The 57,671-nt window shown below is 61.6% G+C and carries 56 protein-coding genes and 2 tRNA genes (1 of these 58 running past the window's edge); 10 read left to right on the top strand and 48 right to left on the bottom strand.

Features of this window, described 5'->3' with window-relative positions; all coding sequences use genetic code 11:
- From RX395_RS05900 to rpsP, 24 genes are all read right to left on the bottom strand, one after another.
- A protein-coding gene (locus RX395_RS05900; protein ID WP_316366184.1) for a M50 family metallopeptidase crosses the window boundary here: on the bottom strand, positions 1-63 show its start. The gene continues 1,299 nt to the left of window position 1, outside the view; the window shows 63 of its 1,362 coding nt (coding positions 1-63); its start codon is at positions 61-63; its stop codon lies beyond the left edge, outside the window.
- Between the two features lie 25 nt (positions 64-88).
- Positions 89-1,276 carry a 1-deoxy-D-xylulose-5-phosphate reductoisomerase gene (gene dxr / locus RX395_RS05895; protein WP_316366182.1) on the bottom strand — a complete coding sequence of 396 codons (1,188 nt, stop codon included), beginning with the start codon at positions 1,274-1,276 and terminating at the stop codon, positions 89-91.
- Positions 1,276-2,175: a phosphatidate cytidylyltransferase gene (locus RX395_RS05890; protein WP_316366181.1), complete on the bottom strand. Its 900-nt coding sequence runs from the start codon at positions 2,173-2,175 to the stop codon at positions 1,276-1,278. Before RX395_RS05890 ends, dxr begins: the two co-directional genes overlap by 1 nt.
- A gap of 2 nt (positions 2,176-2,177) precedes the next feature.
- A complete protein-coding gene (locus tag RX395_RS05885; RefSeq protein ID WP_316366179.1) occupies positions 2,178-2,972 on the bottom strand; it encodes an isoprenyl transferase in 795 nt (264 codons plus the stop codon).
- Between the two features lies 1 nt (position 2,973).
- Positions 2,974-3,510 (bottom strand): ribosome recycling factor, encoded by a 537-nt coding sequence (gene frr, locus RX395_RS05880; RefSeq protein ID WP_006236112.1) that lies wholly within the window; start codon positions 3,508-3,510, stop codon positions 2,974-2,976.
- Between the two features lie 2 nt (positions 3,511-3,512).
- Complete coding sequence (pyrH, locus tag RX395_RS05875; RefSeq protein ID WP_035138557.1) at positions 3,513-4,235, bottom strand: UMP kinase; 723 nt, start codon at positions 4,233-4,235, stop codon at positions 3,513-3,515.
- A gap of 117 nt (positions 4,236-4,352) precedes the next feature.
- Positions 4,353-5,222, bottom strand: a complete 870-nt coding sequence (tsf, locus tag RX395_RS05870; protein ID WP_022094736.1) for a translation elongation factor Ts — start codon at positions 5,220-5,222, stop codon at positions 4,353-4,355.
- Positions 5,223-5,267: 45 nt separating this feature from the next.
- Complete coding sequence (gene rpsB, locus RX395_RS05865) at positions 5,268-5,996, bottom strand: 30S ribosomal protein S2 (RefSeq protein ID WP_006236109.1); 729 nt, start codon at positions 5,994-5,996, stop codon at positions 5,268-5,270.
- Positions 5,997-6,215: 219 nt separating this feature from the next.
- On the bottom strand, positions 6,216-7,124 hold the full coding sequence (locus RX395_RS05860; protein WP_316366190.1) for a tyrosine recombinase: 909 nt from the start codon (positions 7,122-7,124) through the stop codon (positions 6,216-6,218).
- Positions 7,125-7,132: 8 nt separating this feature from the next.
- Positions 7,133-8,470 (bottom strand): methylenetetrahydrofolate--tRNA-(uracil(54)-C(5))-methyltransferase (FADH(2)-oxidizing) TrmFO, encoded by a 1,338-nt coding sequence (gene trmFO / locus RX395_RS05855; protein WP_316366175.1) that lies wholly within the window; start codon positions 8,468-8,470, stop codon positions 7,133-7,135.
- 14 nt (positions 8,471-8,484) lie between these two features.
- The gene (locus RX395_RS05850) at positions 8,485-9,417 is read right to left on the bottom strand and encodes a DNA-processing protein DprA (protein WP_316366173.1); all 933 of its coding nucleotides are present in this window, start codon (positions 9,415-9,417) and stop codon (positions 8,485-8,487) included.
- Positions 9,417-10,940 carry a YifB family Mg chelatase-like AAA ATPase gene (locus tag RX395_RS05845; RefSeq protein ID WP_316366171.1) on the bottom strand — a complete coding sequence of 508 codons (1,524 nt, stop codon included), beginning with the start codon at positions 10,938-10,940 and terminating at the stop codon, positions 9,417-9,419. Before RX395_RS05845 ends, RX395_RS05850 begins: the two co-directional genes overlap by 1 nt.
- Positions 10,940-11,425 (bottom strand): YraN family protein, encoded by a 486-nt coding sequence (locus RX395_RS05840; RefSeq protein WP_152068233.1) that lies wholly within the window; start codon positions 11,423-11,425, stop codon positions 10,940-10,942. The genes RX395_RS05845 and RX395_RS05840 overlap by 1 nt, the downstream gene beginning before the upstream one ends.
- A 189-nt stretch (positions 11,426-11,614) precedes the next feature.
- The gene (locus RX395_RS05835) at positions 11,615-12,403 is read right to left on the bottom strand and encodes a ribonuclease HII (RefSeq protein ID WP_055250018.1); all 789 of its coding nucleotides are present in this window, start codon (positions 12,401-12,403) and stop codon (positions 11,615-11,617) included.
- Positions 12,404-12,496: 93 nt separating this feature from the next.
- Complete coding sequence (rplS, locus tag RX395_RS05830; protein WP_006236098.1) at positions 12,497-12,838, bottom strand: 50S ribosomal protein L19; 342 nt, start codon at positions 12,836-12,838, stop codon at positions 12,497-12,499.
- Positions 12,839-13,047: 209 nt separating this feature from the next.
- A complete protein-coding gene (gene ppdK, locus RX395_RS05825) occupies positions 13,048-15,798 on the bottom strand; it encodes a pyruvate, phosphate dikinase (RefSeq protein WP_316366167.1) in 2,751 nt (916 codons plus the stop codon).
- 246 nt (positions 15,799-16,044) lie between these two features.
- Complete coding sequence (locus RX395_RS05820; protein ID WP_316366165.1) at positions 16,045-16,914, bottom strand: pyruvate, water dikinase regulatory protein; 870 nt, start codon at positions 16,912-16,914, stop codon at positions 16,045-16,047.
- A gap of 34 nt (positions 16,915-16,948) precedes the next feature.
- Positions 16,949-19,045, bottom strand: coding sequence for a glycine--tRNA ligase subunit beta (gene glyS, locus RX395_RS05815; RefSeq protein ID WP_316366163.1), 2,097 nt, complete (start codon positions 19,043-19,045; stop codon positions 16,949-16,951).
- A gap of 3 nt (positions 19,046-19,048) precedes the next feature.
- A complete protein-coding gene (locus tag RX395_RS05810; RefSeq protein WP_006236091.1) occupies positions 19,049-19,960 on the bottom strand; it encodes a glycine--tRNA ligase subunit alpha in 912 nt (303 codons plus the stop codon).
- 59 nt (positions 19,961-20,019) lie between these two features.
- Positions 20,020-20,583: a signal peptidase I gene (lepB, locus tag RX395_RS05805; protein WP_055285127.1), complete on the bottom strand. Its 564-nt coding sequence runs from the start codon at positions 20,581-20,583 to the stop codon at positions 20,020-20,022.
- A 2-nt stretch (positions 20,584-20,585) separates the two neighbouring features.
- The gene (trmD, locus tag RX395_RS05800; RefSeq protein WP_055285126.1) at positions 20,586-21,344 is read right to left on the bottom strand and encodes a tRNA (guanosine(37)-N1)-methyltransferase TrmD; all 759 of its coding nucleotides are present in this window, start codon (positions 21,342-21,344) and stop codon (positions 20,586-20,588) included.
- A 10-nt stretch (positions 21,345-21,354) separates the two neighbouring features.
- Complete coding sequence (gene rimM, locus RX395_RS05795) at positions 21,355-21,876, bottom strand: ribosome maturation factor RimM (protein ID WP_316366158.1); 522 nt, start codon at positions 21,874-21,876, stop codon at positions 21,355-21,357.
- A 4-nt stretch (positions 21,877-21,880) separates the two neighbouring features.
- The gene (locus RX395_RS05790) at positions 21,881-22,126 is read right to left on the bottom strand and encodes a KH domain-containing protein (RefSeq protein ID WP_171021534.1); all 246 of its coding nucleotides are present in this window, start codon (positions 22,124-22,126) and stop codon (positions 21,881-21,883) included.
- A gap of 42 nt (positions 22,127-22,168) precedes the next feature.
- Entirely contained in the window at positions 22,169-22,510 is a 342-nt protein-coding gene (rpsP, locus tag RX395_RS05785; protein ID WP_022094749.1) for a 30S ribosomal protein S16, read from the bottom strand.
- A gap of 201 nt (positions 22,511-22,711) precedes the next feature.
- Between rpsP and dinB the strand changes: the two genes are divergently transcribed.
- Complete coding sequence (gene dinB / locus RX395_RS05780) at positions 22,712-23,965, top strand: DNA polymerase IV (RefSeq protein WP_316366156.1); 1,254 nt, start codon at positions 22,712-22,714, stop codon at positions 23,963-23,965.
- A gap of 95 nt (positions 23,966-24,060) precedes the next feature.
- Here the strand turns inward: dinB and rsfS are convergent, their stop codons facing one another.
- The 19 genes from rsfS to RX395_RS05685 all read right to left on the bottom strand — a co-directional run bounded on the left by rsfS (position 24,061) and on the right by RX395_RS05685 (position 43,941).
- A complete protein-coding gene (rsfS, locus tag RX395_RS05775; protein WP_035138582.1) occupies positions 24,061-24,516 on the bottom strand; it encodes a ribosome silencing factor in 456 nt (151 codons plus the stop codon).
- Positions 24,517-24,543: 27 nt separating this feature from the next.
- Complete coding sequence (yqeK, locus tag RX395_RS05770) at positions 24,544-25,077, bottom strand: bis(5'-nucleosyl)-tetraphosphatase (symmetrical) YqeK (protein ID WP_193221482.1); 534 nt, start codon at positions 25,075-25,077, stop codon at positions 24,544-24,546.
- 87 nt (positions 25,078-25,164) lie between these two features.
- Entirely contained in the window at positions 25,165-25,842 is a 678-nt protein-coding gene (gene nadD / locus RX395_RS05765; RefSeq protein WP_089573445.1) for a nicotinate-nucleotide adenylyltransferase, read from the bottom strand.
- 3 nt (positions 25,843-25,845) lie between these two features.
- Positions 25,846-27,312 (bottom strand): GTPase ObgE, encoded by a 1,467-nt coding sequence (gene obgE / locus RX395_RS05760; RefSeq protein ID WP_172544921.1) that lies wholly within the window; start codon positions 27,310-27,312, stop codon positions 25,846-25,848.
- An 86-nt stretch (positions 27,313-27,398) separates the two neighbouring features.
- Positions 27,399-27,656, bottom strand: a complete 258-nt coding sequence (gene rpmA, locus RX395_RS05755; RefSeq protein ID WP_006236075.1) for a 50S ribosomal protein L27 — start codon at positions 27,654-27,656, stop codon at positions 27,399-27,401.
- Positions 27,657-27,689: 33 nt separating this feature from the next.
- Positions 27,690-28,064: a 50S ribosomal protein L21 gene (gene rplU / locus RX395_RS05750; RefSeq protein ID WP_035138585.1), complete on the bottom strand. Its 375-nt coding sequence runs from the start codon at positions 28,062-28,064 to the stop codon at positions 27,690-27,692.
- A 67-nt stretch (positions 28,065-28,131) separates the two neighbouring features.
- Complete coding sequence (locus RX395_RS05745; RefSeq protein ID WP_316366152.1) at positions 28,132-28,944, bottom strand: TIGR03936 family radical SAM-associated protein; 813 nt, start codon at positions 28,942-28,944, stop codon at positions 28,132-28,134.
- Positions 28,941-30,818, bottom strand: a complete 1,878-nt coding sequence (locus RX395_RS05740) for a TIGR03960 family B12-binding radical SAM protein (RefSeq protein WP_316366150.1) — start codon at positions 30,816-30,818, stop codon at positions 28,941-28,943. Before RX395_RS05740 ends, RX395_RS05745 begins: the two co-directional genes overlap by 4 nt.
- Positions 30,819-30,828: 10 nt before the next feature.
- Positions 30,829-31,758, bottom strand: a complete 930-nt coding sequence (locus RX395_RS05735; protein ID WP_316366149.1) for a YcjF family protein — start codon at positions 31,756-31,758, stop codon at positions 30,829-30,831.
- A gap of 18 nt (positions 31,759-31,776) precedes the next feature.
- Positions 31,777-33,003 carry an FtsW/RodA/SpoVE family cell cycle protein gene (locus RX395_RS05730; RefSeq protein WP_117790420.1) on the bottom strand — a complete coding sequence of 409 codons (1,227 nt, stop codon included), beginning with the start codon at positions 33,001-33,003 and terminating at the stop codon, positions 31,777-31,779.
- A 9-nt stretch (positions 33,004-33,012) separates the two neighbouring features.
- Positions 33,013-35,082, bottom strand: a complete 2,070-nt coding sequence (mrdA, locus tag RX395_RS05725) for a penicillin-binding protein 2 (RefSeq protein ID WP_316366146.1) — start codon at positions 35,080-35,082, stop codon at positions 33,013-33,015.
- A gap of 13 nt (positions 35,083-35,095) precedes the next feature.
- The gene (locus RX395_RS05720; RefSeq protein ID WP_316366144.1) at positions 35,096-35,662 is read right to left on the bottom strand and encodes a rod shape-determining protein MreD; all 567 of its coding nucleotides are present in this window, start codon (positions 35,660-35,662) and stop codon (positions 35,096-35,098) included.
- Between the two features lie 11 nt (positions 35,663-35,673).
- Positions 35,674-36,615 (bottom strand): rod shape-determining protein MreC, encoded by a 942-nt coding sequence (gene mreC / locus RX395_RS05715; RefSeq protein WP_082421788.1) that lies wholly within the window; start codon positions 36,613-36,615, stop codon positions 35,674-35,676.
- 78 nt (positions 36,616-36,693) lie between these two features.
- Complete coding sequence (mreB, locus tag RX395_RS05710; RefSeq protein WP_006236061.1) at positions 36,694-37,725, bottom strand: rod shape-determining protein; 1,032 nt, start codon at positions 37,723-37,725, stop codon at positions 36,694-36,696.
- A gap of 127 nt (positions 37,726-37,852) precedes the next feature.
- The gene (locus RX395_RS05705; protein WP_316366142.1) at positions 37,853-39,157 is read right to left on the bottom strand and encodes a tetratricopeptide repeat protein; all 1,305 of its coding nucleotides are present in this window, start codon (positions 39,155-39,157) and stop codon (positions 37,853-37,855) included.
- Between the two features lie 11 nt (positions 39,158-39,168).
- Complete coding sequence (locus RX395_RS05700) at positions 39,169-39,711, bottom strand: peptidylprolyl isomerase (protein WP_006236059.1); 543 nt, start codon at positions 39,709-39,711, stop codon at positions 39,169-39,171.
- A gap of 107 nt (positions 39,712-39,818) precedes the next feature.
- Positions 39,819-40,961: a zinc ribbon domain-containing protein gene (locus tag RX395_RS05695; RefSeq protein WP_316366140.1), complete on the bottom strand. Its 1,143-nt coding sequence runs from the start codon at positions 40,959-40,961 to the stop codon at positions 39,819-39,821.
- 103 nt (positions 40,962-41,064) lie between these two features.
- Positions 41,065-43,788: an HAD-IC family P-type ATPase gene (locus RX395_RS05690; RefSeq protein ID WP_316366138.1), complete on the bottom strand. Its 2,724-nt coding sequence runs from the start codon at positions 43,786-43,788 to the stop codon at positions 41,065-41,067.
- A 76-nt stretch (positions 43,789-43,864) separates the two neighbouring features.
- Positions 43,865-43,941, bottom strand: a tRNA-Arg gene (locus tag RX395_RS05685).
- Positions 43,942-44,145: 204 nt separating this feature from the next.
- Here RX395_RS05685 and aroF point away from each other — a divergent pair.
- The 8 genes from aroF (at position 44,146) to aroQ (ending at position 52,593) form a co-directional block, all read left to right on the top strand.
- On the top strand, positions 44,146-45,168 hold the full coding sequence (aroF, locus tag RX395_RS05680) for a 3-deoxy-7-phosphoheptulonate synthase (protein WP_035138595.1): 1,023 nt from the start codon (positions 44,146-44,148) through the stop codon (positions 45,166-45,168).
- Positions 45,169-45,171: 3 nt separating this feature from the next.
- On the top strand, positions 45,172-46,086 hold the full coding sequence (locus RX395_RS05675; protein ID WP_316366136.1) for a prephenate dehydrogenase: 915 nt from the start codon (positions 45,172-45,174) through the stop codon (positions 46,084-46,086).
- Between the two features lie 36 nt (positions 46,087-46,122).
- Complete coding sequence (gene aroB / locus RX395_RS05670) at positions 46,123-47,229, top strand: 3-dehydroquinate synthase (protein WP_316366134.1); 1,107 nt, start codon at positions 46,123-46,125, stop codon at positions 47,227-47,229.
- Complete coding sequence (aroA, locus tag RX395_RS05665) at positions 47,223-48,542, top strand: 3-phosphoshikimate 1-carboxyvinyltransferase (protein ID WP_316366131.1); 1,320 nt, start codon at positions 47,223-47,225, stop codon at positions 48,540-48,542. Before aroB ends, aroA begins: the two co-directional genes overlap by 7 nt.
- A 1-nt stretch (position 48,543) precedes the next feature.
- Positions 48,544-49,641, top strand: a complete 1,098-nt coding sequence (gene aroC / locus RX395_RS05660; protein ID WP_316366129.1) for a chorismate synthase — start codon at positions 48,544-48,546, stop codon at positions 49,639-49,641.
- 53 nt (positions 49,642-49,694) lie between these two features.
- Positions 49,695-50,840 carry a prephenate dehydratase gene (gene pheA, locus RX395_RS05655; protein ID WP_316366127.1) on the top strand — a complete coding sequence of 382 codons (1,146 nt, stop codon included), beginning with the start codon at positions 49,695-49,697 and terminating at the stop codon, positions 50,838-50,840.
- A complete protein-coding gene (locus tag RX395_RS05650) occupies positions 50,841-52,091 on the top strand; it encodes a shikimate kinase (protein WP_316366126.1) in 1,251 nt (416 codons plus the stop codon). It abuts the gene before it with no gap.
- A 64-nt stretch (positions 52,092-52,155) separates the two neighbouring features.
- A complete protein-coding gene (aroQ, locus tag RX395_RS05645; protein ID WP_316366124.1) occupies positions 52,156-52,593 on the top strand; it encodes a type II 3-dehydroquinate dehydratase in 438 nt (145 codons plus the stop codon).
- A gap of 104 nt (positions 52,594-52,697) precedes the next feature.
- Here the strand turns inward: aroQ and RX395_RS05640 are convergent.
- The 3 genes from RX395_RS05640 to RX395_RS05630 form a co-directional block, all read right to left on the bottom strand.
- Positions 52,698-52,774: transfer RNA gene (locus RX395_RS05640), tRNA-Arg, on the bottom strand.
- Positions 52,775-52,828: 54 nt separating this feature from the next.
- The gene (locus RX395_RS05635; protein ID WP_006236046.1) at positions 52,829-53,596 is read right to left on the bottom strand and encodes an ABC transporter ATP-binding protein; all 768 of its coding nucleotides are present in this window, start codon (positions 53,594-53,596) and stop codon (positions 52,829-52,831) included.
- Positions 53,597-53,607: 11 nt separating this feature from the next.
- Positions 53,608-54,453, bottom strand: coding sequence for an ABC transporter permease (locus tag RX395_RS05630; RefSeq protein WP_238022459.1), 846 nt, complete (start codon positions 54,451-54,453; stop codon positions 53,608-53,610).
- Between the two features lie 160 nt (positions 54,454-54,613).
- Here RX395_RS05630 and RX395_RS05625 point away from each other — a divergent pair, with 160 nt between their 5' ends.
- Positions 54,614-55,585: a glycosyltransferase family 2 protein gene (locus RX395_RS05625; protein WP_316366120.1), complete on the top strand. Its 972-nt coding sequence runs from the start codon at positions 54,614-54,616 to the stop codon at positions 55,583-55,585.
- A gap of 102 nt (positions 55,586-55,687) precedes the next feature.
- On the opposite strand, the gene RX395_RS05620 is transcribed toward RX395_RS05625, so the two are convergent.
- The gene (locus RX395_RS05620) at positions 55,688-57,142 is read right to left on the bottom strand and encodes a sugar nucleotide-binding protein (RefSeq protein ID WP_316366118.1); all 1,455 of its coding nucleotides are present in this window, start codon (positions 57,140-57,142) and stop codon (positions 55,688-55,690) included.
- 122 nt (positions 57,143-57,264) lie between these two features.
- Positions 57,265-57,671: GDP-mannose 4,6-dehydratase (locus RX395_RS05615; RefSeq protein WP_316366116.1), on the bottom strand; the 407-nt coding region annotated here is incomplete at its 5' end.

Raw genomic sequence — 57,671 nt, 5'->3', positions numbered from 1 at the left:
GAGGACGGAAAGCATCAACAAGCCCCAAAAGACCGATGAGAGAACGCTCAGAACAGTATCCATAAAACGAAAAAGCAATCCTTATGGGTTAGGAACGGGTTGCGGCGAGCACCTGCGCAGCCTTTTCACGCGCCCACGCATCGATGTCGCGAAGCTGCTCAAACGAATCGACCGCCTGCATATCGTGGGCATCCATGCAGGATTCTACAATGCGATCGATATCGGTAAAGCTGCAGCCATCGTGCAGGAAGGCATCGACGGCGACCTCGTTGGCGGCATTGAGCACGCACGGCATGGTGCCACCCGTCTTGCCAGCACGTTCGGCCAGTGCCAGACAGCGAAAGGTATCCATGTCGGCAGCATCAAACGTGAGCTGCCCCAGCTCGCGGAAATCGATACGAGGCGCCGGGGTATCCCAACGCTCGGGATACGAGAACGCGAACTGGATGGGAATACGCATGTCGGAAGCACCGAGATGCGCCATCACGGAGCCGTCGGCAAACTCGACCATAGAGTGAATCTTGGACTGACGCTGCACGACCACGTTAATGAAATCGAGGTCGCAGTTAAACAGATGCATGGCCTCAATGCGCTCTAGGCCCTTGTTCATGAGGGTGGCGGAGTCGATGGTGATCTTGGCACCCATGGCCCACGTGGGATGTGCGAGGGCATCGGCACGCGTCACGCGATTGAGCTCGTCGCGCGTGCGGCCAAAGAACGGACCGCCCGAGCAGGTAAGCCAAATACAATGAGCCTCGCGCGGGTCCTCCCCCAGATAGCACTGGTAGATGGCGGAGTGCTCAGAGTCGACTGGAATAAGCTGGCCCGGTTGTGCCAACGGCATAAGCAAGTCGCCACCGACGACGAGTGACTCCTTGTTGGCAAGGGCAAGGCGCTTATTAGAGGTCAAGGCCGCATGGCTCGCCTCGAGACCGGCAGCGCCCACAATAGCAACGAGCACGCAGTCGACATCGTCGCGACGCGCGAGCTCGCAAACCGCCTGCGCGCCAACGCCGAGCTTCGTTCCCTCGGGCAACTCCTGCAGCACAGCGTCCGCACCGTGGGCGGCGTCGGCCACGGCAACCGCCGGAACCGAGAACTCGCGGGCAGCGGCAACGAGCTCAGAGGTGCTGGAATTAACGGACAGCGCCGTCACCTGCAGGCGATCAGCATGCTGACGGCACACATCGAGTGCCTGGGTGCCGATAGAGCCCGTACAACCCAGGATGGCAACACGGAGGCGTCCATCGGGGCCATACGTCGTCTGGAATGACATTACAGCACGCCTCCGATCATCAAAAGCAGCTGAGCGGTAATGCAGCCAAAGATAAGCGAGTCGCTACGGTCGAGCATGCCGCCATGGCCCGGGATAAGGTTGCCGGAATCCTTGACGCCCACGCCACGCTTGATGCGCGACTCGATAAGGTCGCCGATAACGCCCAGGACGGACACGACCACGCCGCACAGCAGCGCATAGGGCAGGCTGAGCTTGTAGAAGTGCGTCGCCCACAGAATGAGCCAAATCAAAACCGAGCCCAGGATGCCGCCGACAAACCCCTCCCAGCTCTTTTTGGGAGAGATCTTGGGAACCATCTTGTGCTTACCGATACGGCTGCCCACGATGTAGGCAAACGAATCGGAGACCCAAAGGGACGCGCAAACGCCCACCGAAAGCAGGGCGCCGGCAAAACCGGGCACGGCATCGCGCAGCAGCACGATAGCCGACAGCATAAAGCCAGTGTAGATGGGACCCATGAGCGTAACGGCCACATCAGAGATGCGGGTACGCGGCGACCAGACATACCAAATGCCCACAGCGAGCATCAGGGCAAAAAGCAGGGCATTCAGCAACATCGAATCGCCCAACGCCGACAGCGGAAAGAGTACGGCGGCAGCGATACCCATGCGCTCGTTAGCCATCTTGCCATCGAGCCTCGTCATACGGAAAAACTCATAACAGCACAGACCGCTCATGACGGAAACAAAGATGGCCGTGGGCACGATACCCAAAACCAGGCACAGGATAAAGACGACGGCATAGACGATACCGGCGGCGGCACGGGTAATAAAGCCCGCAAGCCACGAACCGGTGCCATTCTTCGCTGCGGGCGCTCCCGCAGCGACAGCCTTGCGCTCAGATGTCTTGGGAGCAGTTGCCTTGGGACGATCGGACACGATTAAGCCTCCTCGGTCTTGCTCAGTCCACCAAACCTACGGTCACGGCCCTGATAGGCCAAAATGGCGTCGACAAGGCCCCAACGATCAAAGTCGGGCCAATAGGTATCGGTGACATAGAACTCGGAATAAGCCACCTGCCACAGCAGATAGTTCGAAAGGCGCAGCTCACCAGAGGTGCGAATCACAAGCTCAGGATCGGGAAGGCCGGCGGTATAGAGGTGGGAAGCCACCATGTCGTCATCAATTGCGGCAGGATCAATCTTACCGGCGGCAACGTCGAGCGCGATCTGACGGACAGCGCGGGTAATCTCGGCACGCGCGCCGTAGTTGACGGCAAGCGCCAGCGTCATACCGGTGTGATCGGCGCACTCGGCAAGACCGCGTTCAAAAACGTCGCGGGTCTTCTTGGGCAGCGCGGAAATATCACCCAAAAAGACCACGCGCACGTTTTCGCGCTTCAGAAGCGGCAACTCGTCGATGAACGTCTTGGCAAACAGGTGCATCAAGACGTTGACCTCATGCTGCGGGCGGTTCCAGTTTTCGGTAGAAAACGCATAGGCCGAAAGCACGTCGACGCCCAGGCGCACGCAGGCGGTAATGATCTCGCGCAGCGAGACGATACCCGCCTTGTGGCCCTCAGTGCGTGCAAGACCGCGCGACGTGGCCCAACGACCGTTGCCGTCCATGATGCACGAGATATGGTGCGGAATGTTATTGAAGTCAAGGTCGGAAAAACCGACGCCCGCAGGGGCGTCGGCAAAGTACTCGACCAGTTTATGCTCGTCGTATTGCATCTTAGATCTCCATGACCTCGGCTTCTTTTTCCTTCAGAAGCTCCTCGACCTTGGCGACATACTCATCAGTGTGCTTCTGGACCTTGGCCTGCTCGCGACGAACATCGTCCTCGGTGAGCTCCTCATCGCGCTCGAGCTTGTTGTTGAAGTCGCGACGGATGTTACGGATAGACACCTTGGCCTGCTCGGCGTACTCGCGGCACTCCTTGACGAGCTCGCGACGGCGCTCCTCAGTGGGAGCCGGGAACGGAAGACGAACGACGGTGCCATCGGAGTTGGGGGTAATACCCAGATCGGAAGCGCCGATGGCCTTGACGATAGCATTGATGAGTGCCTTGTCCCACGGCTCGATGAGCAGCATGTGGGCCTCGGGGGTCTTGACGGCAGCAACCTGCGTGACCGGAGTGGGAACACCGTAATAATCGACGGTGATGTCGGACAGAATGTTGGCATTGGCGCGGCCGGTACGAACCTTGGAGAAGTTATGCTTGAGGGACTCGAGCGACTTGTCCATGTGGGCGGTGATGTTCTCTGCCATGCTTAATCCTCCTGATAGACGAGCGTGCCGACGGGCTCACCCGAAAGCGCGCGCTTGACGGTGTCCTCGCCATCGATGTTGAGGACCAAAATCGGCATACGGTTGTCCTGGCACAGTGCCGTAGCCGTGGAATCCATAACCTGCAGACCGCGGACGAGAACCTCGTGATAGGTAATCTTGTCAAAACGGACGGCATCGGCGCACTTGACGGGATCCTTATCGTAGATGCCGTCAACCTTGGTGGCTTTAATCAGAATCTCGGCGCCGATCTCGCACGCACGAAGAGCCGCGGCGGTGTCGGTCGTAAAGTACGGATTGCCCGAACCGGCGGCAAAAATAACGACGTTGCCCTTGGAAAGGTGGTTGATGGCACGACGGCGAATATAGGGCTCGCAGATCTCGTTCATCTGGATAGCGCTCATAACGCGGCAGGGAACATCGTTGTGCTCGAAGGCATCCTGCAGGGCGAGCGCGTTCATAACGGTTGCCAGCATGCCCATGTAGTCGGCCTGAGCACGCTCCATGCCACCGGCAGCGCCGGCCATGCCGCGGAAAATATTGCCGCCGCCGACAACGACGCCGACCTCATGGCCAACGGCGAGCAGCTCCTTGACCTGCTTGGCAAGATGGTCGGTAACCTTGGGGTCGATGCCATATTGGCCGTCGCCCATCAGTGCTTCGCCGGAAAGCTTCAGAAGCACGCGTTTATATCGGATGTCGGACAAAGCGATCCTCCTTTAATTAGACTCTCAATATGATATCAAAGGCTCTGATAAGAGCCATGAAAAAGCAGGCTGTGAGTAAAACCCACAGCCTGCTCATTACCAGCTACAAGAGCTTATTTACTCGCCACGGACCAGACGGTCAAAGGCAACGACGGTAATGGTGTCGCCGAGCTCCTTGGAGACCTGCTCAGCGTACTTCTTGATGGTGAGGGAGCTGTCCTTGATGAACTCCTGCTCGGTGAGCACGGACTGCTTGTAGAACTTCTCCAGACGGCCGACAGCCATCTTCTCCTGGATAGCCTCGGGCTTGCCGGACTCGGCAGCCTGGGCCATGTAGATCTGCTTCTCGTGCTCGACGGTCTCGGCCGGAACCTGATCGCGGGTAGCGCAGATCGGGGCGACGGCAGCAACCTGAAGGGCAACGTCGTGAGCGAAGGTCTTGAAGGACTCAGCCTGAGCGGTCTCAGCCTTCTCGAAGGCGAACTCGACGAGGACGCCGATCTTACCACCCATGTGGATGTAAGAAGCGAGCGCGCCGTTCTCAGCCTTGCGGGCAGCGAAGCGGGAGATCTTCATGTTCTCGCCCATGATGTGAATCATCTCGGTGAGCTCGGAGGAAACGGTCTCCTCGCCCATCGGCTTCTCGAGCAGAGCGTCGACGTCAGCAGGCTCGGTGGTAGCGACAACCTCAGCGACCTTGGAAGCAAAGCCGGTGAACTTGGCGTTAGAGCCAACGAAGTCGGTCTCGCAGGAGAGCTCGAGCAGAGCGCCGGTCTTGCCATCCTCGGAGACGAACGCGGCGACAGCGCCCTCGTTGGTCTCACGGCCAGCCTTCTTGGCAGCCTTGGCAAGGCCGTTCTTACGCAGAACGTCGACAGCGGCGTCCATGTCGCCGTCAGCCTCGACGAGAGCCTTCTTGCACTCCATCATCGGGGAGTCGGTCATCTCGCGGAGCTGCTTGACCATAGCGGCGGTAATCTGGGCCATTGTGGTTCCTTTCAAAGAGATGAAAAAGAATTAACTAAGACTGATTTACTCGGCCTTGGGCTCAGCGGCCATCTCGGCCTCGGAGACCTGCTCCTTGCCGGAGCCAGCGAGGCAGGCGTCAGCCATGAGCTCGCACATAAGGGTGACAGCGGAGATAGCGTCATCGTTGCAGGGGATGCCGTACTCGACCTCGTCGGGATCGGAGTTGGTGTCGATCAGGGCGACGACGGGGATGTTCAGGCGCTGGGCCTCCTTGATGGCGTTCTCCTCGCGCTTGGTGTCGATGACGAAGAGAGCCTGGGGCAGACCCTTCATGTCGCGGGCGCCACCGAGGTTGGTCTGGAGCTTGGTGAGCTCCTTGCCGAGAACAGCCTGCTCCTTCTTGGGCAGAACAGCCATGCGGCCGTCCTCGACCATGGCCTCGAGCTCCTCCATGCGGTTGATGCGGGAGCGGATGGTGACGAAGTTGGTCAGCATACCGCCGAGCCAACGCTGGTTGATGTACGGCATGTTGGCGCGCTCAGCAGCGTTCTTGACGGCCTCCTGAGCCTGCTTCTTGGTGCCGACGAACAGCACGTTGCCACCCTTGGCGACGTTCTTGACGAAGGTGTAGGCCTGGTCGGCGTCGAGGATGGTCTGCTTGAGGTCGAGGATGTAGATGCCGTTGCGCTCACCGAAGATGAACGGCTTCATCTTGGGGTTCCAGCGACGGGTCTGGTGACCGAAGTGGCAGCCGGCCTCGAGCAGGGTGCGGATATTAATCTTGGTAGCCATGTTAAACCTCCTGTGGTTTGCCTCCGCGCGGGGTCATCCTCCAAAACCAACCCGGACATGTGCTACCAAAGCCCGGGCACCACGGTATGAAGTAGCCGCGCGTGCGTGATAAAAACATGTTGCCGTGAAGCAACCCGATGAATGATAGCAGGAATGCTTCTTCCTGCCAACCCGCAATCAAAACCACACACCTCGGTGCGGCGCGGGACGTCCCAGCCACTATTCGCCGCGGGGATGGGCTTGAGCCACGGCACGTTTGAGCCGATCGGGTGTGAGATGCGTGTAAATCTGCGTCGTGGACAGGCTCGCATGGCCCAGCAGCTCTTGAACCGAGCGCAGGTCCGCACCGCCCTCGAGCAAGTCGGTCGCAAAGGTATGGCGCATCGCATGCGGGGCGATGTCGGCCGGAATGCCGGCGAGCGTCGCCAGCGTATGGAACCGCCGCCTGAGCATGGCGGCACTCATGCGATTGCCGCGCGCCGATATAAGCAGCGGATGCGGCCCGGTGGCGGGGTCACGGCGCTTTGCCTGAGCGAGCAACACCGGCCTCCCCTCCTCAATATAGAAACGAGTCACATCGAGCGCACGACGATACAAGGGGACGATACGTTCTTTGCTCCCCTTGCCCCACAGGCGCAGCGTGCGCTCGGACCATGAGATGGATTCCACATTGAGCGCCGCAAGCTCTGAGATGCGGGCACCCGAGGCATAGAGCAACTCGAGCATCGCCGCATCGCGCAGTCCCGCGGGTGTTGAGGTATCGGGGGCTTTGAGGAGTGCCTCCACCTGTTGAGTCGTAAGGACGCCCGGCAGGTCGCGCGGCAGCTTGGGCGATGCGATCGCCGAGACCGCATCGCCCTCGACAATCCCCTCGACAGCCATCCACCGATAGAGTGAGCGAATGGCAGACAGGTGTGCCGCAAGGGTCCGAGCCGCCACCTGGCCACGCGACAGCTCGGCCAAATAGGAACGAACGGTCCGTACGTCGGCGGCGCGAGCGTCGATGCCCTCGCGTTCGCACCACGCAGCAAAGCGCTCCAGCCTCGAGCCATAGGCCGTCACCGTGTTGGGAGAAAGTCCCTCGACGCGTGCGATATAGGCGATAAACGAGTCGACGGTGTCGTACAGGTCAAAGGCTATGACCGGTCGCCTCCAAACAGATCGGGGCGAGTGGCCAGATAGGCATCAAGGGCCTCAAGCGCACGGTCCGCATACGCCTGGTAGCGGTCGCGCTTGCTGCGACGCTTACCGTCCTCGAGCGGCGGCACCAGGCCAAAGTTGACATGCATGGGCTGGTAGCCCACGGTGGCAGGATCGGTCGCATAGCCCACGAGCGCGCCCAGGGCGCCCACGCGGGGCAACTCGACGCCCGCGGCGCCGATAGCCTCGGCATAGGTGTTGAACGCCGCGAGCAGACCGGTCGCCACGGCTTCCATGTACCCCTCGGTGCCGGTGATCTGACCGGCCAGGCGCACGCCGGTACCAGGCACGGCAAAGGTGCCATCGAGCACGTGCGGGGCGTCGACAAAGGTATTGCGGTGCATGACGCCGTAGCGGAAGAACTCAGCGTTCTCCAGGCCCGGCACCATATGGAAGACGCGCTTCTGCTCGCCAAAGGTCAAGTTGGTCTGGAAGCCCACCAGGTTATAGGCGGTCTTCTCCTTGTTCTCGGCACGCAGCTGAATCGCCGCCCAGGGGCGACGTCCGGTACGCGGGTCGGTGAGGCCGACGGGCTTCATGGCGCCAAAGCGAATGGCGTCCTTGCCGGTGCGCGCAACTTCCTCGGCAGGCTGGCAAGCCTGGAACAGATCGCCGCCCTCAAAGTCTTTGAGCACCACGCGGTCGGCCGTGGTAAGCGCCTCGATAAAGGCCTCGTACTCCTCCTTATTGAGCGGAGCGTTGAGATAGTCGCCGCCCCCCTGCTCCTCGTAGCGCGACTGCGAGAACAGCACGTCCATATCGAGCGTGGAGGCATCGACGATCGGCGCCGCCGCATCAAAGAATGCCAGGGCATCGCCACCGACGAGCTTCATAACCTCTTCGCTCAGCGCCGGTGAACACAGCGGGCCCGCGGCAATGACCACGTGACCCTCGGGAATCTGCGTGACCTCGCCGTGCACGACCTCGATATTGGGACGGGCGGCAACCTCGGCCTCGACAAGCTCGGAAAACTTGACGCGGTCGACCGCCAGGGCACCGCCGGCGGGAACAGCCGCGCGATGGGCGCAATCGAGCAGGACTGAACCCATGCGCTCAAGCTCGGCCTTCAGCAAACCAGCCGCAGAATCCGGACGGGTCGACTTAAACGAATTGGAGCAGACGAGCTCTGCCAGGTGATCGGTATGGTGGGCCGGGGAGCTCACCTGGGGGCGCATCTCGCACAGCTTTACGGCAAACCCGCGGTCTGCCAGCTGGATCGCGCACTCCGAACCCGCCAGACCGCCACCGATAACCGTCACCTGATCGAACTGCATCTGCAAACACCTTTCTAATTGACACGTTTTCCATTGTGACCGAAGGGCGTCTGGGCGTGAAGGGCAAACTTGGAGGGCGCATACCTTCCATCCATCATGCGCTCGATAAGGCCCTCGAGTTCAAGCGAACCCAAGAGTTTGAGTACGCCGACTGCATCGAGCGACACGAGTGCCGCGATGTCGTCGACCTTGAGCGGAGAGGCGATGAGCGCATGCATCACGGTCTGCTGCATGGGGTCCAGATCGGCGATACCGGGCGCATCGGGACGCGAATAGCGCAAGGTGCCGTAGATTCGCGAGATGGCCATCTCAATAGATTCCTCGTCGATAATGCAGCAGGCCCCGTTGGCGATGAGGTAGTTGGTCCCGCGCGACTCGGGTGACAAGATGGATCCCGGTACCGCAAGCAGCTCGCGCCCCAGGTCCATGGCGGCCTCCGCCGTCGAGAACGTGCCCGAGGGCATGCCGGCCTCCGACACAAAGAGCGCCTGCGAAAGCGCGGCAATCACGCGATTGCGGCGCGGAAAGGCAAACTTGCGCGGACCCATGCCCCACGGAGAGATCGACACGACCGCGCCACCCGTATCGAGCGTGCGCGTAATAAGCCCCGCGCTCGAACGCGGGTAGACCACGTCGGCACCCGTCCCCATTACCACGACGTGTTTGCCGCCGGCGTTGACCGCAGCCCAACCCGAGGCCTGGTCACAACCGACCGCGCCGCCCGAAACTACCGTCACTCCCGCCTCGACCGCAACCTTTGCCGCAAGCTCTGCCACGGCAAGACCATACGGCGAGGCCTTTCGCGCGCCGATGATGGAGAGCGCGGGCGTCGAAAGCACCTCGGGGTTGCCGCGCACATAGAGCGTCTGAGGTACATCAGAAAGCTCCAAAACGGTCTCGGGATACAACGCGTTACCTGGATGCAGCTCGAAGGTCCCCTCGGCCATCATTGGTCCCTCCTTCCCTGGTACATCGCCGCCTCGAGCACGTGGTCCTGCGTCACTTGCTCGCTCTCGGCGACGTCGGCGATTGTACGCGCGATACGCACCAGGCGCACGATGCCGCGACCCGTAAGATGCGTGCGCTTCGACAGGCCGAGCACACACTTCTCCGCCGCATCATCGAGCTCAAAGGTCGAAACGACGCCGTCAATGGACCGCGTCTCGTCATCCTCGGCCTCGGCATCCGCATCGTCCATACGGGATTCGCGCCAAGCGCGAAAGGCGCGACCGCGCACAACGTAGTCACGTAACTCGGCCGACGACATACCCTCCGCACCCTCGATAATCACTTGGGGGTCGGGACGGGTCACATCGATCATCATGTCGATACGGTCGGCCAAAGGACCGCGCAGCTTAGCCCGATAGCGCTCCACCATCGCCGCCGAGCAGCGACACGGCACCTCGCGATCGCCCAAAAAGCCGCAGGGGCAGGGATTGCTCGCAGCCAGCAGCTGAAAGCGCGACGGGAAGGTAAAAGCCCCGTCGACGCGTACGATCCTCACGTAGCCGCGCTCGATGGGCTGACGCAGCGTCTGCAGCACTCCAGTGGGAAACTCGGCAAGCTCGTCCAAAAAGAGCACGCCGCCATGAGCAAGGCTGATCTCACCCGGGTGCACCGGGCGCCCGCCGCCGATAAGGCCTGCGGTCGAAATACTGTGGTGGGGACTGCGGAAGGGGCGGTGCCCCGCCAACAAGCCATCAATGTTCTCACCCAAAACCGAATGGATGCACAGTGCCTCCTGCTGATCCTCAACGGAAAGCTCGGGCAGGATGCCGGTCATACGGCGTGCGAGCATCGTCTTGCCCGATCCCGGAGACCCGATCATGAGCAAGCCGAGTTCTCCTGCCGCCGCAAGCGCCATGCCGCGTTTAGCGACTTCCTGCCCCAGCACGTCTGCATAGTCGAGCTCGGGCTCAAAGGTCGCCTCGACACCCTCGGAATCCAAGTAGTGCCGTGCGGCATCGCCCATGCCGTGAGCAAGCTGAGACAGATGGTCGATAAAGCCGCAATCCACGCCCGCGAGTGGCACATGCTGGTCGGACCTGCCGGCGATAAAAGACAGCCCCATGTCGCGAGCCAATAGCTGAAACGCCACCTCGCCTTTGACAGGAAGCACCGTGCCGTCCAAGCCGAGCTCGCCGGCGATAAGACAACGATCGAGGTTGTCGCGGGGAATCTGACCATCGGCCGCTAGAACCGCGATGGCGATGGGCAGATCAAAGCCGCTACCGGTCTTGCGAATATCGCCGGGCGCCAGATTGACCGTAATGCCCGAGCGCGGGATCTCAAAGCCGGCCGAGCGCATCGCACAGCGAATACGACCACGTGACTCCATCACCTCCATACTCGGGATGCCGAGCATCTGAATGCCCGGAACGCCGCCGGCAAGCGAGACCTCGACCGTGACGTGAATCGCCTCGACGCCGCGGATGCAGGCCGCGTGAACGGCAAACGTCTCGAACGCCATCACGACACCTGCCAATCGAACGCGTTGTACTGGTGCTCGATCTCGGCGATATGCCCGTCGCGGATGGTGACGCCCACGGCATCGAAGCGAATCGCCTTGAGCGGATAATGCTCCATGAGATAGCAACTTGCGATGCGGCGGTAGCGGCGTTGCTTTTGGGCGTCCACGGCCTCCTCGGGAAAGACCCGCGTGTTGCAATCCAGCGCAACGCGTCTGGTCTTGACCTCGGCCATCACCACGACATCGTCGAGCTCATCGAGCAGCACCAGATCGGCCTCGCCCTCGGTGCAACGATAACCCTGCTCCAGCAAGGTGTAGCCGCGCTCGTTAAAGTAGTCGATGGTGATCAGCTCGCCTAGCATGCCCAGCTCGCGGGGACTGAGTCCCTTGATAAACTCGGGCGTCATCGCCCCACAGTCGAGCTCGCCGTTTTCCCAACGCTCCTTGAGCTGCTGCGTCTTGCTCTTTTTGCTTGCGGCACTCATGGGGTCTCCTTTCCCGCACACTGCATTGCCCCGATGATGAGGGCACCTTTCATGCGGGTAAGTACCGGAAGCAAACCAAAAGCTGACCAAATGCCGACAAAAAACGGGCCGTACGCAGCAATGCTGCTGCATACGGCCCGCTACCAGCAGGTTTATAAAACCACAGAGGTCCCTGTCTCCACAATTGGCCTAGAAAAGGCGCTCAGTCTGCAGAAAGTTTCCGCAAAAGCTCACGCGGTGCAGCGGACAAAGTCCATGTTTGCGAATGGCCTCGATGTGCTCGGGGCTCGCATAGCCCTTCGACTCGGCCAGATGGTACTCGGGGTACTCGGCGTCGTACTCGACCATCATCTCGTCACGCGTGACCTTGGCCATGATGGACGCTGCGGCGATGCAGGCGATCTTGGCATCGCCTTTCACCACATCGCGCTCGTTAGGAACAGCGCCCAAGGGGTTGCCATCCATGAGGACGCAGTCGGGTTCAAGTCCCGTATCGGCCACGGCGCCCGCAACGGCGGTACGGATAGCACGGGCCATGCCCATCTCATCGATATCCTTAGGCGCGATATGGCAAAAACCGATCGCCGTCGCCACCTCGGCAATCTTCACTGAGAGCAACTCGCGGCGCGCCGGCGTGAGCTTTTTGGAATCGTTGATGCCCCAGACGCGCGGCTCCATGGGAAGGCACACGGCACACACGGTTAAGGGGCCCGCTACCGAGCCGCGGCCCACCTCGTCGACACCAACGACCACCCCATCGCCGCCAAGCTCATGCATAAGCTCGTACATGTCATTGACGCGCTCGCGCTCGGCAAGTTCCTTAGCATGGCGTTTGAGGGCGCGTTCACAAGCCTTGATCACCTGCTGGCGCGGGTCCTCGCGATAATGCTCCACGAGGGCGGGGATCTCCTCAAACGTTGCGCTCGCTAGCTCTCCGGCAACCTGCGATGCCGAAACCGAGCTCGTCATATTGGCCATACCAGGCCCTCCTTGCATGCAAATCAGATAAAAAGAAGGGCCACCCGAAGGTGACCCTTGTGTCCAAACGAGTGGACAGACGCTGCGATCTTCTTAGCGCTTCTCGGGGATGCGAGCAGCCTTGCCCACCTTGTCGCGGAGGTAGTACAGCTTGGCGCGACGGACGCGACCATGACGAACGACCTCGAGCTTGGCGATCTTGGGGCTGTGAAGCGGGAAGGTACGCTCAACACCGACACCGAAGGACATCTTGCGGACGGTGAAGGTCTCGCGGGCACCGGCGCCGGCCATGCGGATGACGTCGCCCTGGAAGACCTGGATGCGCTCGCGGTCGCCTTCCTTAATGCGGTAGTGAACCTTGACGTTGTCGGCGACGCGAACCTGAGGAATGTCCTCGCGGATCTGCTGACGCTCGATTGCGCGGATGTAATCCATGTGCAATTCCTTACTCTTCTAGAGGTGCCGTACCACTCTGGCCGGCACGTAGTTGAACAAACGTATTCGAGTATACACGCGCGGGTTTCTGCTGCAAGAACAATTTTTTACGCAGACAAAAAGACAAAACCCGCACATGATAACCGTCCGCCTCACGAATGAGACGGACGGCATGAGGGGGGCTACGTTAGGCGTCTGAACCCAAAACGTTACGCGGAGCGCTTCGCCTCGAGCTTGGCCTGGGCGGCAGCCAGGCGTGCGAGGGGCACGCGGTAGGGCGAGCAGGACACGTAGTCCACGTCGGCCACATTAAACAGGCCCTTGATGGACTTGGGGTCGCCGCCGTGCTCGCCACACACGCCAAAGTGCATGTCGGGGTTGGTGGCGCGACCCTTCTCCACGGCCATGCGCACGAGCTCCAGCACCGCCGCGTCGATGGTCTCGAAGGGGTTGTCCTTCAGAATTTTCTTATGCATGTACAGCGGGATGAACTTGGCCTCGGCATCGTCACGGGAGAAGCCGAAGGTGGTCTGGGTCAGGTCGTTGGTGCCAAAGCAGAAGAAGTCTGCGTGATGGGCAATCTCGTCAGCGACCATGCAGGCGCGCGGCAGCTCGAGCATCGTGCCCACGGGAATATTGAGCTCGACACCCTCCTCGGCGGAGACCTCGGCGATTACGCGCTCGATGACCTCGCGAGTCTGGACATGCTCAGCCGTGATGGAAACGAGCGGAACCATGATCTCGGGATGCGGGTCGACGCCCTCCTTGATAAGGCAGGCAGCGGCCGTGGCGACGGCGCGAACCTGCATGAGCGGCAGATCGCTAAAGACGACGGACAGGCGAACGCCGCGCAGGCCGAGCATGGGGTTCGACTCGACCATGCCGTCGATACGACGCAGGCGGGCGCGCAGGGCTGCAAGCTCTTCCTCGCTGGCGCCGGCGGCTTCCTTCTTGGTGATGGCGACCTCGAGCTCGCGAGGATTATCCAGGAACTCATGAAGCGGCGGATCGAGCAGGCGGACGACCACATCGCGACCGGACATGGTCTTGAACATCGCCAGGAAGTCCTCGGTCTGAACCTTGAGCAGGTCGGCCAGGGCCTGCTGCTTCACGGCCTCATCGTCAGACAGGATAAAGCTCTGGATGATGTTCTTGCGGTCGCCCAGGAACATGTGCTCGGTGCGGCACAGGCCGATGGCCTCGGCGCCAAACTCGAGCGCAAGCTCGGCATCCTCGGGATTGTCGGCGTTGACGCGCACATGGTTGGCATGGCCACAGGTCTCGTCCAGGCGAATCTCGTCGGCCCAGGACAGGATGGTGTCCAGATCGCCGGTAAGCTCGGCGGAGACCAGGTCGACGGCGCCGTCGACGACGATGCCCTGGGTGCCGTCGATGGAGATGACATCGCCCTCGCGCAGCACGCGGTCGCTGCCCTCGATGCGCACGACCTTCTCGGCGGCGTCGATATGGAAGCGCTCAACGCCACAGACGCAGGGCGTACCCATGCCGCGGGCGATAACGGCAGCATGACTCGTCTTGCCACCGTGGCTGGTCAGGATGCCCTCGGCGGCGACCATGCCCTTCAGGTCGTCGGGGTTGGTCTCCCAACGAACCAGAATGACCTTGTGGCCCTCGGCGGAACGCGTGACGGCGTCGTCGCTCGAGAACACGACCTCGCCCACGGCGGCACCGGGGCTGGCGTTCAGACCGCTGGCCAGCGCCTCGTACTTCTTGGAGGCGTCAAACTGCGGGTGCAGGAGTTGGTCGAGCTGCGCGGGATCGATGCGGCTCACGGCCTCCTCGCGGGTGATCAGGCCCTCCTCGACCATTTCGATAGCGATGCGCAGGGCGGCGGTGGCGGTGCGCTTGCCCACGCGGGTCTGGAGCATCCAGAGCTTGCCCTGCTCGATGGTGAACTCGATATCGCACATATCGCGGTAATGGTCCTCGAGCGTCAGGAACACGCGCTCGAGCTCCTCACCTGCGGACTCGAGGCCCGGGGTGGTCTTGAGGTCGGCAATGGGCTCGGTGTTGCGGATGCCGGCGACGACGTCCTCGCCCTGGGCGTTAACCAGAAAATCGCCGTAGAACTCCTTGGTGCCGTCGGCCGGATTACGCGTAAAGGCGACGCCCGTCGCAGAGGTCTCGCCCTTGTTGCCAAAGGCCATGGCCTGCACGTTGACGGCGGTGCCGAGGTCGTCGGAAATGCCATGCTGCTTGCGGTAGATGCAGGCACGCTCGTTCATCCAGCTGCCAAAGACGGCCTGGATGGCAAGGCGTAGCTGAAGCTCCGGGTCGTGCGGGAAGACGGGCTTGCCGTCAGCGACCTCGAGCTCGGGATACAGGGAGGCATCGACGTTCTCGGAGAAGATGCCCTTAAAGGTCTCGACGAGTTCCTGCAGGTCCTCGGCCGAAAGCTCGGAATCGACGCGAACGCCGGCGACCAGACGGGCCTGGGTCAGGGCGTTCTCGAACAGGTCGGCGTCAACGCCCATAACGACGTTGGAGAACATCTGAATAAAGCGGCGGTAGCTATCCCAAGCAAAACGCGGATTTTGCGTCTGGGCGATGAGCCCCTGAACGGAGTCGTCGTTGAGGCCTAAGTTGAGGACCGTGTCCATCATGCCGGGCATGGAGAACGGAGCGCCCGAACGAACCGACACGAGCAGCGGATCGGAGGCGTCGCCGAGCTTCTTGCCGCAGCGGGCCTCGAGGTCCGCCTCGGCAGCAACGATCTCATCGAGTGCGCCCTCGGGCCACACGTTGCCGGCACCGGAGTACTCGACGCAAGTCTGGCAGGTAATGGTAAAGCCACCGGGAACCGGCAGGCCGATGCGGCTCATCTCGGCAAGGTTTGCGCCCTTGCCGCCAAGCACGAAGTTCATGGACTTGTCGCCCTCAGTGACACAGGTGCCCTGGGCGTCGGTTCCAAAACGGTAAACCCTCTTGCAATCGCTCACGATACTTCCCCTTTCATGCACTTACGCGCACGACCGTGGTAACGAATCGACCCGCCAAATGCGGGCCGTGAGGGAACTATACGGCGGGTTTTGAGCGGGCTTAAGCAGAGGATGCGCGGTTTGGTAAACGTGCTAAAACTGGCGGTAAACGGTAGGTAAAGGTGGTTACCTTATGAAGATACCACTGTAAGAAAGTGCAGGTCAGATGCGATATTTTTGCTAAATCGCTTTATCAAAATGCTGCTACTATTGGGCTCGACGGGCGGCGCGGCGGGCACGGGCTTCTTGGATTTCCTCCAAGTGGCTAATGATCTCGGCAGCGCTTTCTTCGATGGCCTTGCCGTCGGTACGCACCACAAAGCAGCCTAGGCGCTTCATGAGCGCACGGGATTCCTCGAGCTCGCTGTGCACGCTCTCAGGCTCGGCATAGGAGCCGGCAACGGCACGAGCGTAGTCATCGCCCAAGCGGCTATCGCGAATTTCGGAAATCACATCGACGGTCGAAATCAGGCCGAACAGGCGCATCGGGTCGACCTCGTAAATCGACTTGGGAGGCTCCATGCCATGCGCCAGTGGGACATTGGCGACCTTGTAGCCCTGATAGGCCAAATACATCGACAGCGGCGTCTTGGACGTGCGCGATACGCCCAGCAGCACGATATCGGCACCCGACAGATCGTCGCAGCCGCGCCCGTCATCGTGCTCAACGAAATACTCCATGGCCTCGATACGATGGAAATAGCGGTCATCGGTCTTGTGAATCACGCCCGCAACGCCCTTGGGCGGCACGCCAATGAGCGACGACAGCACGGCGAGCGTCGGGCCGATCAGGTCGACCGAACGGATATGCAGCATGCCCAGGTAATCGAGCACACGGGCGCGAAGCGCCGGATCGACAATGGTGTGGAACACGGCAATATCGCGATGATCGGCATCGACGCGCGGACCCACAAACGACTTGACCTGCTCTACCGAGTTCACCTTGGGCAGGCGCAAGAGACGAAAAGCCCCTTCATCAAATTGCCCGGACGCCGCAAGCACCACCTCACAAGCGGTATCACCGAGCGAGTCGGAGATAACGATAACGGTGGGACGAGCGGTGACCGGGCAATCCATGCGGGGCTCCTTTTGCGCTTATGCGCAGGCTGGCTTACTTTTTGCGAGCAAGCTCACCGATGTTTGCGATGCCGGAGAAAACGACCTCGAAGCGGTTGAGCAGCTTAAGGCGATTATCGCGAAGCTGCTCGTCCTTGTCCATGACCATGACCTCGTCGAAGAAGCGGTCGATGGGGGCGCGCAGGGCGGCAAGGGCGGCAAATGCGGCCGGGTAATCCTCGGCAGCAAGGGCGGCGTCGACAGCGGTCTGAGCAGCCTCGGAGGCATCGGCAAGCGCGAGCTCGACCTCGCCCATCAGGGCGCGGTCGTACTCCGCGCCCAGCTCGGGCTTGGAGATGTGCGCGGCGCGGGCATAGGCGGTCGCCAGGTTATCGAACGTCTCAGCGTCGTTCTTGCGGGCCTCGTCGAGGGCGGCGCAGCGGGCGAAGAAGACGGACGGGGCGATGATGTGCACCGCGGAGACGGCGGCAACGGTATCGGCCGGGATCTTTTCATCGCGGGCCATGCTCACCAGACGGCCGTGGAAGAAGTCGCGAACCTGCTGAGCGACCTCGGCGGCGTCGAACTCGATACCCTGCTCGCTATAGAGCTCAAGGGCAAAGTCGATAAGCGACGTGGGATCGATCGGCAGACGGTCGCGCAGGATGTTGATGATGCCGATGGCGGCGCGACGCAGCGCGTAGGGGTCCGAAGAGCCAGTCGGGGGCTCGCCGATGGCAAAGATACCGGCGATGGTATCGAGCTTGTCGGCGCAGGCCACGATGCAGCCAGCGGTGCCCTCGGGCAACTCGTCACCGGCAAAGCGGGGACGATAATGATCGCGAATGGCATGGGCGACCTCGTCATTCTCCCCCATCGCGGTCGCGTAATAACCGCCCATCACGCCCTGCTGGCTCGTGAACTCGACGACGGCGTTGGATACCAAGTCGGCCTTGCACAGGTGCGCGGCGCGAGCAGCGTCAGCGGCAAGATGGGCGCCCAGATGAGCCTCACGGGCAATAGCGAGTGCGAGCTGCTCGATGCGCTCGGACTTGGCGAGCACGCTACCGAGCTTCTCCTGGAAGGCCACCTTGGCCAGACGCTCACGGAACTCGTCGAGGGAGATCTTCAGGTCCTCCTCGTAGAAGAACTTGGCGTCGTCCAGACGGGCGCGCACGACGCGCTCGTTGCCGTCGATCACGCGCTCGGCGTTCTCGGGCTTGCTGTTGGAGACGACAACGAACTCACGCGTGAGCTTACCCTCGCCGTCATAGATCGGGAAGTAGCGCTGGTTGGTGAGCATGGACTCGCAGATGATCTCGTGCGGGACCTTGAGGAACTCCTCGTCGAAGGTACCGACGAGCACCGTCGGCCACTCGCAGAGGTTAATGACCTCCTCAAAGACCTTCTTGGGCGTGTCGACATGGCAACCGGGGCGAGCGGCCTCGACCTCGGCGATACCGGCAAGGATGGCCTCGCGACGACGCTCGGCAGAGAGCACGCCGGCGTCCTCGAGCACCTGCTCGTAGACGGCGGGGCTGGCGACCACATGGTCACCGGGGCCAAGCACGCGATGACCGCGCGTGGTGTTGCCGCTCGTCACGTCGGCAAACGATACGGGCACAACATCCTCGCCCAAAAGGCAGCAGATCCAGCGGACCGGACGAACAAAGGTCGCATGCTCGTGACCCCAGCGCTGACTACGGTAGTTGGGCCACTGCAGGCCGGCGATGGTCTTCTCGCACAGGGCCGTCAGGATCGGGGTGGCCGGGGCGGAAGGAATGTTCTTCTCGGCGAACACATACTCGCGACCGTCGGTGTCCTCGCGACGGACCAGGTCCTCGGCAACCACACCGCACTTGCGGGCAAAGCCCTGGGCAGCCTTGGTGGCGTTACCGTCAGCATCGAAGGCAATGTTGGCTGCGGGGCCACGCTTGACCTCGTGAACCTCATCGGTCGCGGTGGCGACGTTAGCCACGAGTGCAGCCAGGCGACGCGGACTCGAGATCACGCGGACCTCGCCGTGGGCCAGACCGGCCTCGTCGAGACCCTTGGCGATCATAGTGCCAAGCTGCTTGACGGCATTGTTCAGCGGTGCAGAGGGCATTTCCTCCGTACCGATCTCAAACAGGAAATCCTTAGCGTCTGCCATGGCTTACGCCACCTCGCCTTCCTGGTCGGCATTCTCGTTGACTCCGGCGACCTCGGCCATGTAGGCCTCGCAGCACGCCTTGGCGACGGCGCGGACGCGCAGGATGTAGTTAGCACGCTCGACCGCGGACAGCGCGCCACGGGCATCGAGCAGGTTGAAAGCGTGGCTGCACTTCATGACACAGTCGTACGCCGGCAGCGGCAGCTTTCGCTCCAGGCAGGAATGGCACTCGGCCTCGTAGTCGTCAAACTTCTGACGCATCATCTCGACGTTGGCGACCTCAAAGTTATAAGCGCTGAACTCGCGCTCGTTCTCGAGGAACACGTCACCGTAGGTCATGGGCGTGCCGTCGGGCAGGTAGCTCCACACCAGGTCGTAGACCGAGTTGACGCCCTGGGCGTACATGGCGATACGCTCCAGGCCGTAGGTAATCTCAACGGGCACGGGGTCGACCTCGATGCCTCCCACCTGCTGGAAGTACGTAAACTGCGTGACCTCCATGCCATTGAGCCAGACCTCCCAGCCAAGGCCCCAGGCGCCGAGCGTCGGGCTCTCCCAGTCGTCCTCGACAAAGCGGACGTCATGGTCGTTGGGGTCCAGACCGATAGCGGCAAGAGACCCCAGGTAGAGCTCCTGGGCGTTAACCGGAGAAGGCTTGATGAGCACCTGGAACTGATAGTAGTGCTGCATGCGGTTGGGGTTCTCGCCGTAGCGGCCGTCGGCGGGACGGCGGCAGGGCTGCGCATAGCAGGTGCGCCACTCGGCGGGACCGAGCGAGCGCAGCGTGGTCGCGGTATGGAAGGTACCGGCACCGACCTCGGAGTCATAGGGCTGCATAATGACGCAGCCCTGCTCGCCCCAGTACTGCTGGAGGCGCAGGATGATGTCTTGGAAGGAAAGCGATGAAGCGTTCATGCCTCTAATATCCCCTCGTCGAAACGATTACACGGTTAGGTACTGTACTATAGCGGTTTTTAGTCGATAGCGCCGATGCGGTTGAGCGGCCAGTAGCGCACAAGCGCCACAGCGATCAAATCAGAGCGATCGACGGGACCAAAGTAGCGTGAGTCGGCAGAGTTTTCGCGGTTGTCGCCCATCACCCACACGCACCCGTCGGGAACGGTGTAGGGATAGCTTACCTGAGCGCCGGGCGCTTGGACCGAAAGTGGCCAGCTCATGCCCGTCGTATAGTCCTCGTCGAGCGCCTGGCCGTCAACGACCACCTTGCCGTCCTGCAGGTCAACCGTCTGGCCGGCCGTGGCAATAACGCGCTTGACAAGAACATCATGCTCGGAGGTGCCATCGGGGTTGTGAAACACCACGATATCGCCCTGCTTGACGGGCTGACCGAGCTCGAGGCTCACCTTTTGCGCCAGGATCTGGTCGCCAATCTCGATCGTGTCCTCCATAGAACCGGTGGGCACCACAAAGGGCTCGACCACAAAGGTACGGATCAGGAACGTGGCCACGAGCGCGATCGCGATGACCGCGATCCACTCAAAAGCGCCCCTCAACGCGGAATGTTGCGTAGGAACCATACTCACTCCTCGCTCTGCGAATACGAAGCGTCAAGAATCTCCTGCGCGTAAGCGCGCTCCTCGGGCGTGAGCCGCGCTGTCTCGATCAGATCGGGACGCCAGCGGCAGGTGCGCTCGATGGCGTTCTTGCGACGCCAGGCATCGACCTTGGCGTGATCGCCGCTCACAAGCACCGGCGGCACGCCCTCGCCGTTGAACTCGGCGGGGCGGGTGTACTGCGCGTACTCGAGCAGTCCTCCGTCCTCGGCGGTCGAGAACGACTCGTCGACGTTGCTCATCTCGTCGCCCAGGGCGCCGGGAATCAGGCGTACGACGGCATCGGCAACGACCATAGCGGGAAGCTCGCCGCCCGTGAGCACGTAGTCGCCGATCGACAGACGCTCATCGGCATACGCATACGCGCGCTCGTCGACGCCCTCGTAGCGACTGCACACAAACAGCAGGCGCTCACTTTTGAGCAGGCGCTCGGCCACATGCTGCGTAAAGGGCTCGCCACAGGGGGTGAAGAACACAACCGTGGGCTTGGGACCCTCTGCGCTAATGGCCTCGATGGCCTCTGCGATAGGCTCGACCTTCATGAGCATGCCCTGCCCGCCGCCGTACGGCTCGTCATCGACGGTACGATGGCGGTCGTGCGTCCAGTCGCGCAGGTTATACGCCTTAAAATCAAAAAGGCCGGCCTTGCGGGCGCGGCCCAAGATCGATGTGGACATGACGGGCTCAAACATCTCGGGAAAGACCGAAAGGGTCTCGATCAGCATGTTGTCCTCCCTACTTGTCCATATCGATCAGGCCGTCCATAACGTGGACGGAAATTGTTCCTATGTCGGGAAGATCGAGCACGACCTGCTCGATCACGGGGATCAGTACCTCGCCGTACCGATCACCCTCAACAACCCAAACATCGTTGGCGGGCGTCGACATGATCTCGACGATCGTGCCGAGCGAACCGAAGCGCTCGTCGACCACCTCGCGACCCATCAGGTCGGTATAGGCAGCATCGAGCGAATCGAGCTCAAAGTCGTCACGATTTGCCAGCACGTAGCATCCCGTGATGCCCTCGGCGGCCGTCAAGTCGTTAATGCCCTCAAACGAGACCAGATCGCCATCGCCCGTATCGGTGACGGACACGACCGTGCAAAAGCGGTCGCGCTTGAGCGCCGGCGGCGTCAGGGCGACGCGCATACCCGGCTGTAATACAGAAGGAAGCCCCCGCAGCGGCTGCGCGAGGACCTCCCCCTTCCTTCCGTGCGGCTTGACCACACGGGCGATGTTTTTGTACTGGGACCTCAAGGTCCTAGCCCAGAACCTCTACCTCGACAGCAGTGTCGAGGCGAGCGGCCAGTGCACGGGCGAGCGTGCGAATGGCCTTGATGGTACGGCCACGACGGCCGATGACCTTAGCGACGTCATCCTCGGCGACCGAAACCTCAATCGTAGAGGCGTCGTCACCATCGATGACCTCAAGGCTCACGGAATCCGGGTCGTCGACGATCTGAACAACGAGATATTCGACGAGATCGGCGATGCGATCTGAGAGCATTGCCTCACCCTCGAGCTGTGCAGCGTCAACCTCAGGCACGATTTACTCCTCGGCGCCCTCAGCGGCCTCAGCGGCAGCCTTAGCGGCCTCGGCCTCTTTGGCGAGCTGCTTCTTGGACTTCTTGACGACGGTCTCGGTCTTCTCGCCCTCGTTGGCGGCCTTGACCAGAGCGGCGACGGCGTCGGTGAGCTGAGCGCCCTTGGACTGCCAGTCGGCGATCTTCTCGAGGTCGAGGTTGATGGTCTTGGGGGCGGTCATCGGGTTGTAGCGGCCAACCTCCTCGATGATACGACCGTCACGCGGGGCGCGGGAATCGGCGACGACGACACGGTAGTACGGACGCTTCTTAGCGCCGTGACGAGCAAGGCGAATCTTGACTGCCAAAGGAAACTCCTCCAACCAAGCAGCTTTAGGCTGCAACTACAAACAAACAGTTGAACATAATACGCCATCGACGCGGGCAGGTGAAGTCCGTGAGACCAACTTCTTCGGTGTAGTCGAGGGCAAATCCATATCTTAGACAAGAATTCGGGATTTGCAAGCACATACACGCACCCCACATGAGCTGCGCGGTATACTCATGACATGGAAAGACGCGAACATACATACGGTTATGAGGATGCCATGGGCGTCACGCCGCCTCCCTGGACGGGTCCGGCGGTGGGTCTGATGGACCTCGATGCGTTTTTTGCGAGCGTGGAGATGCTCGATCATCCCGAATGGCGAGGAAAGCCGCTCATCGTGGGCGGAGACGCCGATTCGCGTGGCGTCGTGTCCACGTGTTCGTATGAGGCGCGTCGCTTTGGCGTGCACTCTGCCATGGCTTCGGCCGAGGCGCGGCGCTTGTGCCCGCAAGCCATTTGGACACACGGGCACTTTGATCGCTACCGCGAGGTGAGCGCGCAGGTCATGGCGATTCTCGCCGACGAGACCCCGCGCGTTGAGCGCGTATCCATCGACGAAGCCTTTATCGATATCACACCGGGTCGCTTTGCGCCCGAAGACCCGCTGCTGGTTGCGCGGCGTATAAGCGACCGCGTGGCAGCGCTGGGAGTGACGTGCTCCATTGGCGTGGGCTGCAACAAGACGGCCGCAAAGATCGCAAGCGAGCGGGATAAGCCGTTTGGGCTGACCATCGTGCGCCCCGGAACCGAGCAGCGCTTTTTGGCCGCGCTGCCGGTATCTGCCATGAGCGGCATCGGGCGCTCGGCCGAGGAGCGACTGCGCCGCATGCGCATATACACCCTCGGCGAGCTATCACGTGCACCGGAATCCACCTTGGCCTCTATTTTTGGCGTCAACGGCGAACGCATGCGCCAGCGTGCGCTGGGACTCGAAATCTCCGAAGTCACGAGCCTCGATGAAGAGCGCGAGGTCAAGTCGGTCAGCAATGAACGCACCTTTGCTAAAGATTTAACTGAGCGTGGGGATATTGAGGCGGCGATTGCGCTGTTGGGAGAGTCAGTGGGACGCCGCCTGCGCCGTCAGGGGCTGACGGGTGCCACGGTGACGCTCAAGCTTAAGTATTCGTATGGCAGCGGGCGTACGGCACAGCGCCGGCTGCCTCATCCGACCGACGATGAGAACATCTTCGTGGCGGTTGCACTCGAACTGCTCGACAACATCTGGCAGGATGGCATGCATGTTCGCTTGGCGGGCATCGGCATGAGCGACTTCGACCACCAAGGCGGCATCCAGACTGACCTGTTCTGCGAGATCGATGACCGCGGAGCCCAATCCAGCGACCGCCGCGACCTCTCCGTCGCCATCGACGCCGTCCGAGACAAATTCGGCGACACCGCCCTTTCCTTCGGCCGCCAATCCCGCTTCAACGATTAACCGCCTTTGGGCAAAAGAAAGCCGGGCAGGTGCGGAAAACCGCACCTGCCCGGCGATATGCGTGAGGGTAGCTAAACCCCGTCTCAAATGAGCTACTAGAGGAGGTTGAGGGGGAGCTGGGGAGCGTCACCCCAGAGCTTTTCGAGACGGTAGAAGTCGCGCGCCTCGGGAGTGAAGACGTGGACGACAACCGAACCATAGTCCATGAGCATCCAGGTCTTCTGCTCGCGACCCTCGATGGAGAACGGGTGCTCGCCGCAAGCCTCGGCGACCTTCTCCTCGATCTCGTCGACGATAGAATCGACCTGGCGGTTGTTGGTACCGGTGGCAAGCACAAAGTAGTCGCATACGTCGGAAAGCTCGGTCAGGTCGAGCACCTGAACGTCCTCGCCCTTCTTGTCGTAGGCGGCCTGCGCGGCGGCGCGGGCGACATCCTCGGCGGCGACACCGCTCGCGGACAGCGAGGCGGCAGTGCGGTCGGACGTGGCGACGAAGCTCTTGTGCTCCACACCTTCAAGAATCTGCTCGTCGGTCATGGTCTCGTCGGCCATGGAATACCTCTTTCTAGACAGCCCGAGCTAGCGCAGCTGGGCGTAATGGTTGTAAATCGTAATAGCTGTGGGATAAAGATAGCGCCCGGACTGGATCACATAGACCAAACCCTGCGCAAAACAGGAGAAGAACAACTCATCGAGCGTCGACTCCCCCACCATCTTGCGCAGCGCATGCGCATAGTCGCCGTGGCGGTTGGGCTCGATGGCATCGGCCACAAAGACCACCATATCGAGCGGCGTCATGTCGCAGGCACCCACGGTGTGACGGTCGACAGCCTGGAAAACGGCCGGCGACAACTCGGGGAAAAGCTGCGGAAGCTCATAGGCGGCAACAGGGCCATGCAAAAGCGGCGTCGCGGCGGAAGGAGAGCCGGCAATCTTAATGCCGTAATGCAGAGCGCGCGTGACCAGCTCGTCGTCGGAGAGCACTTTGTCCCAGTCATGGATCAGGCCGGCGGCAGCGGCATCAAAGCGGTCAACGCCGTAGACCTCGGCCAGATGAAGTGCGGTCTCGGCAACACCCAGCGAATGCACATAGCGCTTGCGCTTATCCTTCATGCGAACATCGAGCAGCTCTTGAATGCGCTTGAGCAGCGCGCGCTCATCGCCCTCAAACTGATCCTCTACCGACAACGTAGACCCCCATCACTCAAAATCTTCTTGGCCCAAATCGGCATATAGCCTGCGTTTGCGAATGTAGCCGAGCACGGACTCGCTCGTAAGATAGCGCACGCTCATACCGCGAGCAACTCGCTTACGAATGTTCGTCGAGCTGATCGCCAGCGCCGGAATCTGAATATAGCGCACGTCAAACGGCAGCCCCGACTCTTTGATTCGGGCACGCGCCGTATCGATATCAAAGCCCGGTCGCGTCGCCGCAATAAAGGTAGCAAGCTCAGCGATTCGTTCGGCATCATGCCAGGTAACAATATCGATAATCGCGTCGGCGCCCGTAATAAAGTAGAGCTTTACCTGCGGCGGGTAAAAGTCGCGAAGGGCATGAAGCGTATCGGCCGTATAGGTTACACCCGGACGGTCAATCTCGAACCGACTCGCCAAAAAGGCCGGGTTCGCAGCGGTGGCGAGGACCGTCATGGCATAACGGTCCTCGGCAGGCGTCACCGGCTTGTCAAGCTTAAAGGCAGGCGTGCCCGCCGGCATAAAGAGCACGGCATCCAAGTCGAGGGACTCACGCGCCTGCTCAGCGGTCACCAGGTGCCCGTAATGGATGGGATCAAAGGTGCCACCCATAATGCCGAGCCTAAACTCCTGCCCGTCCTCTAGAGGAAGCTCGGGCAGACCGATTCCACCGCGCAGCGACATGGCTTACTCGCCCTCCGAGGTCTCGGCATCGTCCTCGGCATCCGCCGCATCGACAACCTCGACGCCCTCATCCGCAGCATCGGCCACGTCAATGGCCTCGACGGCAACGTCCTCGCCAGCATCCTCGAGCTCTTCGTACTCCGAGAAGTCCTCGGCGCCCTCAAAGTCAAAGGCGCGCTGGCAAATGCGGACCTCGTCGCCCGCACGGCAACCGGCCTTCTCGAGCGCGTCGTCAACACCCATACGCGCAAACTTATGCTGCAGGTAAATGACGGCTTCCTCGTTTTCCCAGTCGGTCTGGATGACCATGCGCTCGATGGCACGACCGACCACGCGGAAGGCACCGGGCTCTTCCTGGACAATGCGGAAACGCTTCTCGCGCTGCAGGCGGCGACGCTCCCACTCCTCGTCGCGCAGATCGACCGGCTCATCAGAGACCGCCAGCTCGGCGCGAAGCTTAGCCACCTGCTCGCCCACGGCAAGCATCAGCGTGTTGAGACCGGCGCCCGTAACAGCAGACACGGCAAAGAACATATGGCCATCGTCGAGCGCCGCACGCTTAAGGTCGGCAATCTTGTCGGCCGTGCCCGGCGCATCGCACTTGTTGGCAACGACGATCTGCGGACGCTCCGAAAGCTCGGCGCCATACTGCTCGAGCTCGCGGTTGATGATGCGATAGTCCTCAACCGGATCGCGATCCTCAAAACCGCCCGTCATGTCGACGACATGCATGATCAGGGCCGTACGCTCAATGTGGCGCAGGAACTGGTGACCCAAGCCCTTGCCCTCGCTCGCGCCCTCGATGAGACCGGGGACGTCGGCAACGACGTAAGAATATTCGCCGGCACGCACCATGCCGAGGTTCGGCACGAGCGTGGTAAACGGGTAGTCGGCAATCTTAGGACGGGCGGCACTCATGCGCGCGATGAGCGATGACTTACCCACCGAGGGGAAGCCCACGAGCGCGGCATCGGCCATAAGCTTCATCTCGAGCTCAATCCAGTGCTCCTCGGCCGGCTCGCCCAGCTGGGCGAACGCGGGCGCGCGGCGCACCGACGTCACAAAGTGCGTATTGCCGAGACCACCGGCGCCACCAGGGGCCACGACAACGCGCTCGCCATCGTGCACCAGATCGGCAATCTCGAACATCGGGGTCTGCGTCTCGGGGTCGAGCTCGCGCACCACGGTGCCCATAGGGACCTTGAGAATCAGGTCCTCGCCGCTCTTGCCGTTACGACGGGCGCCCTGCCCGTGCGTGCCGCGCTCGGCGCGGAAGTGATGCTTAAAGCGGTAATCGATCAGCGAAGACAGCTGAGCATCGGCCTGGATGACGACATTGCCGCCACGACCGCCGTCGCCGCCATCGGGGCCGCCCTTGGGGACAAATGCCTCGCGCCTAAACGACATACATCCGGCTCCGCCGTCGCCGCCGCACACGTTAATGCGGCTGATATCGGTGAACTGTGACAACAGAATCGCCTCCTACAAAAAAAGAGGGAGACCCTTGAATCCTAAAACTCAAGTGCCTCCCACATATGTGCTCTATGAAGAGTGAATTACGCGTTCGCGAGCGGGCGTACGCTGACCCTGTGCTTGATACCCTTGTGGAACTCAACGGTACCGTCGACCAGCGCGAACAGCGTGTCGTCCTTACCACGGCCAACGTTCTCACCCGGGTGGATGTGCGTGCCGTGCTGACGGACGAGAATCGTGCCCGTGGTTACCGTCTGGCCGGCATAGCGCTTCGTGCCAAGGCGCTGACCGCGGGAGTCACGGCCATTACGGGAGGAACCAAGTCCTTTTTTGTGTGCCATTGTGTATACCTACTCTTTCGTTACGAGTGTAATCTACTCGGCGACGGGAGCCTCGGCAACAGCCTCAGCCTCTGCCTTGACAGCCTTCTTGGCGCGGGAGGTAGCCTGAACCTTCACGATCTTCAGCTTGGTGAGCTGCTGACGGTGACCCTTCAGACGACGATAGCGCTTGCGCTTGTGGAACTTGAAGACCAGCTGCTTCTCGCCCTTGAACTGCTCAACGATCTGAGCGGTAACCTTGGCCTTGGCCAGCTTGTCGGGATCGGTGACGATCTTCTTACCATCGTTGAGGAAGATGACCGGCAGGGTGACCTTGTCGCCCTCATTGCCCTCGATCTTCTCGACGGTGATGACATCGTCGGTGGCGACCTTGTACTGCTTGCCGCCCGTGTTAACGATTGCGTACATGTTTACTTGCCCTTCATGCATCAGTTAGTGCAACAGCCGAATATAGTAGCAGGCGAAAATACCCCCGTCAACGAGTATGTGGAGCAAATCCACAAGTTCGCACAGGTATGGGGCTGACGAGTCGGCCCTCGTCGTCCTCGCATGCTTGATTCTGACGCTCGACATCGTAGGAGCAGATGGTCACGAGGTCTTGCATACCGGTGGAAACAATAGGTGCATCGACGCCCGGGGTCAAGCCCTGCAACAAAACATCAGCAGCAGAAAGCAAAATCTCCGGACGCATGGAGCCCTCGTTGTCGGCATGGGTGTCGAGCATGAGCACCAGATGGTCCTCACACTCCCCCGCCGCGAGCTCATAGCCAACGAGCGTGTGATCCAAATCCAAGCGCTTGCTCTTTTTTCCGCGCGCGTAGTCGATGCCATGGTCCGCGCGCAGTGTGTCGATCGCACGACGCACCTCGTCGGCGCTTACGGGCGCCTCGGGATCCAAGTGCAGGTCGATGCGATACGACAGGCGCGTGAGCTGCGCCGTCAACGCCGGCGTGCGCACGTCGATGTACGCCGCCTCGATGGGCGCCAGATCGGCCGGAGATGCCGCAGACAGGCGCTCAAACGCCTCGTCGAGCGCCACGAACTCGGTCATAAACAGGTCATACCACTCGCAGGTCGACGACGTACCAACCGGTAGCGCCGAAGAGAAGCCCACGCGCATGTGCGGAGAGAAGCCCTGCGTGACGGCATAGGGAAGTCCCGCACGGCGCACGATGCGCTCAATGGTATGGATCACTTCGAGATGGCCCAGGTACTTAAGGCGATCGCGCTTGCCATAGCGAACACGAAGCCTAAAGAGCGAGGGGTTGTCGGTCAGGCGCTCACTCATGCGCGATCACCCATCAATACATTCTTGGCGTGGAGCGTGGGGCAGATTCCGCAGCCGGTGCACGACGTGCGGGTGCAGTCGGGAGTCGTGACGCCCTCGAGCGAGCGACGGTACTCGCGTTCGAGGAAGCCGCGCGTGCAGCCGGGGCTCACATGCTCCCACGGCAGGCGCCAGTCCAACTCGTAGGGCAGGTGCACGAGCTCATTGAGGTCAATGCCGTTTTTGGCAGCAGCCTCCTTCCAGTTCTCGAGCGAGAAATGCTCTACCCAGGCGTCAAAGCGAGAGCCCGAGCGCCAAGCGTCGATGATGACGGGCGTCATGTCACGACCGGCGCGGGACAGCGCGGCCTCGATGAGCGAGGTCTCGGCATCGTGGTAATGCACGCGGACGGCACGGTTGCGAACGCTCGTGATAAGCAACTTCTGGCGACGCTTGACGTCGTCGTAGTCGAGCTGCGGGCACCACTGGAACGGCGTGGCAGCCTTGGGGATAAAGACCGAAACCGAGATCGACACCGAGATCGAGCCGCGACGAGCCTTGGGCACCACGGAACGACCGAGCTCCAGCACGTGATCGGCCAGATTGGCGATGGCCACGATGTCCTCGTCGCGCTCGCCGGGAAGGCCCATCATAAAGTAGAGCTTCATGCGGTTCCAGCCGGCCTCGAAGGCCGCCTTGGCCGCACGGTCCAGGTCCTCCTCGGTCACGTTCTTGTTAATGATGTCGCGCATGCGCTGGCTGCCGGCCTCGGGCGCGAACGTCAGGCCGCCCTTCTTTTCGCCGGCGACCGACTCGGCCATATCCACGCCAAACGAATCCAGGCGCTGCGACGGAATAGACACGCGAATACCCGTATCCTCCAGGCGACGGTTGAGCCTGCCGAGCACGTCGCGAATGCAGGAGTGGTCGGTCGTGGAGAGCGAGGTCAGCGACACCTCGTCATAGCCGGTCTTTTCCAGACCCTGAATCACCGACGAGACGATCTGGTCGGCCGAGCGCTCACGCACCGGGCGATACGTCATGCCGGCCTGGCAAAAACGACAGCCGCGGGCGCAGCCGCGCAGGATCTCGATAGACAGGCGGTCGTGGACCAGCTGCGCATAGGGCACGCACGACTGCGGCAGCGGATTCGTGGCGCCGAAATCCTCGACGACGCGCTTGTAGACCACGGTAGGCGCATCCTTGCCCTCACGCGGCACGGTGTAGCCATGCGGCGAGCAGGGCTCGTCGTGACAAACCTCATAGAGCGACGGCACGTAGTTGCCGGCAATGGATGCAAGCTGCTCGACAATCTGCGCGCGCGGGACTCCTTCGTCACGCAGACGGCGATGCAACTGGCAGGTCTCGAGCAGCGATTCCTCGCCCTCGCCGATGAGGATAACATCGAAGAAGGCCGCGTACGGCTCGGGGTTGTACACCGAGGGACCGCCGGCGATGATAATGGGGTCGTCTTCACCTCGGTCGGTCGCCAACAGCGGAATGCCAGCGAGGTCGAGAGCCTCGAGGAAGTTCGTCACCGCCATCTCGTGCGGCACATGCAGACCGACGATATCAAACGAAGCGACCGGCGCTGCACCCTCGAGCGAGAGCAGCGGAATGCCTGCCTCGCGCATGGCATCACCCATATCGGGCCACGGCACATAGCCACGTTCGCAGGAGATGCCCTCGGCCTGGTTAAGGATGTTGTAGAGGATGGCGATGCCCTGGTTGGGCAGACCAACCTCGTACACATCCGGGTAGATCAGGCAGCAACGGTAGTCGGCATCGGCCTTGGAAAGCGTGCCCCACTCGTGATCGATATAGCGACTCGGCTTCTCGACCTTGGCGAGCAACGGCTCAATTAAATGAAAACAGTCTTGGTATGCAACGCGCAACGGAAAACCCCTAAGCAGCGAGATCTGATGCGTCCTGATAGGACGCCATAGGACGGGTAGCGCCCGCGACCGTGGTCACCAGATCGCGAACGCGGGAGAACGTGGCAGTGACCACCTCGTTGGCACGGCTGTAGTCGACATCGCGCTCGTAGAGCGAAACGAGCGCACGGCCCATGCCATAGGTGCCCGCGGCAGCAGTGAGCGCCTTGACGGCAAACCCAATATGCGGCGTCTGCTTGACGAGCGCGCGGGTGACCGCGCGGATCACAAGACCGCCGGCAAGCACGCCCGCGACCTCGTAGCCGCGCTCGGGCTTAATGCCGCGTCCAAAGACGGCAGCGAGCTCAAAGAGCATGCCCACCTGCGCCAGCGTCATAACGGGATAATCGGCGCCCGGCAAAAACACCAGCGCACCGGTCGCCATATTGGTGAGCGCGCACGAGGTGATGATACGATTGGCCGCCGCGATGCGCATGAAGGCAAAGTTCGCCGCAAAAGCCGTTTCCTTGTCGGTGCGATCGAGAATCCAGCGGGCAAGCGTCTCGAGCAGATACGTCTTATCGGTTGCCGCTACCACGCCGAGCATGGGTGTAGACTCCTCGATAAACGGCACCTCCACAGCAGACTCGGCAAGCACGCACACGGGCGCGCCGGCGATCACGAGCTCCTGCACGGCACTCTCCAAGCGGTCGGAACCACACGAGAGCACCAGCACCACATCGGTATCGGTCTTTGGAGCAATTCGCTCCTCCCCCAGACGCTCGACGCGCACAATGCCCGAGGTCGTCTGCGGCACAAAGGCGTCACGCACCGTCTCGGCCAGAAAGCGCGAGGCGGACGAATCCAGATAGACCGAGATGCGCACCGGCGTATCGGAATCCTTCTTAACGGACGCGCCCATCTTAAAAGCGCGGGTCAGCTTATCTACGGGAATTTTCATAGCAAACCCCTCCAGCGGTTACGCGGCGCCCGAACGATGCCGCCATATGGATTGTACGATACCCACCGTCAGCAGCTGAATCATCATCGAAGACGAACCGAAGCTAATAAACGGTAGCGGAATACCGGTAATCGGCATCATGCCGATGCACATGCCGATGTTTTCGAAGGTCTGGAACGCCCACATGCCGACGATACCTACGCATGATAAGCGTAGGAACAGAGACTCGCACTTAAAGGCAACGCGGATCGTCGAGAAGATGAGCAGTACGTACAAGCACAGCAGCAAAAAGGAGCCGCAGAAGCCAAAGGTCTCGGACAAAAAGGCGAAGACGAAGTCGGTATGGAACTCGGGTAGGAAGCCGCCGGCCGACTGCGTCGCATGCCCCAGGCCCTTACCAAAGAAACCGCCCGAGCCGACCGCGATCAACGACTGCTGCAGATTGTACGCATCGTCCGAATCGGCATTATCGGGGTCGATAAAGACCGTCAGACGGTTCATCTGATACTGCTTGATGAGCACATCATGGCCGAGCAACGAATCAAAGACCGAATCGAGCGCCAGGACGAGGGCCACCAGGCCCACGAGCAGGGCCAGGGTCGACAGCACCCATTCACGGCGTGCACCGCTCATACAAATGACGATGGCGCCCGAAACCAGCACGACCAGGCCCGAGCCCAGGTCGCCCATGGCAACGACGGCCAAAAACGGAATGGACAGCATGCCGCAGAGCTTGACGTAGTCGCGAACGGTATCGATGCGACCGTTATACTGCGAGCCAAGCGTAGCAATAAAGAAGATGGTGATGAGCTTGGCAAGCTCAACCGGCTGGAATGTCAAGCCGATACCGGGAATCTTGATCCAGCCCGTCATGCCCAGACCGCCCGTATAGGACAGACCCGGAATCTTGGGCGAGAGGATCACGATCAGGTCGATGACGAGCAACGCCGTCGAGAAATTGGAAATACCGCGCAGGTCGGTACGCCAGACGAGCACCGCCAGCACCGCCCCGATGCCAATTCCCAGCAGATGGCGTGAGAACGAGGCATCGGCCTTAAACTGCGAAGCCGACCAGATAATGATGGCACCGTAGGCGACGAGCGCCACAGTAGCCACGAGCACACCGATATGCACCTTTTGGCGAAACGTGCCGCGCGAGGCCGAAAGTTGCTTGTTGACACGGTCCAGGCTGCTGCGAGAGCCGGTCTTGGTTGAACGGAACAGATCCGCCGGAGAAAAATCCATCGCAACCTCCTATCGAACCGAAGAATCGCCCGAGGCCGAAGAGGTATCGGGCTCGTCATAAATCACGCCGAGCACGTCGCGCACGACATGCATCGCGGTATCTGAGCCGCCGCCGCCTTGCTCCAGGACAGTAGCGATGACATATTTGGGATCATCGGCCGGTGCATAGGCGCAGAACCACGCGTATTCGTCCTCGCCACTTTTCTCGCCCGTGCCCGACTTGCCGTATACCTGCGGCGTCAGGGTGCCAAAGTGCGCCGCCAGGGACGTCGATGCCGTGTAAATCACGTCGTGCATGCCGTTGCGAACTAGAGCCAAATCCGAATCGCTGTTGATCTTGGCCACCAAGCGCTTCTTCTTGCCCTTGCCGTTGTACTTATAGGCATCGCCGTCGCCATCGCGCGACACGGCAGACAAAAACACGTGAGGTACGTACTGTTTGCCGCCGTTGGCAAGACCCATATAGGCACACGCCATCTGCAGGGGCGTCACCAGGATGTCGCCCTGACCGATGGCAATGTTGGTCATATCGCCGGCATTCCACTTGCGGTCCTCGGCAGATGCGTCGGTGAAGTACGACTCTTTCCACTCGGCATCGGGAATACGGCCCGCGCCCTCACTCGGCAGATCGATACCGCAGGTCTTGCCTAGACCCCAGCGACGAAAGACCTCCTGCAGACCCTCGGGATGTTGCTCGTCATAGAAGAACGCCTTGCCCATGTCGTAGAAGACGGGGTCGCACGAGTTGGCGATACCCGACTGCAGCGTCATGGTGCCGTGGCCGGAATGCAGCCAGCAGTACTTGCCCCATGACTTGCCCAGACCCGTCCAATAGCCCGTGCAGTTGGTTGTCTGCGTTGAAGTGTAAGTTCCAAACTCAAGACCGGCCAGCGCCGAGAGCGGCTTGATGGTCGAGGCCGACATGTACTGTCCGCTGATGGCGCGGTTGAGCAGCGGGTGCGAACCCTTGTCATCATTGAGCTCGGTCCACACGTCATTTGAGACGCCACCGATAAAGACGGACGGATCGAACTTGGGCTGGCTCGCCATGCCCAGGATCTCGCCATTGTTGGGATCGAGACACACTACGGCGCCGTTGCCGGCATTGCTGTAGCCAGTGGTCTTGGCAAGCTCGATAGCGCTCGCCAGCGCCGTCTCGCAGGCCTGCTGGATCTTAAGGTCGAGCGTGAGCTTAATGTCGGAGCCGGCCTTCGCGGGCACGGCGCCGGCCTGACCGGTCACATTGCCCGAGGCATCGACCTTGACGGTCTGCTCGCCACGAATACCCTGCAGCAGGTTTTCGTAGTAGCTCTCAACGCCCGCCTGGCCCACGATATCGCCCGACTGGTACGTAATCTTGCCAGCAGAAGCATCATCATCGCCAGAGGTTTTCTTATTCTGGGCCTCGAGCTGCTCGGAGGTAATGGTGCCGGTATAGCCCAAGATATGACATGCCGTCTCGCCATATGGATACTGGCGCTCGGTACGCTCGGCAATCTTGACGCCCGGGAACTCGCCGGCATGCTCCTGAATATAGGCAACCGTAGAGCGACGGACGTCCGTCGCGATGGTATGCAGGCTCTGGGCGCCCTCTGTATTGTCCTGAATATTGCGAAGGACCGCCACGTAAGGCATTCCAAGCACGTTGGCAAGATGGCGAACCAGAACCTCATCCTCGGCAAGGTCGCGGTAGGCCACGACAGCCAGTGAGGGACGGTTCTGGACAAGCGCCACGCCATTGCGGTCGAGGATGCGACCGCGCACAGCGGGTGTTGTAACGGTGCGAGTCTGATTACTATTGGCCTGCTTCTCGTAATAGTCCGACGAGACCATCTGCATGCCCCACAGCTTGACGGCAAGCGCCGCAAACATCGCGCCCACACCCGTGGTGAGGATGGAAAAACGGCCCTTAAAGGCGGTCGCCGCGGTATTGCCCTCGCCCTCGGTGGCGCGCGGGGCCGTTCCATGCTGCGTATCGTAGGTAAAACGGGAATCGCCGCGACGCATGATGACCAGCGCGACCACGATGGCCACAACCAGCACGATACCGGCGATAATAACCGTCAACTGGGAAGACATCTACGGGCCTCCCCTATTTGAGCTTGCGGGTCTTGGGCTTAAAGCGCATACCCGCCTGGCGTCCGCCACGTGCGGAGAATCCATAGCCGGACTGCGGCACGACGCCGGACATCAAAAACGGAATGGCAACCAGACCCGTCAGGATCGAGGACGGCAGCGCATGGCCGAAGATCGCCACGACAAAGCTCGTCTCCAAACCCATAAACAGCAAGATGATGCTGTAGATCACATTAATGACGAGCGCAAAGGCGCCCACGGTGATGCCGCGCGCACTCGGGGTACCGCCCGTCTGACCGACGGCGCTGTGCACCAGGACAAAAGAACCCACGGTCAGCAGGAGCGACATAACGCCCACCGGCACGGCAGCGGACAGGTCATAGAACAAGCCGCTGCAAAAACCGCACACGACGGCACGGGTCGGGTCGCCCGAGAACACGCTTAGGCACACCAGGATAATCATGAAGTTGACGCGACCGCCCGCAATGGAGATCTGCGGTGCCAGGCCTGCCTGCAGCAGCACGCACACAATGGCGGCGATCACAAACGTGCGGGAGCTCATCCCCTGCTCGTGTAGATCCATGGACATGCCCCCTATTCGCTCGAGCCGGAATCGGTCGTCTCGGACGTGTCAGAACTGTCATCCGAGCTCTCGTCCTTCGTCTTGGTCGCAGCATCGCGCGACGTTCCCTGCGGTGTGCTGTTGGCCGTGCTCACGTCCTCATCCGAGGCCGACTGTTCGTCGGTCAGCGAGGTGATGACCAGCACTTCCTCGTTGTTCTCGGCCGTCGTCTGGGCGCGCACCACAATGGTGTAGTACACGTCGTTTGCCGATTTCTCAACCGACGAGACGGTGCCAAGCGGAAGGCCCTTGGGGAACACGCCACCGATGCCCGAGGTCACGATGATATCGCCAACCTTAACGTCGGAGTCAACGCTCACGTACTCAAGACGCAGCGTGCCGTCAGCCTGACCCTGCAGCATGCCCTGGGCGCGCGTGTCCTGCACCATGGCGGACACGCCCGAGTTCTCGTCGCCAATCAAGCGCACGGTCGACGTTTTGGCCGATACCTCGATAATCTGGCCGATAACACCGGCAGAACTCGTCACGGGCATGTTGATGGTAAGGCCGTCGGCAGAGCCCTTGTCGATGGTAACGGTCGAGGTCCAGGCATCGCCAGAGGCACCAACGATACGAGCAGCGGTCGATTTGAGGTTGTAGGTCGACTGCAGGCCGACCAGCCCCTCCAGACGCTCGGCGGTCTTTTGAGCCTCGGAGAGCTCAGCAACCTTAGAGGTCAGTTCCTCGTTTTGCTTCTTGAGCTCGTCGAGCGTGTCCTGCGACGCCGTAAGGTTAGAGAACACGTTGCCGATCGCATTGAAGGGAGCCGCCACAGCCGAGCCCACAAAGCGCACCGGCGAGGTTATCGTCGTCACGCCCGAACGCACGGCATGAATCGGTCCTGCCTCGCCCTCGCGAATGTAAAACGTGAGCAGCAACACCGAAATCAGGCTGAAAACAATCAACGGGCGCATACCCGTTGATTGTCGCTTGGTATTCAGATTTGTGGAGAAACCCGAAGATCGTGCCAAATGGAATCCACCTTTTGGAAATTAAGCATTGGTCTGGACGAAGCCGCCATCAAACGCATTGGCCTCGAGCACGCGGGCACAGCCGTTAACGACGTTATCGAGCGCCGTGGGGCTGACGTTGACCGAAACACCGGTCTCATCGCGCAGGCGCACGTCGAGACCGCGCAGCAGCGCGCCGCCACCGGTCAGCAAAATGCCGTAGTACATAAGGTCAGAGGCAAGATCGGGCGGCGTGGCATCGAGGGCGTCCTTAACGGCCTTGGCCATCTCGTCGAGCGGCTTGTTGAGCGCGCGACGGATCTCCTCGCTCTCGATGCGCACGGTCTTGGGCAGGCCCGTGATCACGTCACGGCCGTTGACCTCGACGTCGAGCTCGTCCTTGAGCGGCACGGCGGAACCGACCTTGATCTTGATGTCCTCTGCCGTACGCTCGCCGATGGCCAGGTTGTAGGCATCGCGAACGTGCGTGAGGATGGCCTGATCGAACTCGTCACCGGCAATACGGATGGACTGCGAGACGACGATGCCGCCCATAGCGATAACGGCGACCTCGGTAGTACCGCCACCGATGTCGATGACCATGGAGCCGGTGGGCTCCTCGACGGGCAGGTCGGCGCCGATAGCGGCGGCCATGGGCTCTTCGATCAGATAGGCCTGGCGGGCGCCGGCCTGGATCGTGGCCTCAAAGACGGCACGCTTCTCGACCGACGTGACACCGGAGGGAACGCAGACGACAACGCGCGGACGCGGGGTCCACGGATAGCGCTTCTCGGACGCCTTGTCGATAAAGTAGCGAAGCATGGCTTCGGTAACATCGAAGTCGGCGATGACGCCGTCCTTCAGGGGACGAACGGCCACGATGTTGCCGGGCGTACGGCCGAGCATGCGCTTTGCCTCGATACCGACCGCCAGGATGCGCTCGTCGTTCTTGTCGATGGCGACGACGGAGGGCTCGCGAATGACGATGCCCTTGCCGCGCACGGAGACAAGCGTATTTGCGGTACCGAGGTCGATGGCAAGATCGCCCGCATAGCTACCGAAGAACATATCCATCAAAGAAAACAACGCAACTCCTGATGTGTTGGATGATTGCTGGAAAACTACTAGCTCATCATACTAGCGCAAGCCCGGCACCTCACTTGCGGTGAAGCGCCGGGCAAAGCTAAATCCCATAAGGTCACTACTGGTTGTCAGCAGCCGAGAAATCCATATCGAGCGAGGAAACGGCCCAGCCGATATGGTTGTCGGAGCGCACGAATTTGACGGTGTACTCCTGCTCGCCGCCCTTGGACAGCGATGCCTTCACCTTAGCGGTCGTCTCGGTCATGGACTGATCCATGCCCTCGACGGACACGGTGGCACCCTGCGGAATCGAAGAGATGATCATCGACTTGACGTCCTCGGACAGGCTCGAGGCCAGGCAAGACTCGGCCTTTGCGGTGTCACCGTCGCCGGCAGCCTGGAACAGATCGGTAACGACAGACTCCTGAGACGGGAAGCCAAAGCCGCGCGTGTAGGCAAAGCCCAGACCGCCCGCGGCGATCAAAATGAGCAGAAGCAGCACGATGAAGACTTTGAGACCCGTGTGGCGATGGCGACGACGGACCTTGGCCTGCTTACGGTCCTGACGGTCCTGCTGGACCATCTCGGACTCGGACAGCGTAAAGAAGCCGGTGTCCGAGGGATCGGGCATAAACTGACCGGTCGCGCCCGTAGGATCGAGCGGGTCAACGGCAGGAGCGTCCATCGCAGGCGCCGGAGCCGTGGCCATAGCCGTCTGGGCAGACAGCGCGGCAAGCGAATCGTGCACGCGGGCAAGCTCATCGGCCTGCTCGGAGGTGAGCTGGTAGATGCCATCGGCAGTAGCGGCGTTAAAGGCGTCGAGTGCGTCGGAAGGACGGCCGGCGGCAGAAAGCGCCTGACCCATGCCGGCGTTGAGCGCACGCGTGTCGTCGCGGGGGCCGGCAAAGTCGATAGCCGTGCGGTAGGTCTCCACGGCATCCGCCGGACGGCCGAGCTTAATGAAGCAACGACCGAGCTCGCCGAGTGCGGCGGCAGGAGCCGGATTGGCGCCGTCGATGGCGGCCTGACGGAAGGCGGTTCCCGCGTTGGCATAGTCGCCCGACTGGAACAGCGCATTGCCCAGGCCCAGATAGGCCTTGAACGGCGTAACATAGGAAGCATCCTGCGTAGCGGCAGAGAACGCCTGAGCGGCCGTCGTGTAGTCGCCCACGGCGGCGAGCGCCTTTCCGCGGTTGGTGAGCAGCGCGCCGCGCTTGCCGTAGGTGCCGTCGTTGAGGGCGGCGGCATAGGCCTCGGCGGCCTCGGCATACATGCCCAGGTGCATCAAGGCGTTGCCACGAAGGTGATCGGCCTCGCCCATAATCTCATCGGGAGTCTTTGCCGCCCCAAGCATCTGGGCTGCAGCGGAAAAATCACCCGCGCGGTAAGCGGCGCGGCCCTGTTGGATCAGCTGGCTATTCAAGGAAGTCCCCTTTACTCGTGAACGATCTCGACATGGACGATCTCGTCGCCGGCACGCAGCTGCGAAATCACATCGAGACCCTCGACCGTGGTACCAAAGACGGTGTAACCGGAATCGAGGTTATGCTGGGCGCCCAGGCAGAAGTAGAACTGCGAACCCGCGGAATCGGGGTCCATGGAGCGTGCCATGGCAAGGGCACCATCGACATGGCTGTTGCGCGGATTGGTGGCAAACTCGCCCTTGATGCAGTAGCCGGGGCCACCGGTACCGGGCATGCCGTCGGGGCCCTCAAGGCCGGCAGCAACGTCGGCGCCGGACATGTCGCGGGTATTGGGGTCGCCGCCCTGGATGACAAAACCGGGCACATAGCGATGGAACTTAAGGCCATCATAGAAACCCATCGTGGAAAGCTCGCAGAAGTTCGCGACATGAATGGGAGCGCCCTCGCCGTCAAACTTGACCTTGATGGTACCCTTCGACGTCTCGATAACGGCGCACTCGTCGCCGGCAAGCTGATACTCGGGCGTGTAGAGCTCTTTCTTAAAACCAAACATGTGGTTCCTTCCTCGTGCGTTTAAAGCATATTTGTACGAATTGTAGCAATAAGCATGCGCTTACATCAATTGCGCACGTAGGTTATGCCGACTATGGCGAACTAATTTTAGGAACGCTGCTGCGGCTTCCAGGAACCCACATTGGCGTCGTACTGGTTCAGCGCGCTGTTGCCGCCCTGTGCGATGGGCGCCAGGATCTCGCTCTGGTGGGAACTCATCGACTCGCCATCGGGAATGGCCAGCGAGATATCCCAGCTCTGGCAGATCACGTCGACGCGCTCGTACATCCACTCGGCAAGTTGCTTTAAGTGGGCGATGTCGTCCGCATAGACCGTATCGTCCTGATACTTAAGGTTGTTAAGCTCATCTTGCGTCTTTTTGATCTGGTCGCGCAGGGCGTAGGCACTCTGCGACAGCTCCTGACGGGTGGACAGTGGCGTTCGAAGATAACCATTGTTAAAAGAATCGATGACCTCGCCGATCTGGTCCTCGTCACCGTAGGACACGATGGTCTGATACAGACCGTCGAGCCTGGTATAGAGCTGATCATCGGTGAGCACGGTTTCTTCCTGGACCACCTCGGCAGAATCGTCTTGCTTGGTATCGTCCTCAGTCGCCTCGCCCTTTTGACGCGTAGGGAAGGTCGTCTGCGCAGCCTGGCCAAACTGGTCATAGAAGCCGGGCATAACACCCATGGGATCGGCCGTCACGAACCAATAGGCACCACCGCAAACGACCGCAAGGACCACGATGACGATGAGCGGCTTGGGGATATGACGCTTGTGCTTGTGATAGGCGTCCTCGTCGGGATGCACCTTGCGCTTGGGTTTTTGAGCATCGTCATGCAGAGAAACCGGCGTGGGAATATCGACCTTGGGAATACCGAAATCCTTATCGAAAGCCGGCAGCACGCAAGTCTCGTTAGGATCAGCGGCATCCGAAAGCACCGCAGCGGCAGAGGCGGGCGCATGCGGCACCTCGGTATCGATCTGCTCTTGCGTTAGGCGCGGAAAGCCCGCCGTGCGGCCCGCTGCCAGGTCGGATGCGGCCGCGTCCTCGGAGAGGATACCCGGAGCGGGGCGTCCGCATTTGGGACACGTACGATCGTGCGGAGAAAGACGGGCACCGCAGCCCTCACAGAACACGAACTCGGTGTGCTCGGGACCATCGCCCGGACCCACATAGGCGTTGCAGTAGGGGCAGAACGAGGCGCCGTCCTCGATAGTCTTAAGGCAATGCGGGCAAATCACGGCATCCTCTTTTCGAAGCAATTCAAACAATCGAGGTTAGAGCATAACATCGCCACGGCCCCACAGGAGCAAGGCACCAATTCAACATCGGCAGGGCGCGTAGTTACTTCATCTTTTTGCTTGGCATCGAGACTTTGATGCCTTGGGCGGACTTGGTCACGCGAGAGCGCTTGGCTCCGGTACTCTTCTTTTTCTTGGGCTGGGCCTGGGCCACGCCCTCAAGTGCGCGGGCCTCGGCCTCGCGAGCGGTGCGATCTTCGCGGCGCTGCGCCATGTCGGCAGCGACGCGCTTGGCAAAACGCTCGGCCGTCGAACCCGTCGAGCTCACCTTGCCGCCACCGCGACCCAGGTGAACGCGCACACCACGGCCAAAACCAGTTGCGGCATGACGACGACGCGGCTTGAGCGAATCCATCATCGTGGCGAGCTTAAAGAACACCGAGCAGGTAAAGATCACGATGACAGCCAAGATAACCATCTGGCCTATCGACAGGTTGGCAATAGACAGCAGCTCCGGGAATCCGATAACGCCCACCAGGATGCCGGCGACTACAAACACAAAAAGCACCACACGTAAGGGCGTGAGAGGCTGCGAGATGCGCCAGATCAGGCTGACGCTCGACGCGCACGACGTAAGCAGGCACATCGTAGACAGCGTGAGCTGGCTAAAGCCAAACACGCGCGCCACAAAGATATCGAGCGCCGCAGCCAAAATGACCGCAATCGACGGCGGCAGTGCGCGCTTGAGTACGTTGGTCAAGAACGACCCCTTCACGCGGGCGTTGTTGGGCTCCAGGCTCAACACAAAGCCCGGCGCGCCGATGCAAAAGAAGTTGATGAGTGTCATCTGGATAGGCTCGAAGGGGTACGGCGGCAGCGCGATGCACAGCGCCGCCAGGCCCATCGAGAACAGCGTCTTGGTCAAGAACAGCGAAGCCGAACGCTGCAGGTTGTTGATGGAGCGACGGCCCTCGGCCACCACGGCGGGCATCGAGGCAAAGTCGTTGTGGACGAGCACGATCTCGGCTACGTTACGCGCGGCATCGGAGCCGGCTGCCATGGCTACGGAGCAGTCAGCCTCCTTGAGCGCCAGCACGTCGTTGACGCCGTCGCCCGTCATGGCCACGGTGTGCTCGCGGCGCTTGAGCGCCTGCACGAGCTCGCGCTTCTGCTGCGGGGTCACACGACCAAAGACATGGTAGCGGTCCACTGCGGCATCGAGCTTGGCCGGCGTATCGAGCGTCGTGGCGTCCACATAAGCGTCCGCCCCCGGCACGCCCACCACGCGCGCGATCGACGACACCGTACGCGGGTCGTCGCCACTGATCACGTTGAGGGTCACGCCCTGCTCGTTAAAGTAGCCGATGGTCTCGGCCGCCGAGGTACGAATCTCGTCGCGGATGGTCACAAAGCCCACGGGCTCGGCCTCGCCCACCATATCGCCATCGGGCGTAAAGCCGTCCACGCGCGCCACCACGAGCACGCGGCAGGTATCGGAAAGCTCGGCGACACGGTTCTCGACCTGCGAAAACACACGATCAGAGAGCACAAACTGCGCCGCACCCATCACATAGGAGCCCTGCGCAAACGAAGCACCACTCCACTTTTTGGAGGACGAGAACGGAATGACCGACAGCGGCTCAGACACCTCGACCGGGCGATCGGCGTAATAGTTGAGCAGCGCCTGGCAGGTCTCGTTGGCATCGGCCGAAGTCGCACGCGCGACGTTAGCCAGCGCAAAATCGAGCACTGTGGTATCGACGGGAACAGCCGCCTCGTCCGAGTCCACGCCAAAGCCAACACCCTCAACAGGCAGCGGGTAGGTGCCCTCGACCTCCATGCGGCCCGACGTGATGGTGCCCGTCTTGTCCAGGCACAGTACATCGACGCGAGCGAGCGTCTCGATGCAGTAGAGCTGCTGCGCCAGCACCTTGCGGCGGGCCAGGCGCACCGTGGCGATGGCGAGCACCGACGAGGTCAGCAGCACCAGGCCTTGCGGGATCATGCCCAGCAGGGCGCCCACCGTGGACAGCAGCGCCGACGAAGGCACATGACCAGCCAACAGCTCGGAGAAGCACCACGAAAGCGCGCTATCGCCCGGGGTTCCCGCTGCATCCCACAGCTCGCTCACGCTCGAGGCAAACAACGCCAAACCGAGCGGGATCATGATGATGCTCGCAAAGCACACGATGGCGTTCAGCGCGTTCATGATCTCGGAATTGACCTTTTTGACGTACTTGGCCTCGTTATTAATTTTGGCCACGTAGTTGTCGGCGCCGACATGGATCACGCGGGCGCGCAGCAGGCCCGAGTCGATAAAGCTGCCGCTCATGAGCTCGGAACCGGGCTGCTTCTTAATAAGGTCGCTCTCGCCCGTCAGCAGGCTCTCGTTCACGAGCGCCTCGCCGGAAACCACCACGGCGTCAGCGGGAATCTGGTCGCCGCGCCCCAGGCGGATGATGTCGTCGAGCACGATCTGGTCCAAGTCGAGCTCCACCTCGGCACCGTCGCGCACCGCGATGGCCTTCTTAGAGGTCAGCAGCGTGAGCTTATCGACCATCTTCTTGGATCGCATGGACTGGATGACGCCAATAGCGGTATTGAGGAACACCACAAACAGGAACGTCAGGTTCTTAAACGAACCGGTCAAAATGACCAGGAACGCCAAGATCACGTTGATCAAATTGAACAGCGTGCAGAGGTTCTCGATGATGAGCTCTTTGACCGACTTGGTCTTGAGCTCCATGTTGCGGTTGATCTTACCGGCGGCGATGCGCTCCTCGACCTCGGCGGTCGAGAGTCCGCGCTCGATATCCGTTGCTGCCATACCACGTCCCATCACGTCGCGTCGGTATAAGAAAAACCGCCCGGACCATGCGAGGTTCGGACGGTCTTACGTTCGATGGTGCCCCATGTTGGATTCGAACCAACGGCCTTCTGCTCCGGAGGCAGACGCTCTAATCCCCTGAGCTAATAGGGCCAACGTTTGGCATTATACCCAAGTGCACCACGGGCTATCAAAATAAAAGAAAAAGCTTTGCAATTCCGAGGAAGACGCGGCGCAACGGCCCACTTTAGAAGGCAAAAGCGAGTCAGATAGTATAAACTCTCATGCACCATATATACACGGCTCGCGATGCGGGCCGTTTTTGCAAAAGTTATCCATCGAGGTGAGAGGCACACCATGATTGCAATTTTAAAGCAGAGCGCCAGCGACGAGGCCGTCGGCCATATCGTCAGCTGGATTGAGAAAAAAGGCCTGAAGACCGACGTCTCGCGCGGCGAGAACGAGACGATCATCGGCCTGGTGGGCGATACGACCAAGATCGACCCGTTCCTGCTCGAGTCCATGGATGTCGTCGAGCGCGTGCAGCGCGTCTCGGAGCCGTTCAAGCGCGCCAACCGCAAGTTCCACCCCGAGGACTCCGTCATCGACTGCGGCCACGGCGTCAAGATCGGCGGCGACCAGTTCCAAGTCATCGCCGGCCCCTGCTCCGTCGAGGGCGAGAACCTCATTCGCATCGCACGCCGCGTAAAGGCCGCCGGTGCCACGATGCTGCGCGGCGGTGCCTACAAGCCCCGCACCTCCCCCTACGCCTACCAGGGAATGGGCCCCGCCGGCCTCGACCTGCTGTGCGAGGCGTCTGCCGAGCTCGACATGCCGATCGTCACCGAGATCATGGACCCGCGCGACGTGCAGGTCTTCCTTGACAAGAAGATTGACGTCATGCAGATCGGCGCCCGCAACGCCCAGAACTTCCCCCTGCTCAAGGAGGTCGGCAAGACCCAGACCCCGATTCTGCTCAAGCGCGGCATGTCCGGCACGATCGACGAGCTGCTTATGGCAGCCGAGTACATCATGAGCGAGGGCAACGACAACGTCATCCTGTGCGAGCGCGGTATCCGCACCTTCGAGACCCGCACCCGCAACACCTTCGACCTTAACGCCGTGCCGGTGCTGCACCACCTGTCGCACCTGCCCGTCGTCGCCGACCCCAGCCACGCCACCGGCTACACCCGCTACGTCGAGCCCATGGCGCTCGCCGCGACCGCCTGCGGTGCCAACGGCCTGGAGATCGAGGTCCACGACGAGCCGAGCCGCGCCTGGTCCGACGGCGCTCAGGCCCTCACCCCAGACCAGTTCGACGACACCATGCGCCGCATTCGCGCCATCCGCGAGGTCGTCTGCCAAGAGACCATGGAGTAACCCATGGGTACGGTGAGAAACGCGCGCGTTAACCAGGGCGGCCCCAAGTGCGCCGGCATCGTCGGCCTTGGCCTCATCGGCGGTAGCTTTGCCCGCGGCTATGCACAGGCAGGCGTCCGCGTGCTGGCCTGGGACCCCGATGACGATGTCATGACGGCCGCCAGCATGGGCACTGTCGCCGGAGAGCTCAACGATAAGACACTCGGCGAATGCGACATCATCGTCCTGGCCTGCTATCCCGAGGCATGCATCGAGTGGCTCGAGGCGCACGCCCAGGCGCTCGCCGACGCCACCGACACCGACGCCATCATGGGCCCCGTGGTAATCGACACGGTGGGCGTCAAAGGCATCGTGTGCGAGCGCGCCTTTGAGCTTGCCCGCGAGAACGGCTTTTACTTTGTGGGCGCGCACCCCATGGCGGGCACGCAGTACTCGGGCTATGCGCACTCCCGCACCGACCTGTTCCAGGGCGCGCCGCTCGTGCTCGTGCCGCCCGCGGTGGACGATGCACTCAAACTGGAGCTTTTGGGCCAGGTGCGCGAGATGGTGCGCCCCTTGGGCTTTAGCAAGTTCAGCGTGACCAGCGCCGCCGAGCACGACCGCGTCATCGCCTTCACGAGCCAGCTTGCGCACGTGGTGTCCAACGCCTACGTAAAGAGCCCGACCGCCCAGGTCCACCACGGCTTTTCGGCCGGTAGCTACCGCGATCTCACCCGCGTGGCGCACCTCAACCCGCAAATGTGGTCCGAGCTCATGATCGACGACGCCGACGCGCTCGCCTTCGAGATCGACCATCTAATCGAGTCGCTTGGCGCCTACAGCCGTGCGCTCAAGGACCGCGACCAGCGCTATCTGGAGAATCTCCTTGCCGAGGGCGACCGCATTAAGCGCGCGCTCGACGACGAGACCTCCCACTAGACCACCTATCACGCCAGGTCGAAAGGACCGAAGCTTATGGCGATTACCATCGATATCGACACTGCACGCCCCTACCAGGTGCATGTTGGCACGTTTTTGCTGGAGCAGGCGGGACCGCTCGTGCGCGCCACTGCCGGCGGTACCAAGGCCGTCATCGTGACGGACACCAACGTGGGCCCGCTCTACCAGATGCCCGTTAAGCAGAGCCTGGAGGCGTCAGGCTACGAGGTGAGCATCTGCACCTTCGAGGCCGGCGAGGCCCATAAGCGCGCCGAAACCTATATTGCCATTTTGGAGTTTGTGGCCGAGCACGAGCTTTCGCGCTCCGACGTGATCGTGGCACTCGGCGGCGGCGTCGTGGGCGACGTGGCGGGCTTTGTGGCCGCCACCTACATGCGCGGCTGCAAGTTTGTGCAGATCCCGACGAGTCTGCTCGCCATGGTGGATTCGTCGGTGGGCGGCAAGACCGCCATCGACCTGGCTGCCGGCAAGAACTTGGCCGGCGCCTTTTGGCAGCCGAGCGTGGTTATCGCCGACGTGGGGTGCCTGGCCACCCTCACGCCCGAGCAGTTCGCCGACGGCTGCGGCGAGATTGTGAAACACGCCGTGATCGCCGACCCGGAGCTTTTCGCCGAACTGGAGAAGACCCCGCTTACGCTTGAGCTACTCAACCGCGATGTGGCCCGCGTAGCGCTCATCATCGCCCGCAATATCGACATCAAGCGCGCCGTGGTCGTCGCCGACGAGCGCGAAACCAACCAGCGCAAGCTCCTCAACTTTGGACACAGCGCCGGACACGCCGTCGAGGCCTGCGAGCACTTTGAACTCGGACACGGCAACTGCGTGTCGATCGGCATGGGCATCATCACGCGCGCCGCGGCCCTGCACGGCGTTTGCGATGCTGCACTGCCCGGTCGTATTGAGGAGCTCTGCGCCCGCCATGGCCTCAAGACCCGCTGCGATCTAGATGCCGACGCCGTCTTTGCCGAGGCGCTCCACGACAAGAAGCGCGCGGGCGACACCATCGACCTGGTGATTCCGCACGGCATTGGCCGCTGCAGCATCGACCGCACGCCGCTTTCCACTTTCCACGAACTCATTGCCGAGGGCCTCGGCCAGAAGGGAGACGCATCCGCATGCTAGCCCGCATCACCCCCTCCCCGCTCAAGGGCACCGTTCCCGCGATCGCGTCCAAGTCGATGGCGCATCGCCTCATCATCTGCGCTGCGCTTGCCAACGGCGAGACGCACGTTACCTGCAACACCACCTGCGCCGACATCGAGGCCACGGTGCGCTGCCTTACGGCCCTGGGTGCTCGCATCGAGACCGTCGAGGACGGCTTCCAGGTCCACCCCACCATGAAGAGTGTTGAGTTTGGCCTGCTCAAAGCACTTGCGGGTGGCATGCTTGACTGCGGCGAGAGCGGCTCCACACTCCGCTTTATGTTGCCCGTCGCCTGCGCGCTGGGCGCCGAAGCGACTTTTGTGGGTCAGGGACGCTTGGGCGCCCGCCCGCTCTCCCCGCTCTCGGACGAGATTATCGCCGCCGGCTGCGACCTGCAGGGTCTGGGCGATTTTCCGCTCAAGACAAGCGGCCGCATGCGCCCGGGCACCTTTGTGCTGCCGGGCAACGTGAGCTCGCAGTATATCTCGGGCCTGCTGCTGGCAGCCCCGCTGCTGGCCAAGCCCTCCTGCGTGCAGGTGACCGGCCTCATCGAGAGCCGCCCCTACATCAACCTGACGATCCAGGCCATGAAGGCCTTTGGCGTCGAGGTCAACGTCGAACGTATTCCGTCCAAAGACGGCCAGCCCGAGGTCACGAACTTCCGCGTAAGCAGCGGCTCGTACCGCACGCCCGGTAACGTGGCCGTCGAGGGCGACTGGTCCAACGCTGCCTTTTGGCTGTGCGCCGGCGCCATCGGCTCCGACCCCATCACCGTCGAGGGTGTGTCCCTGAGCTCGGCCCAGGGCGACCGCAACGTGCTCGCCGCGCTTTCGCGCTTTGGCGCCCGCATCGTGCGCTCCACGAACGCCGCCACTGTGCAGTCCGACAAGCTCGCCGGCTTTGAGATGAGCGCCCACGACATTCCGGACCTGGTGCCCGTCATCTCGGCCGTGGCATCGCTGGCTCAGGGCCGCACGTTCATCCGTGACTGCGCACGCCTGCGCATCAAGGAATCTGACCGTCTGGTCACCACCACCCGCGAGCTCACCGCGCTGGGAGCGCAGGTGCGCATCGCCGGTGACGACCTCATCATCAAGGGTGTCGATGCCTTCACCGGCGGCGAGGTCGATTCGCACAACGACCATCGCATCGCCATGATGGCCGCCATCGCCGCGAGCCGTGCCACCGGCGAGGTCGTGATCCACGGCGCCGAGGCCGTCAACAAGTCCTATCCCGATTTCTTCGACCACTACCGCCTGCTGGGCGGCAAGGTCACACTCGAGGAGGAATAGCATGTCCTCGACCTTTGGCAACGTCTTGCACTTAAGCATCTTCGGCCAATCGCACTCCCCCGCTATCGGCTGCTCGCTCGATGGCATCCCGGCGGGCATCGCCGTGGACCAGGAGAAGCTGCAGGCCTTCCTCGACCGTCGCGCCCCCGGTCGCGACGAGACCGCGACCAAACGCCGCGAGGCCGACGCCGCTCACATCATCGCCGGTGTGGTCGATGGACATACCACCGGCGCGCCCATCGCCGCGATTATCGAGAACACCAACACGCGCTCCAAGGATTACTCCGAGTTGCGCCGCAAGCCCCGTCCAGGACATGCCGATTACCCGGCGCGTGTGAAGTACCACAACATGCACGATGTCGCCGGCGGCGGGCATTTCTCCGGCCGCCTAACGGCCCCCTTATGCATCGCCGGCGGCATCGCCCTGCAGGCACTCGAGGCCCGCGGTATCAAGGTCATGGCGCACGTCGCGCAGATCGGCGGCATCTCCGACCTGCCCATGGACGACATGGTCTATCGCGAGGCCGACCGCAAGGCGATCCTTACGAACGACCTGCCCTGCATTGACGCCGCCGCCGCCGGTCGCATGCGCGAGGAAATTCTGGCCGCGCGCGATGAACTCGACAGCATCGGCGGCATCGTGGAGTGCGGCATCTATGGGCTTCCCGCGGGCATTGGTGACCCCATGTTCGACGGCATCGAGAACCGCATCGCGCAAATCGCGTTTGGCATTCCCGCCGTAAAGGGCGTGGAGTTTGGCATGGGCTTTGCCGTGGCCGCCATGCGCGGCAGCGAGAACAACGATCCGTATCGCATCGACGCCGAGACCGGCGAGATCGAGGTTGAGTCCAACAACGCCGGCGGCATCCTGGGCGGTATTTCGACCGGCGCGCCCGTCATGTGGCGCATGGCCGTAAAGCCGACGCCCTCAATTGGCCGCGAGCAGCAGACGGTGGACATGGACGCCATGGAAAATGCCGAGCTCTCGGTCCACGGCCGTCACGATCCCTGTATCGTCCCCCGAGCCGTCCCCGTAGCCGAAGCAGCAGCTGCCCTCGCGATTTGGGACGCCCTCCTAGAGGACGCAGGCCAGTTCTAACCCGACTCACCTGAGTTGCCCATCAACTCTGTCATTACGTGAAAGGGGCCTCCATGGACCTTGCCGATATTCGCCAGACCATCGATGGCATCGACACCACGCTCCTCAACAGCTTTGTCGAGCGTATGGATATTGCCACCGAGGTCGCCAAGTCAAAAATCGAGATGGGCAAGGCCGTCTTCGACCCCGCCCGCGAGCGCTCCAAGCTCAACAACCTCGCCAGCCGCGCGCCCGAGCGCTACGAGGCACAGACCATCGCCCTGTTCCGTCTCCTCATGAGCATGAGCAAGGCCGAGCAGCAGCGCTACATCAACGAGCTCAAGGGCATCACCATCTCGCAAAAGGCCCACGCCACGGCTGCAGCCTTTGACACGCCCTTCCCTCAAACGGCCACCGTTGCCTGCCAGGGCGTGGAAGGTGCCTATAGCCAGATCGCCGCGTGCAAACTCTTCGACGTGCCCGACATCGCGTTCTTTGAGACCTTTGAGGGCGTCATGCGAGCCGTGCGCGACGGGTTCTGCGAGTTTGGCGTGCTGCCCATCGAGAACTCCACCGCCGGATCGGTCAACGCCGTCTACGACCTGCTCGCCCAGTTCGACTTTCACATCGTGCGCTCGCTTCGCCTCAAGATCGACCACAACTTGCTCGTCAAGCCCGGCACCAAGCTCGCGGACGTGCGCGAGGTCTACAGCCACGGCCAAGCCATTGCCCAGTGTGCCGGCTTTATCGAGTCCCACGGCCTGCACGCCACCAAGTACCCCAACACGGCCATGTCGGCCGAGATGGTCGCCAACTCCGAGCGCACCGACGTCGCCGCCATCGCCTCGCGCAGCTGTGCCACGCTGTATGGCCTCGAGGTGCTGGAGCCCAATATCCAAGACTCGGACAACAACTACACGCGCTTTGTCGTCATCAGCCGCGAGCCGCGCGTCTACCCCGGCGCTAATCGCACCTCGCTCATGATCACCACGGCCAACGAGCCGGGCGCCCTCTATCGCGTGCTCGAGCGCTTCTACGCACTCAACATCAACCTCATCAAGCTCGAGAGCCGCCCCATCCCCGGCCGCGACTTTGAGTTTATGTTCTACTTTGATCTGGACTGCCCCTTTGGCAGCAAGGGCCTCGACGACCTGCTCGATTCCATCGACGACGTGTGCGAGAGCTTCACCTACTTTGGCAGCTACACGGAGGTGCTCTAGATGACCGATACCGCCGCAACCCGCCCCTACGGTGTGCTGGGCCGCGTGCTGGGCCACAGCTACACCCCGACCATCTACAAAGAGCTCGCTGGGCTCGATTACGTGCGATTTGAGCGCGAGCCCGAGGACCTCGCGGCCTTTATGACGGGTAAAGAATGGGAAGGCACCAACGTGACCATCCCCTACAAACGCGCCGTCATGGAATATCTGGACGAGCTGAGCCCGCTCGCCGAGCGCATGGGCAACGTCAACACCATCACGCGCCTGCCCGACGGCCGCCTGCGCGGCGACAACACCGACTACTTTGGTTTTCAGTGCCTGGTCGAGGAGCTGGGCGTTGAGGTTGCCGGTAAGAAGGCCCTCGTGCTCGGCGCCATCGGCGGTGCCGGCACCACGGCAAGTTTGGTGCTAGGAGACTTGGGCGCCATCGTCGTACCCGTGGGTCGCACGAGCGAGGTCAACTACGGCAACATCGCGCAGCAGTCCGACGCCGCCCTGCTCGTCAACTGCACGCCTGCCGGCATGTTCCCCCACTGCCCCGACGCGCCTTGCACGCTCGAAGGGCTCGATGCACTCGAAGGCGTTATCGACATTGTCTACAACCCCGCCCGCACGGGACTCATGCTCGAGGCCGAGCGTCGCGGCATCCCCTGCATCGGCGGCTTGCTCATGCTGGTGGCCCAAGCGGCACAGGCCGTCGAGCGCTATACCGGCCAAGTCACCCCGCGCACGCGCATCTTAGATGTAACAGAGCGTCTGTCCCGCCGCGAGCAGAACATCGCCCTGATTGGCATGCCGGGCTCGGGCAAAACCCGCGTGGGTGAGCAGATTGCCCTGCTCACGGGTCGCGAGCACATCGACCTGGACGCCGCGCTTGAGAAGCGTCTGGGCATGCCCTGTGCCGACTATATCGTCGAGCGCGGCGAGGCGGCCTTCCGCGAGCAGGAGACGGCGGCGCTGTCCGACATCTCCAAGCGCAGCGGCCTGGTGCTCTCCACCGGCGGCGGCGTGGTCACGCGTGACGAGAACTATCCGCTGTTGCACCAGAACAGCCAAATTGTGATGCTCAACCGCAAACTCGACGAGCTCGCCCACAAGGGACGCCCCATCACCGCCCGCGACGGTATCGACAAGCTGGCCGAGCAGCGTATGCCGCGCTACCGCGCCTGGGCCGACTACATCATCGACTCACGCGACTGCGCCGCCAACACCGCCCATGCCCTCCTCGACACCCTCCCACCCGCTCTCTAACCAAAACCACCACAAAGGGGACAGGCACCTTTGTGGTGGTTTTCCAATCGCAAAGGAAGCAACCATGAAAGCACTCGTCATCAACGGACCCAACCTCAACATGCTCGGCATTCGCGAGCCGGGCATCTATGGCAGCGACAACTACGGCCGCCTGGTCCAGATCTGCCAGGAAGCGGGCGCCGCACAGGGCTTCGACGAGGTCGAGGTCTTCCAGTCTAACCACGAGGGCAGCATCGTCGACAAGATCCAGGAGGCCTACGGCAAGGTCGACGGCATCGTCATCAACCCGGCCGCCTACACGCACACAAGCGTGGCCATCTTGGATGCCCTCAAAGCCGTCGCCATCCCGGCTGTGGAGGTCCACATTAGCGCCGTCGAGACCCGCGAAGACTTCCGCCAGGTGAGCTACGCCCGTCTGGCCTGCTTCGCCACCATCACCGGCGAAGGCCTCCAGGGCTACGCCCACGCGCTGGAGCTGCTGAGGGAGCATCTCGAAAAGTAAAATGCCAACCCCAACAAACAGCAGCGGCTTGCTCGCGCTCGGCTCCAGCAGCACACAAGATGAAAAAAGCCCAGACCACCAAGCGGTCTGGGCTTAATAAACGATGGTGCTCCATGGCGGATTCGAACCGTCGACCTTGGGATTAGAAGTCCCCTGCTCTATCCAACTGAGCTAATGGAGCAAATAGCCGCACGCCCAAGCAAGCGCAAGCCTGTCAAGCGCAAGTTATTATAACCTAGTTGAACTGCTCGCGGTACGCCTTGCAGACCTCATCGACCGGGCCGTCCATGCGAAGGTCACCCTTCTCAATCCAAACGGCACGTTGGCAGATGCGCTCAACCTGCTCCATAGAGTGCGAAACGAACAGAACCGTCACGTCGCCGCTCTGGATAAAGTGCTGGATGCGGGCCTCGCACTTCTGCTGGAAGAACACATCACCGACGGACAGCGTCTCGTCAACGATCAGAATATCGGGCTCGGTAATCGTCGCGATTGCAAAGGCGATACGCGCCACCATGCCCGAGGAGAAGTTCTTAAGCGGCATATCGACAAAGTTCTGCAGCTCAGCGAACTCGATAATGCCGTCAAAGTTGGCGTCGATGAACTCCTTGGTATAGCCAAGCAGGGCGCCGTTCAGATATATGTTCTCACGGGCAGTCAGCTCGGGGTCAAAGCCGGCACCAAGCTCAATCAACGGTGCGATATTGCCGTGCACCTTAACGCTGCCCTCGCTAGGCTCAAGCACGCCAGCGATAATCTTGAGCATCGTAGACTTGCCGGAGCCATTGGTGCCGACCAGACCCACGACCTCGCCGCGATGAATATCGAACGAGATGTGCTTAAGCGCCCTAAACTCCTCAAAGAACAGCTCGTGCTTGGCAAGCTTGATGAAGTACTCCTTGAGGTTGGTCAGCGACTCGGACGCCATGTTAAAGATCATGGTGACGTCGTCGACCTCGACAGCCAGAGGCTGCTCGCTGTAATCAACAACAGATTCAGTCATCACAGCACTCCTTAGATGTAGAGGATGAACTTGCGCTCGGACTTATGGAACACGGTGTAGCCAATAACAAGCGCAAGAACCGCCCAAGCGACGCACATACCAAACGTCATAAGCGAGGGCGTAGTCTGGAACAGGAAGATATCACGCATAAACTGCAGGTAGTTATACATGGGGTTCGCATAGACCAGAATGCGCACGAGATGCGGCATTTGCGCAACGAAGTCGGTCGTCCAGAAGATGGGCGTAATGTAGGTCCAAGCCGTAATGACGACGCTCCACAGATGCATGACATCGCGGAAGAAAACCGTGAGGGCGGAGAGCATCATGCCCAGGCCCATGCAGAAGCACATAAGCAGCAGTAGGCAGACAGGCAGCAGAATAAGGTGCCAAGAAGGCATAACACGGAACCACAGCATAACAATAGCTACGGCGACCAGAGAGAAGGCAAAGTTAACCAGCGAGAAGAGCACCTTCTGCACCGGGAAGACCCAGCGGTGCACCTTAACCTTCTTGAGCAGCGGGGCAGCACCCACGATCGACGTCAGAGCCTGGTTCGTAGACTCGGACATGACGGCAAAGGTGACGTTACCCACGATCAAATACAGCGGGTACATCTCGGGCGTAATCGAGCCATTGCGGCCCTGGGCAAAAATCGTCGAGAACACGATGGCCATGACAATCATCATCAGCAACGGATTGAGCACCGACCATGCGACGCCCAGAACGCTACGGCGATACTTGATCTTAAAATCCTTGGTAACCAGCTGACGAAGGATAAACGCGTCCTTCTCAAATTCGTTCTTAGCAAACGTCGCAGGCAGACTGCGAGTTTCTTGTTGCTTTGTCTGATCCGACACGGATGCAACTCCTTTACTCGTAATCGTTGACAAACGAACAGTATAGACCCGACGGCCCCGCAAACGATTCGCGCAACAAAACTGGAGAACTAACCCACATCTAAGGATGACAAGTCCAAACGGCTATACTTTCAAGGATTGAATGTGTAAGGAGCATTGAGTGAATTCTGAATCCATCGCCGTCATCATCCCCTGCTACAACGAAGCGCTCACAATCGGTAAGGTCGTCGACGACTTTCACCGCGAGCTTCCGCAGGCTACGGTCTATGTCTATGACAATAACTCGTCAGACGATACTTCACGCATCGCCACCGAACACGGAGCCACGGTGCGCTTTGAGCCCCGTCAGGGAAAGGGCAACGTGTGCCGCCAGATGTTTCGCGACATCGACGCCGATTGCTACCTGATGGTCGACGGAGACGACACCTACCCCGCCGAGGCGGCCAAAGCCCTCTGCGAGCCTATCCTCAACGGCACGGCCGATATGACCGTAGGCGACCGCCTTTCCAACGGCACCTATGCCGAGGAGAACAAGCGTGCCTTCCACGGCTTTGGCAACAATCTGGTCCGCGCCATGATCAAGTGGATCTATGGCTACAGCTTCGATGACGTCATGACCGGCTACCGTGCCATGAGCCGCCCGTTCGTTAAAACCTTCCCTGTGCTTTCCGAGGGCTTCCAGATCGAAACCGAGCTCTCGATCCACGCCGTCGACCACCGCTGGCGCATCAAAGATGTGCCCATCGAGTACCGCGACCGTCCGGAAGGTTCCGAGTCCAAGCTCAATACCGTGAGCGACGGCATTAAAGTCGTTGCGATGATCGGCACGCTGTTCAAGGACTACCGCCCGCTGAAGTTCTTCAGCCTCGTCGCGCTTCTGTTTGCGGTGACTGGTCTCGCCCTGGGCATGCCCATCGTTGTCGAGTATTTCCAGACCGGCCTCGTTCCGCGCTTCCCCACCGCCGTGCTCGCCGCCTCGTTTATGTTCCTGTGCGGCCTAAGCCTTGCGACCGGATTCATCCTCGATTCCGTGGCAAAGGTCGAAAAAAAGCAGTGGGAGGTAAACGTGTACAGCAAATACGCCTACGATGACCAGCCCGGCCGCCCTACTTCCAAGCCAAGCGAGAGGTAGATCTTCCGCAAAATACTATTGGCACCACTGCGCAGATAGCCACCAACAAGAAAAGCCACCGTTAACAAGCGGCGGCTTTTGCTCTCGAAAAGTTAATAGCGGCTAGAGCGTCTTGAGGTACTCCCCCAGCTCTTCCTCCCAGTCGGGCATGTGGAAGCCGGCGGACTCCAGCTTGGAGAGGTCGAGCGCGGAGTGGACCGGGCGCGGGGCGACGGGGCCGGCGGCGCTCGCGTAGTAGTCGGCGGTCGATACCGGCACGACCCTGTCGCCGTTGCCGTTGGCGGCCTCGAAAACGGCGCGGGCGATGTCGGCCCAGGACTTGACGGCGCCGGAACCGGTGCAGTCGTAGGTGCCGTAGGGGGGGCGGCTCCCCAGCACGTGGAAGATTGCCTGCGCCATGTCGCGCGTGAAGGTCAGGCGTCCCAGCTGGTCGTCCACGACGGTGACCTGCTCCAACTTGTCCTCCGGGTCGGCGACGCGGTCGGAGAGCGCCCTCATGGTCTTGACGAAGTTGTGCCCCTCGCCGATGACCCAGGAGCTGCGCATGATGTAGTGGCGCGGGCAGCCGGCCACGGCGATGTCGCCGGCGGCCTTGGTCTGGCCGTAGACGGAAAGCGGGCTGAGGGGCTCGTCCTCGTCGTGCACCTCCGCGGTGCCGTCGAAGACGTAGTCGGAGGACGCGTGGACCAGGGTGATGCCGTGCCCGGCGCAGGTGCGGGCGAGAAGCGCCGGCCCGGTCGCGTTGGCCTTCCAGGCGGTGGCGCGGCCCTCGGGGGTCTCCGCCCTGTCGACCGCCGTGTAGGCGCCGCAGTTGATCACGGTGCCGTAGAGCGACCAGTCGTACTGTGTGTAGGCGTCCGGGTCTGACATGTCGAAGGTGTCGATGTCGCAGAAGTCGAAGTCCTTGGCGACGCCGCGCTCCTCGGCGAGCGCGCGGACCGCATGGCCCAGCTGGCCGTTGCAGCCGGTGACGAGCGTCCTCTTGGGCGCCATCGGGACGACGTCCTTGAGCATCGGGTGGTTCAGGTCCGCCTCGGATACAGTGGCCTCATCGAGCGGGATCGGCCACTCGATGGCGAGCTCGGGGTCGGCGAGGTTCACGAAGGTGTAGGTCCTCTTGAGCTCGAGGGACCAGTGGGCGTCCACCAGGTAGGTGTAGGCGGTGCCGTCCTCCAGGGCCTGGAAGGAGTTGCCCACGCCGCGCGGGACGTAGATGGCCCTGGACGGGTCGAGCGTGCAGGTGAACACCTTCCCGTAGGTGGCGCTACCCTCGCGCAGGTCCACCCATGCGCCGAAGACCGAGCCGCGGGCCACGGAGATGAACTTGTCCCAGGGCTCGGCGTGGATGCCGCGGGTGACGCCGCGGCTGTCGTTGTAGGAGATGTTGTTCTGGACGATCCGGAAGTCGGGGATGCCCAGGGCGCACATCTTGGCGCGCTGCCAGTTCTCCTTGAACCAGCCGCGCGAGTCGCCGTGGACGGCGAGGTCGACGACCTTGAGGCCCTCGATGCCGGTCTCGGCGACGGAGAGGTCCTTCTCGAATGCAATGTCTGCCATGTGGGAAAAGCTCCTATCGAAGAGGTTATATAACCGGGGGCGCCCGCGCGGGGACGCAGGATCATCCCCATGCCCTGCGGCCCCGCGCGGGCGCCCCGCGGTGCGGTTCGCCGGGGTTCGGCCTACTGCCCCTGCGCGCGGTAGCGCGCCTCGGTGGCCTCCTTGGCCGGGCGCCACCAGGACTCGTTCTCCACGTACCAGTCGATCGTCTGCTTCAGGCCCTCGGCGAAGTCGGTGTGCGCCGGCCTCCAGCCCAGCTCGCGCTGGAGCTTGGTGGAGTCGATGGCGTAGCGGCGGTCGTGGCCGGGGCGGTCGGCGACCCAGTCGAAGTCCTCGGGGTCGCGCCCCATGGCCTCGAGAATCATGCGCAGGACGGTGATGTTGTTCCTCTCGCCGTCGGCGCCGATGAGGTAGGTCTCCCCCGTGCGGCCCTTGGTGAGGATGTCCCAGACGGCCGAGGAGTGGTCCTCGGTGTGGATCCAGTCGCGCACGTTCTCGCCGCGGCCGTAGAGCTTGGGGCGCACGCCGT

This window comes from Collinsella aerofaciens (assembly GCF_032584215.1).
Taxonomy (GTDB): domain Bacteria; phylum Actinomycetota; class Coriobacteriia; order Coriobacteriales; family Coriobacteriaceae; genus Collinsella.
The sequence above is the reverse complement of the archived record's forward strand: the minus strand, read 5'-3'. Positions and strand labels throughout refer to the sequence as shown.

Coding starts and splice junctions, on each gene's coding strand:
- dxr (WP_316366182.1), bottom strand. CDS start 1,276: ATGTCATTCCAGACGACGTATGGCCCCGATGGACGCCTCCGTGTTGCC.
- RX395_RS05885 (WP_316366179.1), bottom strand. CDS start 2,972: ATGCAATACGACGAGCATAAACTGGTCGAGTACTTTGCCGACGCCCCT.
- frr (WP_006236112.1), bottom strand. CDS start 3,510: ATGGCAGAGAACATCACCGCCCACATGGACAAGTCGCTCGAGTCCCTC.
- tsf (WP_022094736.1), bottom strand. CDS start 5,222: ATGGCCCAGATTACCGCCGCTATGGTCAAGCAGCTCCGCGAGATGACC.
- rpsB (WP_006236109.1), bottom strand. CDS start 5,996: ATGGCTACCAAGATTAATATCCGCACCCTGCTCGAGGCCGGCTGCCAC.
- trmFO (WP_316366175.1), bottom strand. CDS start 8,470: ATGCAGTTCGATCAGGTGACGGTTATCGGTGGCGGTCTGGCGGGTTCG.
- RX395_RS05850 (WP_316366173.1), bottom strand. CDS start 9,417: ATGGCCGAGGGGACCTTCGAGCTGCATCCAGGTAACGCGTTGTATCCC.
- RX395_RS05845 (WP_316366171.1), bottom strand. CDS start 10,940: ATGGCGTTCGAGACGTTTGCCGTTCACGCGGCCTGCATCCGCGGCGTC.
- RX395_RS05840 (WP_152068233.1), bottom strand. CDS start 11,425: ATGAGTGCCGCAAGCAAAAAGAGCAAGACGCAGCAGCTCAAGGAGCGT.
- RX395_RS05835 (WP_055250018.1), bottom strand. CDS start 12,403: ATGGCCAATATGACGAGCTCGGTTTCGGCATCGCAGGTTGCCGGAGAG.
- rplS (WP_006236098.1), bottom strand. CDS start 12,838: ATGGATTACATCCGCGCAATCGAGCGTCAGCAGATCCGCGAGGACATT.
- RX395_RS05820 (WP_316366165.1), bottom strand. CDS start 16,914: ATGGATTGCCCGGTCACCGCTCGTCCCACCGTTATCGTTATCTCCGAC.
- glyS (WP_316366163.1), bottom strand. CDS start 19,045: ATGGCAGACGCTAAGGATTTCCTGTTTGAGATCGGTACGGAGGAAATG.
- RX395_RS05810 (WP_006236091.1), bottom strand. CDS start 19,960: ATGAACGCTTCATCGCTTTCCTTCCAAGACATCATCCTGCGCCTCCAG.
- lepB (WP_055285127.1), bottom strand. CDS start 20,583: ATGGTTCCTACGCAACATTCCGCGTTGAGGGGCGCTTTTGAGTGGATC.
- trmD (WP_055285126.1), bottom strand. CDS start 21,344: ATGCTGATCGAGACCCTTTCGGTCTTTCCCGAGATGTTTGAGCCCGTC.
- RX395_RS05790 (WP_171021534.1), bottom strand. CDS start 22,126: ATGCTCTCAGATCGCATCGCCGATCTCGTCGAATATCTCGTTGTTCAG.
- dinB (WP_316366156.1), top strand. CDS start 22,712: ATGGAAAGACGCGAACATACATACGGTTATGAGGATGCCATGGGCGTC.
- rsfS (WP_035138582.1), bottom strand. CDS start 24,516: ATGGCCGACGAGACCATGACCGACGAGCAGATTCTTGAAGGTGTGGAG.
- yqeK (WP_193221482.1), bottom strand. CDS start 25,077: ATGAAGGATAAGCGCAAGCGCTATGTGCATTCGCTGGGTGTTGCCGAG.
- nadD (WP_089573445.1), bottom strand. CDS start 25,842: ATGTCGCTGCGCGGTGGAATCGGTCTGCCCGAGCTTCCTCTAGAGGAC.
- rpmA (WP_006236075.1), bottom strand. CDS start 27,656: ATGGCACACAAAAAAGGACTTGGTTCCTCCCGTAATGGCCGTGACTCC.
- rplU (WP_035138585.1), bottom strand. CDS start 28,064: ATGTACGCAATCGTTAACACGGGCGGCAAGCAGTACAAGGTCGCCACC.
- RX395_RS05745 (WP_316366152.1), bottom strand. CDS start 28,944: ATGAGTGAGCGCCTGACCGACAACCCCTCGCTCTTTAGGCTTCGTGTT.
- RX395_RS05735 (WP_316366149.1), bottom strand. CDS start 31,758: ATGAAAATTCCCGTAGATAAGCTGACCCGCGCTTTTAAGATGGGCGCG.
- RX395_RS05730 (WP_117790420.1), bottom strand. CDS start 33,003: ATGGATTTTTCTCCGGCGGATCTGTTCCGTTCAACCAAGACCGGCTCT.
- mrdA (WP_316366146.1), bottom strand. CDS start 35,082: ATGTCTTCCCAGTTGACGGTTATTATCGCCGGTATCGTGCTGGTTGTG.
- RX395_RS05720 (WP_316366144.1), bottom strand. CDS start 35,662: ATGGATCTACACGAGCAGGGGATGAGCTCCCGCACGTTTGTGATCGCC.
- mreC (WP_082421788.1), bottom strand. CDS start 36,615: ATGCGCCCGTTGATTGTTTTCAGCCTGATTTCGGTGTTGCTGCTCACG.
- mreB (WP_006236061.1), bottom strand. CDS start 37,725: ATGGATATGTTCTTCGGTAGCTATGCGGGCGATCTTGCCATCGACCTC.
- RX395_RS05700 (WP_006236059.1), bottom strand. CDS start 39,711: ATGTTTGGTTTTAAGAAAGAGCTCTACACGCCCGAGTATCAGCTTGCC.
- RX395_RS05690 (WP_316366138.1), bottom strand. CDS start 43,788: ATGGCAGCAACGGATATCGAGCGCGGACTCTCGACCGCCGAGGTCGAG.
- aroF (WP_035138595.1), top strand. CDS start 44,146: ATGATTGCAATTTTAAAGCAGAGCGCCAGCGACGAGGCCGTCGGCCAT.
- RX395_RS05675 (WP_316366136.1), top strand. CDS start 45,172: ATGGGTACGGTGAGAAACGCGCGCGTTAACCAGGGCGGCCCCAAGTGC.
- aroB (WP_316366134.1), top strand. CDS start 46,123: ATGGCGATTACCATCGATATCGACACTGCACGCCCCTACCAGGTGCAT.
- aroA (WP_316366131.1), top strand. CDS start 47,223: ATGCTAGCCCGCATCACCCCCTCCCCGCTCAAGGGCACCGTTCCCGCG.
- aroC (WP_316366129.1), top strand. CDS start 48,544: ATGTCCTCGACCTTTGGCAACGTCTTGCACTTAAGCATCTTCGGCCAA.
- pheA (WP_316366127.1), top strand. CDS start 49,695: ATGGACCTTGCCGATATTCGCCAGACCATCGATGGCATCGACACCACG.
- RX395_RS05650 (WP_316366126.1), top strand. CDS start 50,841: ATGACCGATACCGCCGCAACCCGCCCCTACGGTGTGCTGGGCCGCGTG.
- aroQ (WP_316366124.1), top strand. CDS start 52,156: ATGAAAGCACTCGTCATCAACGGACCCAACCTCAACATGCTCGGCATT.
- RX395_RS05635 (WP_006236046.1), bottom strand. CDS start 53,596: ATGACTGAATCTGTTGTTGATTACAGCGAGCAGCCTCTGGCTGTCGAG.
- RX395_RS05620 (WP_316366118.1), bottom strand. CDS start 57,142: ATGGCAGACATTGCATTCGAGAAGGACCTCTCCGTCGCCGAGACCGGC.